This window comes from Roseburia intestinalis L1-82 (genome assembly GCF_900537995.1).
GTDB classification, from domain to species: Bacteria; Bacillota; Clostridia; order Lachnospirales; family Lachnospiraceae; genus Roseburia; species Roseburia intestinalis.
The window spans coordinates 3565001-3622671 of sequence record NZ_LR027880.1 but is presented as its reverse complement, the minus strand read 5'-3'; the positions used below and the strand labels follow the sequence as shown (position 1 = coordinate 3622671).

The following is a 57671-nucleotide window of genomic DNA, read 5'->3' as shown; positions in this document are numbered from 1 at the left end:
AGCAGCAGGCAAAGAATTTTATGAGTCAGGAATCTTTTCCGGTACGGGAAAACGGGGAATAAAAGAAAAAATGGTGCCTGCCGGGGGCATTGCCGTGAGGCAGAAAAATAAATAAGAAAGGATGTCATGCAGGCATAAAAAGTACAAAGGAATGTGCAAATTCCTTGCCACACAAAGAAAAAAGGTATACTATAAAGCAGAAATGTTTTTATGAGATAGTAAGGAGAGTATACCATGAAGATTGTTGTTTTAGCAGGTGGTTTAAGTACAGAGAGAGATGTTTCCTTTAAGACCGGAGATATGGTGGCAAAGGCATTGAGAGAGAATGGACATCAGGTAATCTTACTTGATGTATTTATGGGATACAGTGATAAAAAAGAAGATCTGACAGGTATTTTTGACCGGAGTGAGGAAGTCAGTGTAAAAGTATCCGGAATACCGGAAATTGCACCGGATCTTGCAAAGGTAAAAGCATCCAGAAAAGATCAGTCAGACAATTTCTTTGGACCGAATGTGATCGAATTATGCCAGATGTCCGATATCGTTTTTATGGCACTGCATGGAGAAAACGGAGAAAACGGCAAGATTCAGGCCGCATTTGATCTGTTTGGCATCCGCTATACAGGAACCGGTTATTTAAGCAGTGCGCTTGCCATGGATAAGGAGATGTCCAAAAAATTATTTTTGTCAGCAGGCATACCGGCTCCAAAGGGCGCATCCATGAAAAAGGCTGACTGCAGCGACGATATCACAAAACTTGGCGTTCAGTTCCCGTGTGTGGTAAAACCATGCTGCGGAGGTTCGAGTATCGGTGTTTCCATCGCACACAATGCGGAGGAATATAAAGCAGCATTAGATGAGGCGTTCCGCTGGGAAGAAAACCTGATCGTGGAAGAATATGTAAAAGGACGTGAGTTTTCTGTCGGCGTGATCGAGGGAAAAGCACTTCCGATCATCGAGATCGCACCGGTACAGGGATTTTATGATTATAAGAATAAATACAAAGCAGGCAGTGCTGTTGAGACCTGTCCGGCAGAACTTTCAGAAGCTGTTACAGAGAAAATGCAGCATTATGCAGAGCAGGTGGCACAGGTACTTGGATTAGATACCTATTCCCGCACCGATTTTCTGTTGGATGAAAATGAAAATATCTACTGTCTGGAAGCAAACACATTGCCGGGTATGACTCCGACAAGTCTTCTTCCACAGGAGGCACAGGTTGTCGGTGTGAACTTTAACGAATTGTGTGAGAAACTGATCCAGATTTCCCTGGATAAATATGAGAAATAATAAGATATTTTTGTAAAAGTAAAAGCAAAACGAATCCCGGGAAATGAGGTAGATCATGAAAAACATGACACTGGAGCGTATTACGGAAGTATGCGGTGGAGTATATTATGGCAGTGAGGCCGACAAAAAGAAAGAAATTGCGGGAGCTGTGATCGACAGCAGACAGGTAGAGTCAGGATATCTTTTTATTGCGGTAAAGGGAGAAAAGGTGGATGGTCATCAGTTCATTCCACAGGTGTTTGAAAAAGGTGCACTTGCCGTATTATCCGAACAGGAACTGTCAGAACCGGCGGGCCCTTATATCAGGGTGGAATCTACACTTGGTGCAATGAAAAAACTTGCGGCATACTACCGCAGAAGTCTTGATATTAAGGTCGTCGGAATTACCGGAAGTGTTGGAAAAACCAGCACAAAGGAGATGATCGCGTCGGTTCTTTCACAGAAGTATAATGTGTTAAAGACAGAGGGCAATTTCAATAACGAGATCGGTCTTCCACTTACGATTTTTAAGATCAGGGAGCAGCATGAAGTGGCAGTGCTTGAGATGGGAATTTCAGAATTCGGTGAGATGCACCGTCTGGCTGAAATGGCATATCCGGATATCTGTGTGATCACAAATATCGGATTGTGCCATCTGGAAAACCTGCTGACCAGAGATGGAATTTTAAAGGCAAAAACGGAGAGTTTTGAGCACCTGACACCGGAAGGAACTGCCGTGTTAAATGGAGATGATGATAAGCTCTGTGAGAAAAAGATGGTGAACGGAAAACCGGTGGTATTTTATGGTATCGGAAAAGAAGCAAAGCTTGCAAAGACAGAGCAGGGTGAAAAATATCTTGCCGAAAAGGAAGTATATGCAACAGATGTGGAACCGGTAGGATTAGATGGAACAAAAGCGGTGATACATATTGGTGCAGAGAGCTTTGCAGTGACGATCCCGATTGCAGGAGAGCATAATGTATACAATGCTTTAGCCGCAGTCTGCGTTGCAGGAAAGCTTGGACTTAGTGTGGATGAAATGAAACGCGGGATTGAGTCGGTAAAAACGATCGGAGGAAGAAGTAATCTGATCCACAAAGGCGGGATGACGATCATCGATGACTGTTACAACGCAAACCCTGTTTCCATGAAGGCGTCCATCGACGTGCTCGCAGCGGCACCTGGAAGAAAAATCGCAGTGCTTGGAGATATGGGAGAACTTGGCGAAAATGAGCAGGAACTGCATGCCATGGTCGGAGAACATTTCGAAGGAAAAGGAATAGATGCTTTGTTTGCAGCCGGTGCATTATCAGAGAATCTGGCACAGGCAGTAGGAAAATGCAGTAAGGAGACGGAGGTTCATTATTTCAAAACAAAAGATGAACTGATGGAAGAATTACTGCCTTATGTAAAAAGCGGTGACACGGTTCTGGTAAAGGCATCCCACTTTATGGGATTCCCGGAGGTCGTAGGACAGCTTACAAAGTAAGAAAATGTAGTGAAAATACGAAGCTATGACAGCTTATAAATGAATAAAAAAGAAAATCCCCGGATCACGGAATTGGTGATCCGGGGATTTTTTTAAATTCATAGGAAATTACGTCCTATGAATTAAAAAGCCCTCCGGGCGGGATGCGCATCTCGCGGAGTAGAAGTTAGCTGTAAACAGCACCGCTCGAGCGCGAAAGAGTCGCAAGCGACGCTTTGTTCCAGATCTTAAATCTGCGGATTATTTTTCTCGAGCATTTCAGCGATCACACCCTGACAGTGCGAACCGAGTTTTTTGCGTGTATCTTTGTCTAAAGATTTCGGGTCGATTGGTTTGCCGTATTCTACGATGACATGTACCGGTTTTACCTTTGGAAAATGTGCTTCTAAAATATCGGCGGAGCCGGAAATTGCCATAGGTACGATCAGACATCCGGTTTTTTCTGCCATTTTAAAACTACCCTCTTTGAATGGGAGCATCAGGTCCTCTGTCTTATTGCGTGTTCCCTCAGGGAAAATACACATCGAAATCCCGTTTTTGATATTGTCGATTCCTGCAAGGATCGTTTTTAACGCTTCTTTGACATCCGAACGATTGATGAACAGACAGTGCAGTCTGGTCATCCAGACAGATAAAAGAGGAACCTTTTTCATGGAATCTTTTGCTACATAACCGGTCAGGCGCGGACAGCGTGAGTAGGTGATGATGATATCGAAATAACTCCTGTGATTGCCAATATAGAGAACAGGCTGGTCTTTTGGAACATTTTCTTCTCCGATAATGGTAAGTCTGGTGCCACAGATAAACAGAATGACACGAAATGCCCACTGCACCATGCGGAGCTGGCTGATATCAGCAGCCTGACGATTGAATTTTCCGATGATCCATTCAACAAAAAGGACAGGAATACCGATGATCAGGTAGAGTATAGCAAAAAGCAATGCAAGTATTGCGCGTAACATAGTACGTCCTTTCCGGGGAGATCCCCCAAGTTTTATATACCCACATTATATCGGGTATCTATGGGAAAAACAACTAAAAAAGACATATTTAAAGACAGGGAGGCATATATTAAGATAGAAGCGAAAACTGGGGGCAGGTGTAGTGAAACATGTTTCGAAAGTATCTGGTAAAAATATGCGGGATCAGTCTGCTGATGGCAGGACTGATCAGCGGATGCAGTATTGAGCAGACAAATGAAACAAAAGTCAGTGATCTTACATATACGATCGTTGAGGAATCCGAGACACCGGAAGAGTTAAAGACAATGATCGAGGAAAAGAAAACGGCGGATTTTAAACTTACCTATGAGAGGGAGGATGATCTGTATATCGTGCGGGGATATGGGGAGCAGGCGACGGGAGGATACAGTATCTGTGTGAGGGACTGTTATCTGACCACAAACGCAGTGGTATTTGATACAGAACTCATCGGACCGAGAAAGGGTGAAGTTACAAATGCGAGTCCAAGCTGTCCTTATATTGTAATACAGGTAAAAAACCAGGACAAAAGTATCATTTTTGAGTAAATATTCTTAAAATTTTTTTAAATAATTTAATTATGTTTGACAAAAATTTAGCACAGTGCTATTCTAAAGCGGAAAAGAAATTCGGTGGAAACGATCATTACGATGATAAACGATCGCGAGATGCCGGATTAAGGAGGTAGAACACATGCAACAGGCAGACATCAGAAAAGTTCGGGCATCCGTGCATCAGCAGTGCGGGAAAAAAGTAATGATTCAGCTTGACCGAGGACGCAATAAAGTTGACATCCAGGAAGGCGTCATCCAGAATGCTTACCCAAGCGTATTCACGATCCTGGTAAATGATGAGCGTGAAGAAAATCCACCTCAGTTATTATCATTCAGTTATTCTGATATTATTACAAGAGATATACGCATGAAGTTGTGCTAAACAGGTATAAAATCCTCCATGTCCGAATAAGATGGTTACAAAGATTCGGAATGGGGGACTTTTTTTGGAATTTCAGAAAATAAAATTACATAGAAGTGAAAAAAACGGAGCTGCAGTCACACAGATCACACTGGATGATGACTATAATGTACCGGATTACAGACAGGATATCGTAAAAGTCATAAAAGAACGCGGGGAACTGCGCTTTGATGAGGTAAAAGCGATGGAGGGGGCTGCATGGATCAAGGGCAGTCTGGTTTTTAAGGTGCTTTACCGGAGCGATAAGCAGGAAGGAAAAATAAGCTGTCTGCGCGGTGAGATTCCTTTTCAGGAACGGCTTAACATGGATGGTCTGAGCGAATATGATGCAGTTCATGCCACAGGGGATATGGAAGATCTTACGATCGGAGTGATCAATTCCCGGAAGTTAAATGTCCGCGCGGTCATTGTTTTGACGGCATCGTCAGAAAAAGAAGTGGATGAGGAGCTGACCTGTGAACTCTCAGATGGCAGTTCCTATGAACAGAACATTGTAGAGAAGGAAGCGTTAAAGCTGCTTGTGGTGCGACGTGATATCTGCAGACAGAAAAGTGAGGCAGTGCTGCCGTCGAGTAAACCGAATATCCGTGAAATACTCTGGCAGAGTATGCAGCTGCGCAATGTTGAAAGCAGGCTTGTGGAAGGAAATATCAGACTTTCCGGGGAAATACTGGTTTCCATACTGTATAATGATGAGGAGGAAGGGGAGCATCTGTCCTGGTATGAAACGACAGTCCCGCTGGATGCACAGGCAGAGTGCGGTGTTATGGAGGATGACTGTATCTGGCAGGTGCAGATGGTACCTTTGACAATGGAACTGGAAGTCAAACCGGATTATGACGGGGAAGAAAGGATCCTTGTCATGGAGCTGGCATTAGATACACACATCCGTATCTGGAAGGAAGAAAAGATAAGACTTTTAACAGATCTGTATTCACTGCAGAAAGAGGTAAAACCAGTCTTCCGTGAATGCCCGCTGGAGCGTCTTCTGGTTAAAAATGCTGCAAAATGCAGAATGACAGAACAGATGGAATTAAAAGAAGATAAAGAAAAAGTTCTTCAGATCTGTTCCTGTGAGGGAAAAGTGCTCTTAGAACGTCAGGAAATAAAACCAGATGGTGTTCTTGCGGAGGGAACGGTTGAGGTCAATATTTTGTACATTACACCGGATGACCATATGCCGGTTGGAGCAGTGCAGGAAATTTATCCGTTTTCACAGCTTGTGGAGATTCCGGAAATGTCAGCGCAGGCGAAAGTGGAGTTAGATGCTTCCTTAGAGCAGCTCTCAGCGGTGATGCTTGATCAGGAACACGTTGAGATCCGGGCGGCAGTACGGCTGGATCTGATTGCCTTTGTGCAGGAAGTCATACAGAATATCGAGGAGGCCACAGAGTCGGAACCGGATCTTGAGATGCTCAGGAACAGGCCGGGGCTGGTGGGCTATATCGCAAAGGCAGGAGATGATCTCTGGACGATCGCCAAGGAAAATCATACGACCATACAAAATATCATGGAGACAAATCACAGAAAAAGTGAGGTACTTCTGGCGGGCGAAAAGGTTTTGATCGTAAAACAGGTCGGATAAAATATTAAGTATTTGTGAATTTCTGGAAATCCTAACAAACATAGGTGAAAGTGTGATAAAATATATAAGTACGGCTTCTGCCCACTGCAGCCTGCCGTGCTTATTTTTGATTCGTAGGAAATTATGTCCTATTCTTTTATAAATGACAGAAGGAGAAATGCTTGATGAAGTGGGAAAAGGCATTAAAATATACAAGAAAACATAAAAGAATGATCGCAGTGATGATGGCAGGTGTGATCGGATTTGCGTGTTTTTACTCTGCAGATGCATCCGTGATAAAAGATGCGAAGAAGAAGAAAAATGAGGCGCAGCAGAATTTAGACAATATCAACCAGCAGATCAATAATATACAGAGTGAGCAGAGCAAGGTAAAAAGCCAGATGGCGGCGTATGATGAACAGCTGATGTCGCTTTTGACCGATATGGAACTGTTGAAAACGGATATTGATAATAAGGAAGGCGAGATTGATCAGGCAAAGACGGATCTCGCCGCAGCACAGGAAAAAGAACAGCAGCAGTATGCAGATATGAAAAAAAGAATCCAGTACATGTACGAAAACGGAGATGACACATTTCTGGATGCACTTGTGGAGTCGGAAGATATCTCAGACCTTTTAAATCGTGTGGAGTATGTATCGGAAGTATACAGTTATGACAGGGAGCTTTTAGTGGCTTATCAGGAGACCGTACAGCAGGTGGCGGATTTAGAGTCACAGTTAGAGCAGGAATTAGCGGATATGGAGGAGCTGAAACAAAGTTATGATCAGCAGGAGGCTTCCCTGAATCAGGTTATTAATGAAAAGAAGGCACAGATTGCAGATTTTGATTCACAGCTTTCAAATGCAAAAACACTGGCAAGCCAGTACGCGTCCACGATCCGCAAACAGAACGAGGTGATCGCACAGGAACAGGCGCGTCAGGAAAAAGCCCGGAAAGAAGCAGAAGAGAAGGCAAAGAAAGCGGCGAAGGCAGGCACAAAAACCAGTAATTCTGCCACAACGGCATCTACGGACAGCGGAACAACAGACAGTACAGGGGGAAGTTCCTCTTCCAATAATACAGCTTCAACGGACGATTCCGACAACAGTTCTTCCGGCAGCAGTTCGACAGGACTGACAAATAACGGTTTAAATCCATCCTACTCTACCGGTGTGAGTGGCAGCAGTGTGGTATCCTATGCGACAAATTTTGTGGGAAATCCGTATGTGTTTGGCGGAAACAGCCTGACAGAGGGGACGGACTGTTCCGGTTTTGTATCCCTTGTATACAGCCATTTTGGCGTATCACTTCCGAGAAGTTCCTATGCGCTTCAGTCAAGCGGACAGGCTGTCAGCTATGAGAACGCACAGCCGGGAGACATTATCTGTTATCCGGGACATGTGGCAATCTATATGGGAGGCGGCAGGATCGTCCATGCATCAACGCCGTCGAGCGGCATCTGTTATGGAAATGCGACTTACCGTACGATCACAATGGTGCGCCGTGTGCTGTAAGGGACACTGATGATAAAAATGCAGCAATAGATATTGAAAAAAATTTATGAATTATATGGAAAATATGCTATAATCAGAGGGAATTATTAGAATCAGGAAGGTAGGATCGTTATGCAGTTTGAAACATTACAAAAAGATATGATAGCAGCCATGAAGGCGAGAGATAAAGTACGCAAGGATGCAATCTCCACACTTGTTTCCGCAGCAAAGAAAGCTGCGATTGATGAGGGATGCAGAGATGACATCAAAGAAGAACTGGTGAACAGAGTAATTTTAAAAGAAATGAAATCAGTAAAAGAGCAGATTGATACCTGCCCTGCAAGCAGAGAGGATCTTTTGGCAGAATATCAGACAAGATATGATATTTTTGCAGAATATGCACCACAGATGATGTCAGCAGAGGAAGTAGAAGCATATATTACAGAGAAGTTTGCCGATGTGGCAGCAAGTAAAAATAAAGGACAGATCATGAAAGCCGTAATGCCGGAGTTAAAGGGAAAGGCAGACGGAAGTGTGATCAATCAGGTGGTGCAGAAATTATGTCAGTAAAAATCGGTAGAAATGATCCGTGCTGGTGCGGAAGCGGGAAAAAATATAAAGCATGCCATCAGGCATTTGATGAGCGCATCGCAATGATCGCTTCACAGGGACACATCGTTCCGACACATGATCTGATCAAGAATGCAGATCAGATCGCAGGCATCAGGGAGAGCTGCAAGATCAATATTGCAGTGCTTGATTATATTGAGAAGCATATTCATGAGGGAATGAATACAGCAGAGATCGATAAGATCGTTTATGATATGACAACGGAGATGGGCGGTATTCCGGCACCGCTGAACTACGAGGGATATCCGTACAGTGTATGTACTTCCGTCAATGATCAGGTATGTCATGGATTTCCGTCAAAAGATGTGATCTTAAAGTCCGGTGACATCATCAATGTGGATGTATCCACGATCTTAAACGGATATTTTTCCGATTCTTCAAGAATGTTCTGCATCGGGGATGTAAGTCCGGAGAAGAAGCGCCTTGTTGAAGTGACCAAAGAGTGCGTGGAGCTTGGTTTGAAAGAAGTAAAACCATGGGGATTTTTAGGCGATATGGGTCAGGCTGTGCATGACCATGCGTTTGCAAACGGCTATACGGTAGTGCGCGAGATCGGTGGACATGGCGTCGGACTTGAGTTCCATGAGGAACCGTGGGTTGGCTATAATACCAAACGCGGACAGGAAATGCTCTTAGTTCCAGGCATGATCTTTACGATCGAACCGATGGTCAATATGGGAAAAGTGGATATTTATGTAGACTCAAAAAATGACTGGGAAGTTTATACTGAGGACGGACTTCCATCAGCACAGTGGGAGATTATGGTACTGGTGACGGAAGACGGTCATGAGGTGCTCTGCTGGTAAAATTCAGGATTTGTGAAATAATGGATATTTCCCAAATAAAAGTGCCTGTAAAGCTTCATCGTGGCAGCGGATAACGTGGCGGTAGATCACGATCGCTGAAATGATACAGCAGCCAAGCCGTATGGAATTTACCGGGACAAACAGGAACACGGTCAGCGTAAACAGTCCGTATGTGATGACAGACCGGAAAGAATGCGGACGCAGTGTGAGTACCAGTGAGAATAAAATATAATAAAAGATCAGACAGAATAACGGATGGATTTCCGGAAACAGTCCAATCATAACTCCGAAAGAGACGGCAATCGCTTTGCCGCCTCTTTCTTTTTGGAAAAACGGAAAAGCGTGGCCGAATACCGGAGCTGCCATGACAAGTGCAAACAGCATGGAATCCCGGTCTAAGATCCTGTCTGCAAGAAAAACCGGGACAGCGCCTTTGAAAAGTTCACAGAGCAGGGAGAGAGTTCCGGCAAAAAAGCCGGCCTGCATGTAGGCATTTGCAACGCCGGGATTGTGGTCGGGGGGAACTTTTGTGATGTCGGTTTTGAAAAATAATCTTGGAATCCAGTAAGCAAACAATGTACTGCCAAGAACGAATCCAAGAAGGATAAAAAGAAAATACGTCATAGTTTCTCCAGTGTTTTTATAATGTGCACGGCAGCGTCTGGTTTTCCGTTTTCTTTCTGGGCCAGAAGCATTTCCTCGCGAAGAGAACGTTTTCCGTGCGTATCCTGGTTGTCAGAGAGCAGTCTTTTTCCAAGTGTGATCTGTTTGGCAATGTATTTTGAGGAGACGGAAAGATGTCTTTTTACAAAAAAATTGCGGTTTGCAGTCTCACATCCGGGAATCGGTGCCGTGTGTACGATCGGGATCCGTTTTACTAACGCTTCGGTGGAGGTAAGTCCGCCCGGTTTGGTGAAAATCACATCACAGGCATCCATATAGTCTGCAACCCGGTTGGTGTAGCCTAAAATGTGGACGCGCGGGTTATTTTGGAACTGTTTCTGCAGCACGGTATAAATACGTTTGTTATTGCCGCAGATGATGACCATATGCTCGCCGGATTTTAAACGCAGTGAAAGCTCTGCCGCGAATATGGCAAGTTTTCCAAATCCCATACTGCCGCTCATGACCAGACAGATCGGAACACCCTGTGGAAGATTTAAGGCATTGCGCGCGTGCATCTTTGCCAGGATGCGGTCCTCTGCCGGAGAAAATGCGCCACTGACAGGAATGCCGTAAGGGTATAACCTGTCAGCCGGAATTCCGCGGTGTACATATTCTGAGACACAGTCCTCGTGGGGAAGAAAATATGCATCAAGATCCGTTTCCTCCCAAAATGGGATGCAGGTGTAATCCGTGCCGATGGCGGCAGCAGGAATCTTTAACATGCCTTTTTTCTTCATATATGTCATTGTTTCTGCCGGGTAAAGATGCGGTGTCACGATGATATCATAATCATGCTGGCTTAAACAGGCAGCCAGTTTTTTTGCCATCAGTGCATTGGCATAGTAGACCGGTGATTTGTGTTTATTGCTTGAAATTGCCATGCCGATCTTATAGAGCATACCAAAGGCATGCGGCATATGTTTGACAAGTTCCACATAGGCACCGCCTACTGCATGTGAAGTTTTTTTCCCGGAGAGCAGGAACATATCAAGCATGTCGGCGGTGTGACCGCACCGGATGGCTGCTTCCCGGATCGCTTTTCCGGCGGCATTGTGTCCCTCGCCGGTATTACAGGATAAAATTAATATTTTCATAGATACCAGTGTAGCATAACCCGGGCAAAAATTCGATACCTGATCGAAAGATATTGATTTTTCACTGGAAATATTGTTAAATAAAGGGGATTTGTGGTACGGGAGGTAAGGTTATGGCGACGATCAAAGAAATCGCAAAAGCCTGCGGTGTGTCGGTAGCTACCGTTTCGAATATCCTGAATAAAAAGCCGGGGGCAAGCGAAGCGACAAGAAATCTTGTGTTAAAAACTGCAAAAGAAATGAATTATATGCCAAACTATGTGGCAAAAAATCTTAAGGCACGCAATACCAGAAGTATCGGCGTCATTGCAGAGGATATGACGATCTTTAGTATTCCGGATATTATTGACGGTATTACGGAATATTGTGAAAAGGTAAAATACCAGATTCTTCTGACCAATTTAAGATTGTATAAAAAATATAATGACTATTATTATCACAGAACAGATTATTATGGGCTGGTGGACGAGGAGATCAGAAAACTGATCGCAACGCAGGTGGACGGTATCATTTATGTGACGGCACATGAGCGTATCATGCACTGTATCCCGGATAATTTAAGTATTCCTGCCGTGATGGCATATGGTTATACGGAGAGTAAAAACATCCCGTCCGTAGTTGTGGATGACGAGCGTGGTGCATACGAGATGATCCGTTATCTGATCGCACAGGGACATAAAAAAATCGGAGTGATCACCGGAAAAGCAGACAGCCTTCATGCGCAGGCACGTCTGATCGGATATCAGAAGGCATTGCGGGATGAGGGGCTTTTATATGATCCGGAACTGATCTACTATGGAGACTGGGGAAGAGAATCCGGACATACCGGAGCAGAAGTGCTTTTAAAAAAACAGGTGACGGCAATATTCTGCATGAATGATCTTATGGCAGGCGGATGTTATGACTGGGCAGATGAGTCGGGGATAAAGATACCACAGGAGATATCTGTTGCGGGATACGATAACAGAGAACTGTCAAGCTATTATAAGCCGCCGCTCTCCACGACGGAGCTGCCACTTCATGATATCGGTTACAGGGCTGCCGAGGTTATGATCGGCCTGGTGGAGAAAAAGTCAGGCGAGACGGCAGAACCGCAGGTCTATAAAGTTCCATGTAAGCAGCTGATCCGCCAGTCGATCAAAACATTATAAAAATAAACCGTGATGAACCGCCTCTGATGTCAGGCTTTTGAACTGACTCAGAAGGCGGATTTTTAATTTATAGGAAATTATGTCCTATGAATTAAAAATCCCTCCATGAGTTTATTTGTGAACAGAAGAAGTATTTATGTTCATTATTTTTGGAGAATATGTACTATTTGTGCAACATTCACATGGTTAAACGATTTAAAAAATAATAAAGTTGTGCGAAAAAGCAAAAACTTAGAAAGAAACAGAAAACATGAGAAAATAACATAAAAACAAAAGAATATATATAGATAAATGAAAAATAACAGGCTTTAATTATAGCAATTAGTATGGTATATATAAACAAGAACGAAACAGAAATCAATCAAAATGACAAAGAAAAGAAAAAACATTTCAGAAAAAAGCAAAAAAGTGTGAATGAAATGTAAATAAACGGAAAATGAACATTTTAGTTCAATTAAACGTTTAACATAACACATGACAGGAGCATAAAGGAGGGAGGAAGTTATGGAGAAGGAAAAACTGACAGATGTGCCGCTGCATCAGATCCAGATCAAAGATGCGTTTTGGGACAAATACATCCGCTTAGTAAAAGATGTCATACTTCCTTACCAGTGGAACACGTTAAATGACAATGTAAAAGATGCGGCGCCGAGCCACTGTATCAAGAACTTTAAGATCGCAGCAGGCGAGGCAGAGGGAGATTTTGAAGGAGCTGTCTTTCAGGATACCGATGTTGCAAAGTGGTTAGAGGCAGTTGCATTTACCTTAGATTCATCCGGAAGAGATGAAAAGTTGGAAAAACTTGCTGATGAGACGATCGACCTGATCGGGAAGGCACAGTGTGAAGACGGATATTTAAATACCTACTTCACGATCAAAGAACCGGACAGACGCTGGACGAACCTGAAAGAAGGACACGAACTTTACACAGCGGGGCACATGATCGAGGCAGCGGTTGCATATTACAATGCAACAGGAAAAAGAAAGTTCCTCGACATCGTTTCAAGATTTGCAGATCTGATCTGTGAGACATTTGGACCGGAGGAAGGAAAGTGTCATGGCTATCCGGGGCATCCGGAAGTAGAACTTGCTCTGGTAAAATTGTACCGGGCAACCGGACAGAAAAGATATTTAGACCTTGCGAAATATTTTATCGATACAAGAGGTGTGGGAGAAAATTATTTCTTTCAGGAAGAAAAGAAAGAAAAATATCAGCAGATATTTCCTGAATTTGCCGGATATGTACCGGAGTATTCTCAGTCACATCTGCCGGTCAGAGAGCAGAAGACAGCAGAGGGGCATGCGGTAAGAGCCGTATATCTCTACAGCGCAATGGCAGATCTGGCATATGAATATCAGGATGAGACATTATTAGATGCCTGTAAGACACTCTGGAATAACATGACAGAGAAAAGGATGTACATCACAGGCGGCATTGGTTCATCGGGATTGTTAGAGCGGTTCACAACCGACTATGATCTTCCGAACGACAGAAATTATTCCGAATCCTGCGCATCCATCGGACTTGCGATGTTTGGAAACCGGATGGCGCAGATCACAAAAGATGCAAAATATGCGGACATTGTGGAGAAGGCACTTTACAATACAGTGCTTGCAGGGATTGCGATGGATGGAAAGAGTTTCTTCTATGTCAATCCATTGGAGGTATGGCCGGATAACTGCATCGAACGGACATCCATGGAGCATGTAAAGCCGGTCAGACAGAAATGGTTTGGCGTGGCGTGCTGTCCGCCGAATATTGCAAGAACACTTGCTTCTTTAGGACAGTACATCTATGGAGCAGATGAAAATAGTTTATACATTAATTTATACATATCCAGTCAGACAAAACTTCTGATTGGAGAGACAGAGACAGAAGTAATAATGGAAAGCAGTTTCTTAAAGGATGGAACGGTAACGGTTCATCTGGAATCAGAAAAAGCTTCCAAAGGAACACTGGCACTTCGGATTCCCGGCTACACAAAAGAATTTACCGTGTGGCGCGGAGTACAGAGAATAGAAACACCGCTCATAAAAAAAGGTTATCTTATGATAACGGATCTTGCAGCATCTGAGGAGATCAAAATATCCTGTGACATGAAAGCAAGATTTGTATATGCAAATCCGAAAGTGAGAGCGGATGAAGGAAAAGCATGTATCATGCGCGGTCCATTGGTATACTGCCTCGAAGAGACAGACAATGGAGAAAACTTAAGTTCCTTATATGTGGATACAAAAGAAGCGCTGACTGAAAACTGGGAGGAACAGTTGTTAGGTGGTGTGATGTCAGTGGAAGCAAAAGGAAAACGCATCTTGGAAGATCATTGGACGGCAGAAGAGTTATACAAAGAACAGCCGCCGGAGTTAAAGAATGTGACGTTAAAAGCAGTTCCTTACTGTTACTGGGGCAACCGGAAAACAGGGGAGATGGCAGTCTGGATCAGACAGCTGATCTGACAGAAAAACATGTATCACACGGAAGATCATCTGAAAACAGGAGATACTTTCGATCTGATAAAGAAAAACATTTGGGAGGTAAATGTATGAAGAAGAAGGTTTTAGCAGCATTAATGTGCGCAGCAATGACAGTTGGAATGCTTGCCGGATGTGGCGGTAATTCCACAGCAGGAAACAGCAGTTCCGGTGCGGGGGAAGCAGCATCCGGTACAGAGAGCGCAGACAGCGGCGCAGGAAGAAGAGAGATGGACGTAGAGGGTGATGATGTCACAACACTTGAGGTCTGGACATTCATCGAGAACCATCAGGATTTCTACACTAACATGGCTGAGAAATGGAATGAGGAAAATCCGGATAAGAAGGTTAAACTTGTTTTATCCAACATGGCATATGATGATATGCACAACAAATTATCACTTGCATTAGAGTCAGGAGAGGGTGCTCCGGATGTCGTTGATATCGAGCTTGGTAAATTCCCTGCATTCATGACAGGTGATATTGGATTAAAACCATTGAACGATGCAGTAGAGCCATATCTTGACAATGTAGTAGAGTCCAGATTACAGCTTTACTCCAAAGATGGTAACTATTATGGATTCCCTACACACGTTGGTACGACCGTTGCTTTCTACAACACAGAAGCATTAGAGGCAGCAGGTATTGATTATACAACCATTAAGACCTGGGATGACTTCAAAGAAGCCGGTGCAAAATACAAAGAAGCAACCGGAAAAACATTTGCAGCATGTGAGACAACTGCTCAGTGGACATTAAACTTAATGCTCGCTCAGAAAGGCGGAGATTACTTAAATGATGATGGAAGCCTTGCAGTAAACAATGACACCATGGTTGAATGTTTACAGACCATGAAAGATATGCAGGATGCAGGTGCTATGGACGTTATCGCCGGTGGACAGCCTGACAACGAGGAAGCATATCCGTTATACAACAGCGGTGATGTCGCAGCAGCAATCATGCCATTCTGGCAGACCAGCCGTTACTTAAGCTACATGACAGACCTTTCCGGTAAAGTTGCAATCGCAGCACCTCCTGTATTTGGTGACAACGATGCAGTAAAGACCATCGGTGGTGGTGGTACCGGTACAGCAGTTGTAGCATCCAGCCCGAATGCTGACCTTGCAGCAGAAGTATTCGCTTACATCAAACTTTCTGACACAGCAAACGTAGAAGTTTGGAACGTATTAGGATTTGACCCGGTTAACACAGCAGTATGGACAGACAAATCCGTAACAGAGAACCCGGATAATCAGTATGTACAGTACTTCAACACAAAACCATTTGATGCATTATTAGATGTTCAGGACGGCATTGGATTACTGACCTGCTATACAGATGAGAAGATGCCATCCATCAACAATATCTTCTGTACAGAGACTTTGAATAATATCTTCGAGTCCGGTATGGATGTAAAAGAAGCGTTAGACGAGGCACAGTCTGCACTTCAGAATGAATTTGGAGAATAAGAGACAGGTTTAAACAGGCAGGGATGTGGGGCAGATGTCCTGCATCCCGTTTCCTGTTATGAGGGAAAAGGGGGCATTACAGCATGAATAAAGTGAAGAAGTTTTTGTATTCGCAAAAAGCAGCACCTTATGTGTTTATTCTTCCATTTGTTCTGACAGTCATTTTGTTTTGGGTATTCCCGATCGCAAATGGTGTACTGTTAAGTTTTCAGGACGTCCTGAAAGATAAATGGGTTGGAATGAACAACTATAAGAGATTACTCTCTGATACATATTTCAGAAAAGCAGTCTGGAACAGTTTTAAATACATGGTGGGAACACTGGTACTTTTAATTCCGTTTCCAATGTTATTTGCAAGTATGTTAAACAGTAAACTGATGAAGGCGAAGGGATTTTTCAAGTCTGTTTATTTTATCCCGGCACTGACATCTGTTGTCGTTGTAGGTACAATCTTCCGTCTGATGTTTGGTGAGATGGATACGGCACTTGCAAACCAGATTTTAAATTTCTTTGGACATTCTTCCATCAAATGGCTGAAAGGTGAATGGACCGGATACTTTGCACTTCTCCTAGTAGCGTGCTGGCGCTGGACCGGTGTCAATATCCTCTATTTCCTTGCAGGGTTACAGAATATCTCCACGGATCTCTACGAGGCGGCTTCCATCGACGGAGCGACAAAGTGGCAGCAGTTTAAGAGCATTTCAGTACCGCTTGTAAAACCGACCACGATCTATGTATTAACAATTAGTATTTATGCAGGACTTTCCATGTTCCTTGAGTCTTACATGCTGTGGAAAGGTAATAACTCCCCACAGAATATCGGACTTACGATCGTTGGCTATCTGTATCGTCAGGGTATTGAAAAACGTGCAATGGGATATGCATGTGCAGTTGGTTTAGTACTTCTTATCATTGTTATGATCATTAATATCATCCAGCTTGCATTGACCGGAACATTTAAGAAGGAGGAGAGATAATATGGCAGCAGAATCTGTTGGAATGAGCCAGAAAAAGAAAGACAGGGCAGCAACCATCGGTATGATCATATTTTTTTCCATCCTTGCGATCCTTACCGTTCTGCCGATCTATCTGTTGGTATTAGCCAGTTTTAAACCGGGAAACTTCCTGCTTCAGTACGGATTAAACCTGAATCTGGATATCCCGCATCTGACACTGGACAATTACAAATTACTGTTCACCGGAAAACATGATTACTGGACATGGTTTGGCAACAGCCTGATCCTGACAGTCATCACAGTGATCCTGACCCTGGCGATCAGTGCATTCGTTGCATATGGATTTGCGGCCTATGATTTTAAGGGAAAGAATTTCTTGTTTATTATAGTGCTTTTGATCCTCTCTGTACCGTTTGAGGTTATTATGCTCCCTCTGTACAAGCAGATTTCAAGCTGGGGCATGATGGACAGCTATGTATCAGTAGTACTTCCGTTTTTGGCACATGCATCCACGATCTTCTTCTTCCGGCAGTATCTATTGGGACTGCCAAAGTCGCTGATCGAGGCAGGACGTATCGACGGCGCAACAGAGTATGGTATCTTCTTTAAACTGATCGTGCCGATCATGAAACCGGCATTCTCAGCGATGGCGATCTTAAATGGTATGAATGCATGGAACAATTATCTGTGGCCGTTATTAGTCATCCGTTCTGCAGACAAATACACACTGACCATTGGTCTTAATACACTGATCAACCCGTATGGTGATAACTACAGTCTGTTGGTTGTCGGTTCTGTATTTTCTATCATACCGATCTTTGTATTATTTATCTGCTTCCAGAAATACTTTATTGAAGGTATGACAGCAGGTGCGGTAAAAGAGTAAGATTTTAAGTGACAGGAGGAAATATACATGAGTAGAAAAGCAAAAATGGTACTGGATAAAGAATTTCAGATCGCTCCGATCGACAAAAGGATTTACGGTTCTTTTATCGAACACCTTGGAAGAGCGGTATACGAAGGAATTTACCAGCCGGGACATCCGTCTGCAGACGAGGATGGATTCCGCAAAGATGTGATGGAGCTGGTAAAGGAGCTGGATGTGCCGATCATCCGCTATCCGGGCGGCAACTTTGTGTCAAACTTTTTCTGGGAGGATTCTGTGGGGCCGGTTGAGGAGCGCCCGCACCGTCTGGAACTTGCATGGAGAAGTTTAGAGAAAAATGAAATCGGTTTAAACGAATTTTCCAAATGGGCAAAGAAAGTCAATTCTGATGTCATGATGGCAGTGAACCTTGGAACCCGCGGCATTGCAGATGCCTGCAATCTTTTAGAGTACTGCAATCATCCTTCGGGAACGAAATACAGTGACCTGCGTATCAGACATGGTGTGAAAGATCCACATAAGATCAAAGTCTGGTGCCTTGGAAATGAGATGGACGGACCATGGCAGATCGGACACAAGACAATGGAAGAGTACGGAAGACTTGCGGAGGAGACCGCAAAGGCAATGCGCCTGATCGATCCGGACATCGAGCTGGTATCCTGCGGAAGCTCCAACCTGGATATGCCTACGTTCCCGGACTGGGAGGCTGTCACATTGAGCCATACTTATGATTATGTCGACTATATCTCCATGCATCAGTATTATGGCAACCGCGACAATGACAGCAATGATTTCCTTGCACAGTCCGATGATATGGATACGTTTATCCGCACAGTCATTGCGACCTGTGATTATGTCAAAGCGAAAAAACGCAGCAAGAAAGTCATGAATTTAAGTTTTGATGAATGGAATGTATGGTTTCACTCAAACGCTGCGGATGAGGATATTACCGAGAACCATCCATGGCAGGTGGCACCTCCGATGTTAGAGGATATCTATAACTTTGAGGATTCCCTGTTAGTCGGACTGATGCTGATCACACTGATGAAACATGCAGACCGTGTCAAGATGGCATGTCTGGCACAGCTTGTCAATGTAATCGCACCGATCATGACAGATGCGGCAGGCGGAGCATGGAAACAGACGATCTTTTATCCGTTCATGCATGCATCCAAATACGGCAGGGGCATCGCATTGCAGCCGGTAATCTCAAGCTCCAGACATGCAACGGCAAAACATGATGAGATCACGGACGTGGAATCTGTGGCTGTCTATAACGAAGAAAAAGACGAAGTCACGATCTTTGCAGTAAACCGTAACCTGGAAGAGGATGTAGAGCTTACCACCGATGTGCGCAGCTTTGCGGGATACCGGATCAAAGAGCATATCGTGATGGAAAACGATGACTTAAAAGCAGCCAACACGCTGACCGAACAGAATGTATATCCGGTTAACGCAGATGACAGAAGTAAACTTGATGACGGTGTTGTCACAAGCGTGTTAAAGAAAGCATCCTGGAATGTGATCCGTCTTGGAAAATAGAATGTGAGAGCAGTTGTGTGAACAAATTGTTACAGATTCTTCAAATAGAATTCAAAAAATGTACAACGGGATTTCACAAATTGCGGATATATTATTAATATCACGAACGAGTGATAAAACTTTTTTTCATAAATTCTCCCCCTTTTTAAATCCACCATTTCCCCAAAATGGTGGATTTTTTGTGCAATAATTACAAATATCATTAAAATAGAGGCTTTTTAATGACAGAATAGCAGCGGTATGCTAAAATTCAGACAAGTATTTTCAGATGTATGAAACGAGGGAAAATAGTTAAACAACTTGTGATTTATTATAAATACGAAGGAAAAGGAGTGTCCGTATGAGTAATACAACCAAAAGAGCATTAGAGGCATCCTTAAAAAAATTACTTTTACAGAAACCATTAGATAAAATTACGATCCAGGATCTGACCACGGACTGTGGAATCAGCCGTATGGCATTTTATTACCATTTTAAAGATATCTATGATCTGGTTGAATGGGCATGCGTGGAGGACGGAAAGCGGGCACTGCAGGGAAAACGAACCTACAATTCCTGGCAGGAAGGGTTAGAGCAGATTTTTAAGGCAGTGCTGGAAAATAAACCGTTTATCATGAATGTATACCGTTCGGTCAGCAAGGAACAGATTGAAAGTTATCTTTATAAGCTGACGTTTGAACTGATCGAGGGTGTGGTAAATGAGAAGGCGGAAGGAACCGGTCTCCCGGAGGAAGATAAACGTTTTATTGCAGATTTTTACAAGTATGGTTTTGTCGGTGTGATGTTAGACTGGATCAAAGACGGTATGCAGGAAGACTATAGCACGATCGTCAAAAAAATGAGTCTGACACTGCACGGAAATATCAGTAATTCGATTGGAAATTTTTTAGATGAAGGGTGATTTATGTTTCGGATGACAGTCAGCAACGTCGTCCGGTTAATTTAGGTACGCTGTACCGGATTTGTAAATGCAGAGCCGATTATTTATCAAAACAGGCGGAATGATAAAAATATTGTCATTCCGCCTGTTTTGTATATTGGATTTTTATCCGGGAAGTAATAAGATGACCACAGAACGAAGATAATAAAAGCAGTTAGAAAGGAGATTCTTATTATGTCAAATAAAAATAAAACCATCGCGTTAGCATCTTTGATTGCAGCAGGAGCCGGTGTGGCAGCAGTTGCGGCAAGCAACAGCCACAAACAGGCAAAGGCAAAGAAAATCGCCGAAAAACAGCAGGCAGAGAGTGGAACACCATACCGCAATACAGAGCGTGGAAAATACGAGAAAAACAGCAAAGGTATTTATTATACTAACGGTAACTACGAGGCATTTGCACATCCGAAAAAACCGGAAGGTGTCGATGAGAAAAGCGCATACATCGTAGGAAGTGGTCTTGCATCTTTAGCAGCAGCATGTTTTCTGGTTCGTGACGGACAGATGCCGGGCGATCATATCCATATTTTAGAGGCAATGGATATCGCAGGCGGTGCATGTGATGGTATCTTTGATCCGTCCAGAGGCTATGTGATGCGCGGCGGCCGTGAGATGGAGAACCATTTTGAATGTCTGTGGGATCTCTTCCGCAGTATCCCTTCCATTGAGACACCGGGCGTTTCCGTACTCGACGAATACTACTGGCTGAACAAAGAAGATCCGAACTACTCTTTATGCCGTGCAACCGAAAACCGCGGCGAAGATGCACATACGGACGGCAGATTCAACTTAAGCCAGAAAGGCTGCATGGAGATCATGAAACTTTTCATGACCAAAGACGAGGATCTGTATGACAAGACGATCGAGGATGTCTTTGACGACGAAGTATTTGATTCTACCTTCTGGCTGTACTGGAGAACCATGTTTGCATTTGAAAACTGGCACAGCGCATTGGAGATGAAACTTTATTTCCAGAGATTCATCCATCATATCGCAGGCCTGCCGGATTTCAGTGCACTGAAATTTACCAAATACAATCAGTATGAATCACTGATCCTGCCAATGCAGAAATATCTGGAGGCAGCAGGGGTTGATTTCCAGTTTAATACAGAAGTCACCAATGTGATCTTTGATATCAAAGATGGCAAAAAAGTGGCAACCGCGATCGAGTGCAAGGTAAAAGGTGTTGAGAGCGGTATCGTCCTGACAGAGAATGACCTTGTATTTGTGACAAACGGAAGCTGTACCGAAGGCACAATTTACGGTGATCAGAACCATGCTCCAAACGGAGATGCGGAAGTACGCAACAGCGGCTGCTGGAATTTATGGAAAAACATTGCAAAACAGGATCCGTCCTTTGGACGTCCGGAGAAGTTCTGCTCTGATGTTGCAAAGACAAACTGGGAGTCTGCAACGGTAACCACACTGGACGATAAGATCATTCCATACATCACAAATATTTGTAAGAGAGATCCAAAGAGCGGAAAAGTTGTAACCGGCGGTATCGTAAGCTGCAAGGATTCCAGCTGGCTGTTAAGCTGGACGATCAACAGACAGGGACAGTTCAAGGAGCAGGATAAAGATAAGGTCTGTGTATGGGTATATGGACTGTTTACCGATGTACCGGGTGATTTTATAAAGAAACCAATGAAAGAATGTACCGGTAAGGAGATCACGGAAGAGTGGCTGTATCATCTTGGTGTACCGACCGACCAGATCGAGGAGCTTGCAGAACACAGTGCAGTCTGCGTACCGACGATGATGCCGTACATCACAGCATTCTTTATGCCAAGAACCAAAGGTGACCGCCCGGATGTCATCCCGGATGGCTGTGTAAACTTTGCATTCTTAGGTCAGTTTGCAGAGACACCGAGAGATACCGTATTTACCACAGAGTACTCCGTCAGAACCGCAATGGAGGCTGTATACGGACTGCTTGGTGTAGACCGTGGCGTGCCTGAGGTATGGGGAAGTGTTTACGATATCCGTGAACTTTTAGACAGCACAGTCAAACTCATGGATGGCAAATCTCCGTTAGAAATCCAGCTGCCTGGTCCGCTTAACGCATTGAAGAAACCTCTGATCCGCCTTGTAAAGGGAACTGTGGTTGAGAAAGTGCTGCGTGATCATAATGTATTGAAAGATGGGATGTTAGAGTAATAAATAAGAGGGTGAAAACACGGAAATTCTGTGTTTTCACCCTCTTATACATATTTTTGGGATGTTCGCGGAGCATTCCACAATCATATGTATATAAATTGTATTATTTAAGTTTGTTATTAATGTCTTGTAACAATTTAATTATTTCAGAGAAACCTAGGAACAGAGCCTATTTTTTCATTTCCAGATAAGGCAGAAATGAAAATCCATTTTTCTTATATACATTGACGGCCCGTTCATTTTCTTCTTCCACCTCCAGCCGCAGGATGGCGTCCGGGTATTTTTCCCCGATATAGTCGATAAATTTGCTTCCGATGCCGGCCCCACGGCAGGATTCCTTGATATAAATGTCCTCGATCCACATGCATGGCCTGCCAAATTCTGTGGAAAAGCTTTTTGCGATCATGCCATAGCCCTGGATCTCGCCGGAAACCTCAAAAATATAGCCTTCCAGATATGGATTGTCATTGATGCAGTTTTCAATATCGGTGCGGAAAATATCATCGGATCCGTTAGTAAAAACCGCCGGGGATGCGTAAAATACACGCATCATTTCAAGAACACTGTTTTTGTCTTTAGGTGTCATAGGTCTTATGATACTGTTCATTTTTATCCTCCATTTAAGAAAAATTGATGTGTTTTCTGACAAGTATATATGAATGCGCTGCCCGGCAAATATTGGTTTGTGGGTGACATGAGTTTCCCTGTGTAGGGTGGTTCCGGGGGGTTTACGATTGGCAAATTGCATCAAGCCGGGAATGTTTTGTTTCCGTTGTCCGAAAATAAGACAATCTAAGGCTGCCTGGTTCAGATTGTGGCAGAGTGACGTGTGTGTCTTAAATGTGCCATCCGGGCACATTAAGACTTGTGCTGCCGTCCATGGCAGCACAACACTGTGTTACGGACAGGCAGACTAAGATTGCCTAATTTTCTCCCAAAGTCACAAAACAGGTCTCGGCTTGATGCAATTTGCCAGCCGCAAGGTTGTGAACCACCCTTCGCCGGGGAACTCATTTTACAACCTTGGGGGTGCGTAAATTTTTGTGACGTTCATTTTAAAAATGTCGAAAAACCTCGACGCAATCTGTTATATCTATGCTTTTAACCATACATACTTGGACTAATAATCTGCATTATTAGTCTGGTAATTTACGAAATGATTAATGTAATGCGACATAGCAGATGAAACTTCAGACAAGTCATCAGGCTGAATATCAATGATACAGTACATTAGGATCATAAGCAGATTATAGGCATAATGTGAATATCAAAAATTTGCACTTACGCCCCCAATTTTGAGATGAACCGCCCACCCAAATGGTGTTCACAACCTGGAGGCTGGCATCTTGCACAAAGCCGAAGCTAATTTTGTGACTTTGGGAGAAAATTAGAAAAACTTGGTCTGCCTGTAGTTACACAGTGATGTTCTGCCACGGATGGCAGAACAAGGCTTCACGAGCCAAGGATGGCTCGTTGAACGCCGGTCACGTCACTCCGCCATAACCTAAATCAGGCAGACCTAGCTTTTCTTATTTTCGTACAACGGAACCCAAATTAACTCCGGCTTTGCGCAAGATGTCGCTCACAGACCTACAACACACCATTTGGGTGGGCAATTTATTTCATAAACAAACCATCATTTATTGGGTGAAAAAACACACAAATTATTTTAAGAAATACAACCGGTTCTGTCAAATTGTATTTTTCAGGATGCTTTAACGCTTTAAATAAAAAAAGTACTTGCCATTCTCCGAAAAAGAAGCTATCATGTTACTAAAATAAGGCAGCAAAAGGTATTATATACCAAAAAGTATACAAAACAGGAGGATTAAATCATGGAAAAGCGCATTTCAGGCCACACAGGACTTTTAGCATTGATCGGTTCACCGGTCGGTCATTCAGGATCACCGGCGATGTACAATTACAGCTTTGAGAAGCTGGGATTAGACTATGCTTATGTGGCTTTTGATATAAAAGAGGACAAGGTAAAAGATGCGATCGCTGCAATGAAGACTTTCAACATGCGTGGCTGCAATGTTACCATGCCGGATAAGGTTGAGGCTGCAAAATACATGGATGAGCTTTCACCGGCAGCGCAGATCATCGGTGCTGTCAATACAATCGTCAATGATAACGGAAAACTGACCGGTCACATCACAGACGGCGAGGGATTCGTACATAACTTAAGAGATCATGGCATTGAGATCAAAGGCAAAAAGATCACAGTAGCCGGAGGCGGTGGTGCTGCGACAGCCATTCAGGTACAGTGTGCCTTAGACGGTGCGAGAGAAATCTCTATTTTCAATATCAAGGATGCATTCTTTGAGAGAACCTTACAGACGGCAGAGAAGATCAAAAAGGCAGTGCCGGAGTGTGTGGTCAATGTATATGACATTGCAGATACTGCAAAGATGACAGAAGAGATCCAGTCAAGTGATATCTTTGCCAATGCCACGATCGTTGGAATGAAGCCGATGGATGACCAGAGTGTTGTAAAGGACCTGTCTGCATTCCGTCCGGGACTTGTCGTTGCAGATGCAGTATACAATCCGGAAGAGACAAAACTCCTTCGCGAGGCAAAAGAAGCAGGATGTACCTGTGTCGGAGGAAAGGGAATGTTGTTATGGCAGGGAGTTGCCGCATTCAAACTTTACACCGGACAGGATATGCCGGTTGAGGATGTGAAGAAATTATTCTTCAGCTAGGATATATCGGTGGATGGTACGAAGAAACGCCTTAACCAGGAATGGGAAGTCTGGTTGGGCGAAAAATGGATCATGCAGATTGGTTTTGCCCGTTTTCAGGGTATAATTAGAGAAAAATGAAACATATTGGATGAAAAAAATATGTTTCATGTGTAAATAGCCCAGGATTTTTGGAAATCCCGGGCTATTCTCTTCATTATGAGTGGTATACACCCATTTTAATTATTTTGAAGGGGAAAATTCAGCATTTATGGGTGAAACAAATAGGAAAGAAGAAAGTTACGCCCATTCTGTAATCATATCATGTGAAAAATCAACATATGATCGTGATTTACACTTGCTTCGATCGGCAGTCTTATCATATCTTACAGATAATCATGTTTTGCAAGTACGTTTAAGATATTACGTCCCTCTTCAGTACCCTCAATGATTCTTCTTGCACGTTTGCTGTCACCGATATTTATGATTTCTACGTTAGTATCTGCGAAAGCTTCCTCTAACTGGTCTAATACAGGGTTGTTTGCTCTCATTCCGAGGCAGATGAAACCATAATCAAATGGAATTTCTTCGATCTCACCCTGAGGATTCTTTACGATGAAACGATCGTTCTGAACTTCCTGCAGAGCAGTGTTGGTCATCTGTTTTACGTTGTATTTTGCCATTTTGGCATTTGTATCACATTTTGTAACCGGATCAAGACCGTTTCCGATCATTGGAAGCATCTCTACCATGGTTACGTCAGAACCGCGCTCGGTAAAGAATTCCATCACGTCGAGACCTACGGCACCACCACCGATGATTGCAACTTTCTGACCATCCATTTTTTCAGGATACTCGTTGATGCGGTCGATCATCTTTAATACGGTAGCAACATTGCTGTCATCTTTGTCGACAAGATCATGCAGACCGGTGATCGGTGGTAAAGTAGGAACAGAACCGGTTGCATTTACGATGATATCCGGGTTTAAGCTCTTTACTAATTCCGGTGTAGTGCTTGTATTCTTGAAGATGAATAAGTTGTGAAGCTTGCTTGCACGGTGGATCATATAGTTCGGGAAGTCAGCTAAACGTTTCTTATCCGGGATCTTGGAAATCACGGAAGCAAGTCCGCCAAGCTCAGCTTTTTTCTCAATTAAGAAGGTGGTACATCCGACTTCTGCTGCAGTGCAGGCTGCCTCTAAACCTGCAGTACCGCCACCGATGACTACAACGTTGCAAGGTTTGTTGATCTTATGTTTCATGTAATCTTCGCCGGAGTTGACAGCCGGGTTTACGGTACAACGGATCGGCTGGTTTAAACCGATACGGTGTCCTGCACATCCGATGTTACAGGAAATACATTTGCGGATATCACATTCTTTTCCGAACTCAACTTTGTTGACCCATTCCGGATCAGCGATCAGTCCACGTCCCATTCCGATAAAGTCAGCGTCGCCTTTTGCTAAGATATCTTCAGCAACTTTCGGGTCACGGATATTACCAACAGTCATACATGGTTTGCCGTATTTTTCTTTTACAGCTTTTGCCATGTAAGAACGCCAGCCGTCCGGTAAATAGTTTGCATCGATCTGGTATTGGATAGAACCATTCAGACCACAGGAAACGTCAAATACATCGACTTCTTTCTCGAAGTACTGTAAATACTCTAAAGTATCCTCTAAGGTATTTCCACCCTCTACCATTTCGTCAGCACTGATACGGACGAAGATCGGGAAGAAAGGTCCAACCTGTTTACGAACTTCCTCGATGACTAATTTTGCAAATCTTGCACGGTTTTCTGCAGAACCGCCAAATTCATCTGTTCTCTTGTTGGTGGTAGGAGAGAGGAACTGGCTGATTAAGTAGGAATGTCCTGCATGGATCTCTACGGCGTCAAATCCACAGATCTGGGCACGCTTTGCAGCCTCACCGTATTTTTTAACGATGTGCATCATCTCATCTTTCTCTAATGGACGAGGGATTTCTCCGCCTGCCTTGGAAGGAACATCAGAAGCGGAAACCGGCTGCATTCCGATACGGGAAGACATTGCGGATGCACCTGCATGGTTTAACTGGATTGCGATACATGCACCGTGTTTGTGTACGTTTTCGCATAATTTGAACAGACGCGGAATATAGTTGTCTAAGTCGATGCGGAGCTGTGTCGTACCGTTAGAACCCTGTGGGGAATCAACGCTTGCGTTCTCGACAATCAGAAGGCCTGTGCCGCCCTTTGCACGCTGCTCATAATAATTAATATGAAGAAAACTCATTTCACCGTTCTGCTCACCATAGTTTGTTCCCATTGGTGTCATAACGATTCTGTTTTTTACGGTCATACGACGGATGGTCATTGGCTCAAAAATATGAGGATATTTGTTTTTCATGATAAAATCTCCTTTGCATTTAAATGAATAAATTGTGTGTGGCTGAGATTGTTGGATAATGAAAACTGCAGCATAGCTTTTGGAATGTCAGAAAACATGGCGCGGTAGTCGTGCAGTTTTGGGCGGGCAGATAATTATGTTTTAGATAGTTACTTTTTTAACAATGAAAAAGTCTGTGTGCTCTTTCTGTATTTAATGTACCCTGAAACAGGGAAAAAATCTAATTCGTTTTTTTGGACAAAATGATAGAATTTCTCTATTGATTCTGATTGGTAAGATTGCTATCCTTATAATATGATGTTGTGCGCAGCAGGCACATGCATATTCGGAAGAAACCGGGAGATGGATTCATGAATTTAAGTCAGTTACAGTATTTTAGAACGTTGGCGAAGGAAGAACATTATACGAGAGCGGCGCAGATCTTATCGATCACGCAGCCGTCTTTAAGCCATGCGATCGCGCAGTTAGAGCAGGAACTGGGGACAAGGTTATTTGAAAAAAAAGGCAGAAATGTGGTTCTGACACGATATGGAAAAATTTTCCTTCCATATGTGGAGGAATCTTTAAAAGTATTAGAGGAGGGCGTGCAGCGGACGAAAGAGTTAAATGGAAGCAAAGAAGGTATGATACATCTCGCTTACATCTATACCCTTGGAAGCACGTTTGTGCCGAAGATGGTGCGGAGATTCTTAGATGCCTATCCGGATTATCATATTGACTTTCATTTTATTGTTGGAAAGACCGGAGATATCATAGAGGGGCTCAAAAACGACCAGTATGATATGGTGTTTTCCTCCTATCAGGATGGGGAGCCGGACATTGATTTCCGGCAGATCGGCGATCAGAAGTTGGTGCTTGCCGTGCCAAAAGATCACCCGCTTGCCATGTACGACAGCGTGGATTTAAAAGATACGGTGGATTATCCACAGATCTATTTTCAGAAGGGAAGCGGACTGCGCCCGGTTGTCGATCAGATGTATGAACAGATCAGTGTATTCCCAAAGATCGCATTTGAAATAGAAGAAGATGGCAGTATGGCAGGACTCGTCGCTCAGGGATTTGGCATTGCAGTCATGCCGGATATTCCAATCTTAAAAACACTTGACGTCAAAACCCTGACCATCACAAACCCGGAGTACGAGCGCCATGTCTACCTCGCCACCATGAAAAAACGCTATCTCTCCCCGGTCGCAAAATCCTTCATCCAGTTCGTTATGCAGGAGACAGAGTAGCGAGTCTCACAACATTCACAGCCTGAAAAGAGTTTTGCGCAGGCTGACCGCCATCCCATCAATGATACATCCTCCGCACAAACTGGATAAACCTTTGTACCGCCGGCAGCTGATATTTCCCGCGCATATATCCCATATACACAGTATGTGAAAATGTTTCCTGCGAGATCAGCGGACGGATGCAGATGTCATCCCTGTGGATCGTATCCACGTCTGCGACAAGGGCTATCCCAAAGTCTTTCGCCACGAGCGATGCAATTCCGTTTTCATCCGGCGATTCGCAGATAAAATTCGGGAGCACACCATGCTCCTTAAAAAAATTACGCGTATATTTTCCGAGACCGGAATGCCTTGCATATCCAAGAACCGGGTATTTTTGAAAATCTCCGGCCTCAATCTCATCTTTTTTACAGAGAGGATGTCCGATAGGAAGGATCGCTACAAGGTCCTGCTTTATAATAGGAATAAACTCAATATTTGGTTCATTTGCAGAGTAAGAACCAAAGATCAGATCATAAGAACCTTTCTTTAAACCTTCTATATTCATGGAAGTGATATCCTGAAAAAAGTGAAATGTAATATTTTTATTCTGCTCTAAGGAAAGAAATGAGCGGACAGTATTCGGAATAAATTCACGTGCAAGCGGGGAAACATAAGCAATATCGATATGTCCGCCGTTGGTTGCAATCTGCTGCATTTTATTGGAGGCACGTGTCACATCGTCTAAAATCTGTGTGACATGCTCTAAAAAAATCTCACCGGCTTTTGTGAGTGTCACATTGCGCCCGCGTTTTTCGAAAAGTGTGACGCCGAGCTCATTTTCTAAAGCGGTGATGGAACGGCTTAAACTTGGCTCGGAAATGTTTATTTTTTCTGCCGCCTGATTGAAGTGCTGAAGGACGGCTGCCTGGTAAAAATAACCCAACTGATTGAGTGTCATGTATAGATCTCCTTATAAATGATAGATAATATCTATGGATTATAAAATAAAAACTTTGTTTTTGTACAGATTATATCATAATTAATACATTAGAGCTACTAAAAAAGCATGAAATTAGCATTGGATGTATTAAAAAAAGCGTTGTATAATAAATATATCAGAGGTTGTTAAGTTTTTAACAAAGCGGGCAGGTAATGTTAAAAACATGAAACTAATAAGAAAATCATGCAAAAAGAAAAAAGGAGAACACTACTATGGCAGAGAGAATCACAGGTCACACAGAGCTTATCGGATTAATGGCTTACCCAATCAGACATTCCAGTTCACCGGCAATGCACAATGAGGCATTTGCATATTTAGGACTTGACTATGCTTACCTTGCATTCGAGGTTGACAACAGCACATTAGAAGATGCGATCAAAGGTCTTCGTGCATTAAAGATGGTTGGATCTAATGTATCCATGCCAAACAAAACAGTTGTTGGCCAGTACCTTGATAAATTATCACCGGCTGCAGAGCTTTGCGGAGCTGTTAATACGATTGTAAATGAGAATGGTGTATTAACAGGACATATCACAGACGGTATCGGATTTATGCAGTCCTTAAAAGACAACGACATCGACGTGATCGGAAAGAAAATGACCATCGCAGGTGCCGGCGGAGCTGCAACAGCAATCGAGATCCAGGCTGCATTAGACGGAGTAAAAGAGATTTCTATCTTCAATATTCATGATAAATTCTGGGAGAACGCAGAGGCAACTGTGAAAAAGATCAACGAGAGAACAAACTGCAAAGCAACTCTTTATGATTTAGACGACAAAGAGAAATTAAGAGAAGAGATGGCAGATTCCTACATCTTCGTAAACGGAACAGGTGTTGGTATGAAACCATTAGAGGGAATGTCCGTTGTTCCTGACAAATCTTTCTTCCGTCCGGAACTGATCGTTGTAGACGTTCCTTACTCTCCGCTTGAGACAAAGATGCGTTCTATGGCAAAAGAAGTTGGATGTAAGACAATGAACGGTCTTGGCATGATGTTATTTCAGGGTGCAGCAGCATTCAAACTCTGGACTGGAAAAGATATGCCGATCGAGCACATGAAAGAAGTATTAAACATCAAATACGAATAAAATACCCCCCCAATCACAACCCCATGCGGCGGTATGAAAAAATGCCGCTGCATCACAAACCAAATTGAGGAGAAAATCAATGAACAAAAAATATTTACCGAGCGCACTGATTCTTTATTTAAATTATTTTATCCATGGTGTCGGATGTTCTATTTTAGGACAGGCAGTGATCAAGGAAGCACTTGCAGCATCCTGGGGTGTAGAGGCTATGGCAATTACAGCCATTTCTGCGGCACTTGGACTGGGCAGACTGATCGCACTTCCATTTGCAGGTCCTCTTTCTGATAAGTTAGGCCGCCGTATCTCCACTGCAATCGGAAGCGGTTCTTATGCGATATACTTAATCGGACTTGCGCTTGCATTTAATGCAGGAACAAATGGCGGATATCAGATTGCATATATCTGCGCAATCGTTGGTGGTATTGCCAACTCTTTCCTTGATACCGGAATTTACCCGGCTGTAGGTGAGATCATTTATAAAGCACCGGGTGTTGCAACGATGGGAATTAAATTTTTCATTGCAATCGCACAGATGATCCTGCCGTTCGTACTTGGCGCAACCGTAGCAACAACAGCAGCAGGTCTTACATCTTATAACACATTATTCTTTGGATGTGGTATCATTTATATTGTATTATTAGTACTGGTAATGCTTTTCCCTCTTCCGGATGCGGATCAGAAGGCAGCGGGAGAAAAAGAAGGACTGATCGCCAGCTTAAAACATACACATTTTTCCATCGAGTCTGTTGCGATGATCCTGATCGGATTCACCTGTACCGGTACATTCCAGCTCTGGTTAAACTGCGCACAGAACTTTGCAAAAGAAAATGTGGGCTGGACAGATCCTTCCATTATGCAGACTTACTATTCCGCAGGAACCATGCTTGCTTTGATCGTAACTGCATTACTGACAAGAAAAATTAAAGACGTCAGATTTATTCTGATTTACCCGGTAATTTGTCTGGCTACTCTGGTTGTTGTATTAGTCGGAAAGAGCCAGCCTCTTATGATCGCAGGTGCATTCTTAATCGGCTGGGCAGGCGCAGGCGGATTACTTCAGATCGCTACATCAGTCTGCAACATGCTTTTCCCGAAAATCAAAGGAACGGTAACTGCACTGGTTATGATCGCATCTTCTCTGTGTAACTACACGATCCTGACAGCAGCATCCAAAATGCAGCCTTCACAGGTTATGGTTATGAATATCGTGCTGACAACAATCGGTGTGGTACTGGGATTATTTGTAAACCTTCGTTACACAAGTATGGTTGAGCAGGCACAGGCAGATAATTAGGAGAAGATCTATTAAAGTAAAAACAGGAGGAAAAATAATGAGTTCATATGTAGAAGTTCGTGGTGTGAAAATCGGTGAAGGCGTACCAAAAATCTGCGTACCGATCGTTGGCAAAACAAAAGAAGAGATCCTTGCAGCAGCAAAGTCTTTTGCAGATGTAAAGATGGACGTTGTTGAGTGGCGTGTTGACTGGTTTGACGGCGTGTTCGATTTCGCTCAGGTAGAGGACGTGTTAAAAGATCTGCGTCCGGCACTTGGTAATACACCGATCCTGTTCACTTTCCGTACCTCAAAAGAGGGTGGCGAGAAAGCAATCGAGCCGGATGTTTATGTAGAGTTAAACAAAAAAGCAGCAGCAACCGGACTGGTTGACTTAGTTGACGTGGAAGCTTTCACAGGTGATTCTTATGTGAAAGAGATCATCGAAGCTGCACATGAAGCGGGTGTGGCAGTTGTCGCTTCTAACCATGATTTTGACAAGACACCGGACAAAGATGATATCGTTGGACGTCTCCGCAAAATGCAGGAATTAGATGCTGATATCCCGAAGATCGCTGTAATGCCGCAGAACAAAAGAGATGTCTTAACACTTCTTGCAGCAACGGAAGAGATGGTATCTGAATATGCAGACAGACCGATCATCACTATGTCTATGGCAGGAACCGGTCTGATCAGCCGTCTGTGTGGTGAAGTATTCGGTTCTGCACTGACCTTTGGCGCAGTTGGAAAAGCATCTGCACCGGGACAGATGAACGCAGCAGATTTAAATACTGTTTTAAATCTGATCCATGAGAGTATGTAATAAGCGTATTTTTGAAAAGGATGTCCCGTATCGAGACAATTCTCATAAGTAACAAAAACCGGATGTCAAATGAAGTGTCTTTTGACACCCGGTTTTTTAATTCACAGGAAATCAAATTTGAAAAAAACCAGAGAAATCTGATAGGATATAATAATAAATGAGCGAATCTGTATGTCAAAAAAGTTATACGAGGGAAGGAGAAAAGGCTGCATGAAAAAGTTTATTCATGTCATAGACGAAAGTCTTGAAGAAATCCTGATGGTTCTCATGTTAACGGCTATGACGTTAATTATGGGGTGTCAGGTATTTTCCAGATATATTCTTGGAGTATCGCTTTCGTGGTCGGAGGAGATCACCAGATATCTGTTTATATGGTCTGCATTTTTAAGTGTAAGTCTCTGTACCAGAAAATGCATTTCAATCAAAGTTGATCAGTTCATCAAAATGTTTCCGAAACGTGGAAAAACGATTTTTAAGATTACGAATCTCACGGTAGAGTTTGTATTTTTTGTCTATCTGATCCCTTTCTCCTTTCTATATTTAAAAGCAACGATAGAGAGCGGACAGGTCAGCCCGGCGTGTGGTCTGCCAATGTATTATGTGCAGTCAGCCCCGTTTTTCTGTTTTATTTTAACAGCGTTCCGCATCGTACAGCGCTGGTTTGGTGAGTGGCGCATTTTACTTGGAAAAGAAAAGAAACCGTTAGAAGAGGGCGATATTGCCTCTGTGATCGAGGAGGCAGTCGTTGAAAATCCGGAGCATGCGGATGCTGCAAATATGGACAAATCAGGTGTTACAGTTAGAAAGGAGAAATAGATGTCAGCAGTTGTTGTTTTTATTATTTTTGCAATATGTCTTGTGATCGCAATTCCGATCTCTATTTCACTTGGAATTGTGGCTGTGCTGCCGGGCGCATTTGACGCTTCATTTACGGCAAGTGCAGGGTATGTCATCCGTTCCATGGTCGGAGGAATCGACAGTTTCCCGCTGCTTGCAGTGCCGATGTTCGTGCTTGCGGGAATCCTTATGGCGCACGGTAAAATTTCAGAAAAATTATTTGATGTATTTGTTTATTTCCTTGGAAACAAAAGAGCGGGAATACCATGTGCAGTGATCATTACCTGTCTGTTTTATGGAGCAATTTCAGGTTCTGCACCGGCGACCGTTGCTGCGGTCGGAAGTATGACGATTCCGCTTTTGATCGAACTTGGCTATGAAAAAGATTTTTCCACGGCGATCGTTGCGGTGGCGGGCGGTCTTGGCGTTATCATCCCGCCGAGTATCCCGTTTATCATGTATGCGATGGCGACCGGTGAATCAGTCAGTGAGCTGTTTTTGGCAGGTATCGTACCGGGCATGATGATCAGTGCACTGCTGATCTTTTACGCATATTATTACTGCCGCCGTCACGGTGAGGACAGAGAGAAGATCCAGGCGAAAATGGATCAGCTCAAAGCAAAAGGATTCTTTAACATTTTAAAAGAGAGTATCTGGGCGCTCTTAAGCCCCGTGATCGTGCTTGGCTGTATTTATTCCGGTGTGGCATCCCCGACGGAGGCGGCTGTCATCTCCGTATTTTATTCCCTGTTTGTCAGTCTGTTCATTTACAGATCTATTAAAGTAAAACAGATCTGGGGCATTATGGTGGAGGCGATGAAAACCTATGCGCCGATCTTATTTATTCTTGCAACATCTACCGCGTTTTCGCGTGTGCTCACGCTGATGCAGGTACCGCAGGATGTCAGTGCATGGATCATGACACATTTCTCAAATGAGATCGTACTGCTTATTGTCATCAACGTGGTACTTCTGATTGTTGGTATGGTCATGGATACGACCCCGGCGATTCTGATCTTAAGTCCGATCTTACTGCCGATTGTAGAACATGTCGGAATGAATCCGATCCATTTCGGTGTCATGATGATCGTAAATCTTGCGGTTGGATTTGTCACACCTCCGGTCGGCGTCAACCTGTTTGTGGCAAGTTCACTTACCAATGTGCCGATGATGCAGATCGCAAAGAAGGCAATGCCGATGATTGGATATTTCATGCTTGCACTGCTTCTGATCACATTTATTCCGGCGATCAGTCTCTGTCTGCTTTCATAAGGAGGGCGAAAACTTGAAGAATTGTAAGAAAAAGATATTATGCGGTTTCCTTGCAGGGGCAGTACTTTTTGCAAGTGGCTGCGGGAATAAAGATACACAGGATCAGGCAAAAGTGCAGCGTTATGCGTGGCCGCTTGGAAGTTCAAGCCCGGAGGATACGGTCACACAGATCTATGCAGAAAAATTTGCAGAGGAAGTGGAGCGTTTGAGCGGCGGGATGATGCTGATTTCTGTTTATCCAAACAGTGTACTTGGCGGAGACAGAGAGTTGTTAGAGTCCTGTAAAGAGGGTGATATCCCGTTTGTGGTACAAAATACGGCACCGCAGGTGACTTTTATGCCGGATGTTGCAGTATTTGATATGCCGGCAGTGTTTGAAACGATCGACGAAGTGCGGGAACATGTGGATAACCCGGATTTCCTTTCCATGATGCAGCAGGTATACGGGGATGCCGGATATGTCCTTTTAGGATATGCCGACCAGGGATTCCGTGTGATGACCACAAACCGCAATGTGCAGTCAATCTCTGATTTTAAGGGACAGAAGATCCGTACCATGGAAAATTCCTATCACATGGCATATTGGAAAGCGCTTGGTGCCAGCCCGACACCGATGACATTTTCCGAGGTGTATATCGGACTGCAGCAGGGAACCATCGATGCGCAGGAAAATCCGTATGAGGTCATTGTTTCTAATAAATTATATGAGCAGCAGGATTATGTCGTGGAGACAAACCATCTGCCGCATCTGATCTCACTGATCGTCAGTGATGAGTTTTTTGAAGGACTGACCGGCGAGCAGCAGGAAATCATCAGAGAGGCTGCGGAGACAGCGAAAGAATATGCGAGAGAGCAGTCGGATGAGCGTATCGCATCCCGTATCCAGACAATCGAGGAAAGCGGTACACAGATTATTTCATTGAATGATGAAATGCATGAACAGATCAGAGAACTCTGCAAGCCGGTATATGAGTCAATTGAAAAAAATGTATCAGAGGATCTGGTCGATGCATATCTTGGCGATATGAAAGGTGTGATCGAGTAGAAAACATGTCGGAAATGATATTATACACTTTAAAACATAAATACTTTAAAGTACTAAAATATTTTGCTTGCGGAATGTGTCACATCTTGTTATAATGCTTTTTATAAAACAGGGAGGAAAACCAGGAGGAAAATCCTCTGCTCCTGCAGTGGCAGTCGCATTTTGCTCCGCAAAACAAGGAGGATTATAATGGATAAGATAGAAGCGATCCGTGAGAAAATTGGAGAATGTGATGATATCATCATCGAACAGCTTGCAGTTCGAATGTCATATATACAGGAAATTATTTCTTATAAGAAAGCAACCGGTATTCCAATCTTACAGCCGGAACAGGAGAAGAAACAGACCGACGCATTAAAGAACAAACTCGGTGACAATGAGTTCGAGGAAGAGATCCTTGATATTTTCAAATATATCATGAAAAACAGCCGCCGTATCCAGGCAAAGAGTCTGTTTGACTACAACATCTTCCTGATTGGATTCATGGGAGCCGGAAAGAGTACGATCGCCGGAGAACTGAAAGATAAACTTGAGATGGACCGCGTGGAGATGGACCAGATGATCGTAGAAAAACAGGGCATGTCCATTTCTGAGATCTTTGACGAATACGGTGAGGCATACTTCCGTAACTTAGAGAGCAACACCTTAATCGAGCTGCAGAAAAGAAAACAGACGATCGTTTCCTGTGGTGGTGGTGTCGTCATGAGAGAAGAAAACACCGATCACATGAAAAAGAATGGACGTGTCGTATTACTCACCGCAAAACCGGAAACTATCTACGAGCGTGTCAAAGACAGCGACGAGCGCCCGATCTTAAACAATAACATGAACGTTGAATTCATCAGTGGTCTTATGGATAAACGAAAAGACCGTTATGAAGCAGTCGCGGACATCACCGTTGCCACAGATGGAAAAAACGTCACCCAGATCTGCGAGGAGATCATCTCCAAACTGATCGCACTGGATAATGCGAAAGAAGCAGAAGCATAGACATCTGCAGTAAATAGAAAAAGGTGGTCACAGACTAACGGCTGTGACCGCCTTTTGTCCACGAATCTACAAAAATTCCTAACTAAATCGTAATCAGCTTATATTGATCACTTCCAAGTCCAATCTTAACAGCATGCGCAATGCAGCTCTTCCATTCAAAATGGATTTTGATCGCAGCGTATTTGTCGGTAAAATCGATCGTCTCAAACCCCGCAGTTTTCATAAGACGATGCAGTTTCTAGAGCAGATTCTCATGCTCCGTTGCCTTAAAAGATGTGAAATAAACATTTGATGCTTCCATACTGTGTGCCTCCTGTATGTTTTCATATACTGTATACATGTCATTATATAAGAAAAAGATGGAAATATAAGTAGAAAAAATGTCAGATTATGCTATACTAAAGCGTAGAGCAGGAAACGGAGGGAAATCCGATGAAACGGCAGAGTAAACCGGAGAAAATTAAAAAAGAAAAGAGCACTGCACCGGGAGAATGGTTATATTTTGCACCTGCAAATGTGACGGTGCGCAGCATTTATGAGGTACTGACAGACGATTATGAGGTAGAGATCTGGGAAGATGCAGGAGTACTGGAAATAGGATTAAATGACGGGGCAACACTTGATATCGAATGGACAAAGATTCCGGCAAAAGATGAAATCACGGCAGCATTTGCAAAGCAACATGGCTGTGAAAATGTATTTCTAGTCACTTTAAAACCGGAAGAATTTGAGACTGCAAAGAAGGCGATGAACAAGATCGTAGCTTCTTTAGGAGGACTTTTCTGCGGAGACACTGAGGATTTTACGCCAGTATTACAGTAGGAAAAGAGGAAAAGCATGACAGAAAAATTATACGACCAGGATGCATATGCGGTGGAGTTTGATGCAAAGGTTATATCCTGTGAAGCATACCAGGAGAAGAAGGAGAGCGGTTATCATGTGATTTTGGACCGTACACTTTTCTTCCCGGAAGAGGGCGGACAGAGTCCGGATAAAGGGACGATAGATGGCATCGAAGTGACGGATGTGCAGATCAAAAAAGATGTGATCACACACAGCTTAAAAGAACCGCTTGCCGTTGGGGAGACCGTACACGGGATCATTGACTGGACACACCGTTTTAATAATATGCAGCAGCATTCCGGAGAACATATTTTTTCCGGGATTGTACACAGCAGATTTGGATATGACAATGTCGGGTTTCATCTGAGCGACAATATCGTCACGATGGATTTTAACGGTGTTTTAACTGCGGATGAGGTACGTGAAGTTGAGACGGCAGCCAACGAAGTGATCGTGAAAAATCTTCCGGTCGAGATTACCTATCCGTCAAAAGAAGAATTGAAAACACTTGATTACCGCAGCAAGATCGAAATCGAAGGACAGGTGCGCATTGTGACAATCCCTGGTGTGGATGTGTGTGCATGCTGTGCACCACATGTGAAGAAAACCGGTGAGATCGGCATGCTCAACGTACAGAGTCTTTCTAATTATAAAGGTGGTGTCAGAATCAGTATCTTGAGTGGGTTCCGTGCACTGGAGGAAGAACGGAAAAAATCACAGGTAATTTCTTCTATCTCAGGTACACTTTCCGCCAATCAGGAGTTACTGCCAGAACTTGTGGAAAAATTAAAACAGTCCAACCAGGATCTGAAATATAAGCTGGCGCAGGCAAAGCAAAAGCTGGTGGAGCAGAAGATGAAAGAGATCCCGGCGGATCAGGAAAATGTACTTTTATTTGAAACGGATCTGGATACTCCGGTCATGCGTAACGCCATCAATGGACTTGTGGAAACGCATGCCGGGATCTGCGGCATTTTTGTGGAAAAAGAAGAGGGCGGTTATAATTTTATTATAGGAAGTAAAACAAAAGACTGCAGAGAGATCGCCACACTGCTGCGTGAAAAAACAGGTGCAAGAGGTGGCGGAAGTGCTGCAATGATCCAGGGGTCTGTAAGTGCAGAGGAGAAGGATTTAAGAGAATTGCTTGCGTAAAAGAGAGATATGTCAGGGAAAAGGGTTTAGAATATGAAGGAATTAAGTCAGAAGTTAGAACGGCTGATAGAGACAGCAGTGGAAAAAGAAGAGATTGCCGGAGCAAATATTGTGGTGATCCGGGATGGACAGGAAATGGCATTTGCAGCCGACGGTTATGCAGACATTGAAGCTGGTAAAAAATACGAACGGGATACGATTGCAAGGCTGTATTCCATGACAAAACCGGTCACGTCTGCGGCTGCCATGCTTTTGATGGAACGCGGGCTGCTTGATCCAGGAGCTTTCGTGGAAGAATTTTTGCCGGGATTTCACAATGCGATCGTGGCATCAGGCGGAAAACTTGTGCCGACGGTCCGGCCGGTGAGGATCTGTGATCTGCTTAACATGACATCCGGTCTGATGTACGGCGGGGATGTCACAAGTGTCTGCTCCATGGAGACGGAAAAGCTCTTTGACAGGATCAAAGAACACTTATATCTGGAGGATGCGATGACAACGCAGGAGGTTGCAAACCGTCTTGGATTGATACCGCTTCAGTTCCAGCCGGGAGAGAGTTTCCAGTATGGAACCTCTGCAGATGTGCTTGGGGCGGTTATTGAGGTCATCAGCGGAAAAACTTTTGGCGAATTTCTGAAAGAAGAATTTTTTGAACCACTTGACATGGAAGATACTGCATTTTATGTACCAGAGAACAAACAGGAGCGCCTTGCAAAAGTATACCAGAGGACGGAACAGGGATTAGAACTTTATACGGAAAATCATCTTGGTATCATGAATGCGATGGAACAGGTACCGGCGTTTGAATCTGGCGGTGCAGGACTGGTCTCTACACTGGACGATTACGCAAAGTTTGCAGCCATGTTACTGCAGGAAGGTTCTTATCAGGGAAAACAGATCTTAAAACCGCAGACAGTACATTACATGACAAACGGCTCGCTCATGTCATGGCAGCAGGAAGTGTTAGACCAGTGCTGGGAGGGTATCCGCGGATATACCTATGCAAACCTTTTGAGAATCCAGAAAGAGCCGGGAAAATCTCCGATGTTTACTTCCATAGGAGAATACGGCTGGGATGGCTGGCTTGGGGCATATTTCTGCAACAGCCCGAAAGACCGGCTTACGATGCTTCTTACCATGCAGCTTAAGGATGCGGGAACAACATCGCTGACGAGACGCTTAAAGAATGTGATTTGGAGTGAACTTTGCGGAGGAAGACGGGAATGAATTTTGACTTTATGATGGAATGTGAGATAAAAGATCCGAAAATCAAGGCGGCATACGATGAGATCTACAAAGAACTTGTGGATGCAGAAGCACATTATTGGAAGGAGCCGCAGCAGAGCGGCATCCTGTTCCGGAAAACAGCAGAACGGATCTGCCGTTTTTACAATGATTATTACGAGATTGGTTTCCCGGAAGGTACATTGTTAGAGGAATTTTTGTGTTATACGGATAAAGAAGAGCATAATGTTTTAGTAAGTCGTTTTTTTAGCATGGTCAAGGATCAGAGAGATCGTCTGAATAAATTGAGAGTACTCGGTGATGACTGCATCTGGGGAGAAGAGGGACCGGACCGCGGAATGGAGTTTTGTGACCGTATGGCGCAGGATGCGGAGAAGATGGCAGATGCCATGATGGAAGTGATCAAGGATATGTGCCGGCATTTTAACGGAAGGACGGATGTGGATGACCGTTTATTTTACATCGACTGGGTGCCGGATTATTCGGAGGAAGAGAGATTTCCGAAAAAAGAAGAGGTAAAAAAGCGGAGACTTTCGATCTTTTCAAGGTTTTTTGGAGGAAAAAGCAGTACATAAAAACAGAGGGAAGAAAGTGGACATTGAAAGAAGAGGGCAGATAATGTCAGAGGGCAGATGCTGTCTTCTTTTTTGTGTATCTTAAAAAGTACCGTATGCAGGCTTTAAAATCATATCTTTAGCGTGTATAATAGAAAGAAGTGTAAAAAGAAACAGGAAAGGCATTGGTCATTCATATGCAGCAAAAGAAAGAAAATGACAATATCATGAATTATGATACGGTGCGCCTGGATGATGAAAATAATGCGATCATTATCATTGACCAGACAAAGCTGCCGGGAAGCATAGAACTGATTGCATTAAAGACAGCGGAAGAGATCTGGGATGCCATTTACCTGCTCAGGGTAAGAGGTGCTCCGGCAATCGGAGTTGCAGCGGCATTTGGAATCTATCTTCTGGCAAAACAGAGCAGTGCATCAGATTATGATACTTTTCATGAAGAGTTTGTAAAACAAAAAGAGTATTTAGATTCTGCAAGACCGACGGCGGTCAATTTAAGCTGGGCATTAAACCGGATGCAGGGTGTCTTAGAGGCACATGCCGGTGAAGATGTGTCAAAGATCAAAGGATACCTCAAAGCGGAGGCAGTTGAGATCTGGCAGGAGGATATCCGTGTCTGCAAGAAGATCGGAGAGTATGGTCTGACGTTGGTGAAACCGGGAGACGGTATCCTGACACACTGCAATGCAGGTCAGCTTGCCACCAGCAAATATGGCACAGCGACAGCCCCGATCTATCTTGGAGAAGAGAAGGGCTATCATTTTAAAGTATTTGCAGATGAGACAAGGCCGCTGTTACAGGGAGCCAGGCTGACGGCATTTGAACTGCAGTCCTCAGGAGTGGATGTCACATTGATCTGTGATAATATGTCTGCAACCGTCATGAAAAACGGCTGGGTCAATGCGGTATTTGTCGGCTGTGACCGTGTGGCGGCAAACGGTGATACGGCAAACAAGATCGGAACCTCCGTGGTTGCTGCGGTGGCAAAATATTATAACGTCCCGGTTTATATCTGTGCGCCGACCTCAACGATTGATCTGAACACCAGGACGGGAGCTGATATTCACATTGAACAGCGTCCGGCGGAGGAAGTGACCGAGATGTGGTACAAAGAGCGCATGGCACCGGAGGGCGTCAAAGTGTTCAACCCGGCATTCGATGTGACAGATCATGAATTGATCGCGGGCATCGTCACAGAATACGGAATTGCAAGAGCACCGTATACGGAGTCACTGCAGGAGATATTTAAAAAGCGGGAACAGGAATCAGGCAGATAAGACAGGGCAGAATAAAAAATGTCTGTAAGAATGAATAAAGATAAAAGGAGTGTATGAGACATGGCAGAGAATAGTAGTTGCAGCAGCGCATCAAGCTGCAGCAGGGAGAGCTGTGAGGGCTGTCCGAGCAAGGCAAAAGGTGGAAACGGAATCGCAAAAGAGCCGATGAATCCATCTTCGAATGTAAAGAAAGTAATTGGCGTTGTCAGTGGAAAAGGCGGTGTAGGAAAGTCTTTCGTGACTGCATCACTTGCATGCGCCATGAAACAGGCTGGTTATAAAGTGGGAATCATGGACGCGGATATCACAGGACCGTCCATCCCGAAAATGCTCGGTGTACATGGTCAGGTTGTCGGTACCGAGGAGGGAATGATCCCGTTAGAAGCAGAAAACGGTATCAAAGTAATGTCTGTCAATCTGCTTTTGGACAATGAGGAAGATCCGGTTATCTGGAGAGGACCTGTGATCGCAGGTGTGGTAAAACAGTTCTGGAATGAGACCGTATGGGGAGATGTTGATTATTTATTTGTCGATATGCCGCCAGGAACAGGTGACGTACCACTTACGGTATTCCAGTCACTTCCGGTCGACGGTATCGTGATCGTTACCTCTCCGCAGGAACTGGTACAGATGATCGTTAAAAAAGCATACAATATGGCAGAGATGATGCACGTTCCGGTACTTGGACTGATCGAGAATTTCAGCTATTTAAAATGTCCGGACTGCGGAAAAGAGATCAAATTATTCGGCGAGAGCCATATCGAGGATGTCGCAGCGGAATTGACACTTCCGGTATTCGGAAAGATTCCGTTAGATCCTGCATTTGCAGAAAAAGCAGACGAAGGAAAATTCTATGAGACAGAAAATCCTTATCTGCAGACCGCTGTCAGAGCACTTTCCGCAATGAGCCGCATTATGTAAAAAATTTACCACTTACCATAGGAAAACGAACCACTTGGTGTAAAAGCATTTACACCGGGTGGTTCGTTTTTTATAATGTACCTGTCAGTACAGAAAAGGAGACAGGTTATGAAAATTAAAATCGAAATGGATGAACAGGCGGAGGAAGAAGTCATTATCCGCTGCCGTGGAATGACAGAACAGATTGCAGCCATTCAGAGAGCAGTCAGTGAGGCAGCCGGGGCAGTCCAGAAGATCGTCCTCTACAAAGGAAATACCGAGTATTATCTTCCGATGAATGATATTTTGTTCTTTGAGACAGCGGATCATGGAGTGGCGGCACACACCGGAAATGATATGTATGAGGCCGGATACAAGCTGTATGAATTAGAGGAAATACTTCCGGGATTTTTTATGAGGGTGTCAAAATCGACGATCTTAAATACTTCTCATATTTTTTCCATTAATCGGAACCTGACGGCATCAAGTGTCGTGGCATTTGAGAACACGCACAAAAAGGTGTATGTCTCTAGATATTATTACAAACCGTTAATCAGCAAATTAGAAGAAAGAAGGTTACATCAATGAAAAAGAAAAATATTGCATGGGGATTATTTTTTATATTTCTTGCGGCAGTGTATCTGGTGATCAGCAGTACAGGGATGGAACTGGGTGTTGGTTTGCCCGGTATTTTTATGACGGTCCTGTTTGTCTGGCTGTTTGTTGAGGGGATAAAAGATGTTAATTTTTATTCGATTGTATTTGCAATAGCCTTTATCTGCATTCTTTACAGAAAACCTCTTGGGCTGGAAAAATTAGGACTGACAAGCTGGACGATACTTGGTGCGGCATTGCTTTTAAGTATCGGTCTGTCTATGATCTTTAAAGATGTACGAAGAAAAAACTGGAAAACAAAAACCATAAACTGGGATGAACAAATGAGTATGCCAAACGGTGAGCAGTGCAGCGGTGAACACATCCGCTGCGAAAATAATTTTGGCTCTGCCATCCGTTATATCAATTCGGAGCATTTCTGCGATGCACAGCTTGAAAATAACTTTGGAAGTATGAGCGTTTATTTTGACAATGCCATAATCGCAGGGGAAGCGGCGTCGGTCGAAGTGGAAAATAACTTTGGGGAGACAAATCTCTATATACCAAAAGAATGGAAAGTGCAGAATGAACTGAAGCGTTCCTTTGGAGCAGTGGAGGAAATAGGACGCGGCGAAGGCAGCAGCGTTGCAACACTGTATCTGCGAGGGGCAGCAAATTTTGGAGTAATCAAAATTTATTATATCTGACCGGTAAGACCAGATGCTGGTGCAGTATGTGAATACTTTCTATGAATGAAAAAGTTCTCCGGATGACATGCAGGTTATTCCTCATCATCTGCATAACTGGTATCTTCGTGCAGATTCGGGATCATGTCAAGACCGCGGTTTGCATCGATCTTCGGATCTTTTCCAAAGTGGTAATCATTTCCCGGCAGGATCGCATTTAAAAAGATACCTGCGATTGCAGCGATGGCAAGGGAAGTGAGTGTGACAGAAGTTCCGGCAACGGTAAAAGTAAGACCGTCCGAAAAACCAAGACCACACACGAAAATCACACCGGCAATGATAAGGTTTCTGGATTTTGTAAAATCAACATGGTTCTCTACAACATTCCGGACACCGATCGCAGAGATCATACCGTAGAGCATAAAGCTGACACCACCGATGATCGCAGATGGCATAGAACCGATCACTTCAGCCATTTTTGGAATGAAGCTTAAGAGAATCGCATAACATGCTGCTAACCGGATCACTTTCGGATCGTGAACACGGCTTAATTCCAGAACACCGGTATTTTCACCGTAGGTTGTGTTAGCAGGACCACCGAAGAGTGCGGAGAGTGCAGTTGCAAGTCCGTCTCCGATTAATGTGCGGTGCAGTCCCGGATCCTCGATAAAGTTCTGATTTACAGTCGCAGAGATCGCGGAGATATCTCCAATGTGTTCCATCATGGTTGCAAGTGCGATCGGAGCCATGACAAGGATGGCAGAGATATTGAATTTGCAGATGGAAAATGCAGGAACACCAATCCAGGAAGCTGCTGCGATATTTGAAAAATCAAGGATTGCAGAACCGTCCGCATTTGTCATACCAAGTGCATTAAAGATAAGAGCGGCACAGTAGGAAATGATAACACCCATCAGGATAGGGATAATTTTGAACATGCCCTTTCCCCAGATATTAAAGATGATGATGACTGCAAGGGCGATCAGTGCTAAAAGCCAGTTCTTAGAAGCGTTGTTTACCGCAGAACCTGCAAGACTTAAACCGATACAGATGATGATCGGACCGGTAACGACCGGCGGCAGGAAACGCATAACCTTTTTGACACCGACAAGCTTGATGATCAGTGCTAAGATCAGGTATAAAAGTCCGGCAACAACAACACCGCCGCAGGCATAGGACAGTTTGTCTGCATTCGACATCTCAGCAAATACACCTGAATCCATGGAAGCGATCGTGGCATATCCGCCTAAAAATGCGAACGAAGAACCGAGAAAAGCCGGAACTTTAAATTTGGTGCAAAAATGGAAAAACAGTGTGCCGATACCGGCGCAGATCAGGGTAACCTGAACATGCAGGACATCCTCCCCAAAATAACTGTTTACCAGGATCGGGACAAGAATTGTTGCGCCGAACATGGCAAACATGTGCTGCAGACCGAGCAGCAGCATCTTTGGAATGCCAAGAACTGAGGCATCACGGATTGGTTCATTGTTTTGATTCATAGAATCCTCCTTTGTTTACTTTTTTATCCCATAAGAAACGCACCTTCGATGGAAAGTGCGTTGTGGAATCAAAATTGGGTTGTAGCAGTTTTTTCATAGCTGCGTACCGGGATCCGGTTCAATTCGTCGGTGCAGTCGAGATAAAAAATAACGAGTGTTTCTGTCTGATATGGAACGACCCAGAGGGATGCGATGCCAAAGGAACAGAGAACCAATAAGCCATATCCGATAAAACTGAGCAGAATATAAAGCAGACGCAGACGGTTGCCGTGCATGAGAAGTCTGCATTCTTTAAAAACTTCCAGACATTTAAGCTCAGGATGATCGAGTGTGATATATCCGATAAAATGATAGGTAAGCATAAAATAACAGCTTAAGATCAGAGAAAGGATTCCCGTCGCTGCTGCAATTACAATAGAAACCACTGAAAAATCTGCGATCACTGCATAAGTAAAACCACCGATCACAGGAATCATGGAAACAAAGATCATCAGTAAAAATAAAAATCCCGCGATAAAAAATCGGTCTGTATTTTTCTTAAATGGATCAAAAATATCGCGGACGAGAAAATCATTTCCGCGTGTCATGGACAGATGGATCTTTGCCACGCCGCATCCTAACACAAAAGAGACAACAGATATGAGAAGCTCTGCGATCAGTGAGATCACAAGCTGCATATTTGTCGGATTATCTCCCATGGAAAACGAAAATGGAGATTCGATCACAGTTGCGATCAGTGTTGTGGCAGCAAAAGCTGCCATCGGAACACGGTATCTGTCATTTAAAATATCACGCGCAATGCGTTTGAGTTCTTTTGATGTGCGTTTCATTCGGTAAATAACTCCTTTTAGATCATACAGCAGCGGTTACAGCGTTGCTGCAATTAGAATAAATTATAGCATAGGTGGCGGGGGGTTGTATAGATGTGTATTTCTGATAAAATGTGGGGGAGGGTGTTGATGGCAAATGGTGTGTGTTAGTGTTTTGGTGGGCAAATTGCACAAACCAGTCTCAGCTTTGTGCGATTTGCCAGCCGCTACTTTGTGAAACATCATTTGCGTCAACACTTAAAAGATATACTTCAATGGGAAAAGAACAGGATTAAGATATCAAATGGAAAAAAGAAATAATAATGAACATAAAAAAATAGATAATGTTTTATATATACTTGGTCTGAGCGGCACAGTCATCTGCTGCGTGTATCTGCTCATTTCAAAAATAACCGGATTTCGTATCGAAAACTATCTCTACCCGTGCCTTTTCCACACCGTAACCGGATACTACTGTCCGGGCTGTGGAGGAACCAGAGCGGTATGTGCTCTCTTTCAGGGACATTTTCTGATATCCTTTTTGGAACATCCGTTTGTACCGTATGCAGCAGTACTCTGCGCGTGGTTTTTATTAAGCCAGACGATCGAACGTCTCTCACACCATAAGCTGCCGCTTGCAATGCACTATAAAGACCGTTACCTCTGGATCGGACTTGCAATCCTTATCATCAATTGTATGGAAAAAAATATCGTCCGCCTCTTCTGGGGTATAAGCCTTTTATAATAGAAGATGCTGATAGAAAAAATAGCGGCGCAAAATCTGCCACCCACGAACCTTCAAACCACCTTTTGTCCCCCTGAATCTCCCACAAAAAACTCAGTTCTGCGGAAACAGCATATTATAATCAATCCCCAGCGATGTACAACTTTCCCGCATCATATTTTCAATTCCACCATAGTAAACGTTAGCGAATACCACCGAATAAATTAAGAGCAGCACAATAATGCCAAGCGCTACGCTGCTTAAAGTAAGCCCAAGCTTTGCACGCCCGGAAAATGTTGTCTCACCGCCGCGTGAGAGCAGTGCAAACACGATGCCGAGCGCACCGCAGATTAATGCCGGATAAACCAGACAGAACGTTGAAAGTGCAATGATCCCCATGATAAGGGAAAGATTTTCCATATGTTTTGAATGCCGGTCAGGCGTTGGTCTGTAAAACTGATGATCCATAAATAAGCCTTTCTGAAAATAAATAATATGATGTGGATAGTGTATCATGCGGTGTGGAAAAAAACAATGTTACCTTGAATCACTGTGGACATTTCGTTATAATAAAGATATTGCGTCGGAGAAAACGTTAAAATCCGGTGAGAAAAAAGGAGTAACTATGGATATTATTGCAAAGATTTCCGAGGAACTCGGAATCCGTAAAAATCAGGCTGAAGCAGCCGTAAAGCTGATCGATGAAGGGAATACCATCCCGTTTATTGCCCGTTACCGCAAGGAGGCAACCGGAGCACTTAACGATGAGGTGCTTCGTAATTTATATGAGAGACTGACTTATTTAAGAAATCTCGAGGAGCGCAAGGAGACGGTTCTTGCAGGCATTGAAGAACAGGGAAAACTGACAGACGAATTAAAAGCGCAGATCATGTCTGCCGAAACAATGGTTGTGGTGGAGGATCTCTACCGGCCGTACAAACCAAAGCGCCGCACCAGGGCGACGATCGCAAAAGAAAAAGGATTAGAGCCGCTTGCCGGCATCATCACGTTACAGATGTTAAACACATCCTTAGAGGAGGAAGCAGAAAAATTTGTTGATCCGGAAAAAGAAGTGACGAGCGCAGAGGATGCGATCGCCGGGGCAAAAGATATCATCGCGGAGAGCATTTCGGATGAGGCGGATTACCGCAGCCGGATCCGTGATCTGACGGTCAAAAAAGGACGCATGATTTCTGCGGCAAAAGACCCGGAAGCAGAGTCTGTCTATGAGATGTACTATGAATTTGACGAGCCGGTGGCGAAACTTGCCGGACACCGTATTTTAGCGTTGAACCGTGGAGAAAATGAAAAATTCCTGACGGTAAAGATCGAGGCACCGGTCGAGGATATTTTGCGTTACCTTGAAAAAAAGGTGATCGTGCGCGACAACCCACAGACGACGCCGGTATTAAAAGAAGTGATAGAAGATGCCTATGACCGTCTGATCGCACCTGCCATTGAGCGTGAGATCCGCAGTGACCTGACCGAAAAAGCCGAGGATGGTGCGATAAAAGTATTCGGGAAGAACTTAGAGCAGCTTTTGATGCAGCCTCCAATTGCAGGACAGGTTGTACTTGGCTGGGACCCTGCATTCCGTACCGGCTGTAAACTTGCCGTGGTGGATCCGACCGGAAAAGTGCTCGATACGACAGTCATTTACCCGACTGCACCACAAAATAAAGTGGAAGAGGCAAAAGCGGTTTTAAAGAAGCTGATCTCAAAATATCACATCACACTGATCTCACTGGGAAATGGTACAGCATCCCGCGAGTCCGAGCAGGTGATCGTAGAGTTATTAAAAGAGATCCCGGTCAAAGTACAGTATATCATTGTCAACGAGGCAGGAGCTTCCGTATATTCTGCAAGTAAACTTGCAACGGAGGAGTTTCCACAGTTTGACGTAGGACAGCGAAGCGCGGCATCCATGGCACGCCGCCTGCAGGATCCGCTTGCAGAGCTTGTAAAGATCGATCCGAAATCGATCGGTGTCGGTCAGTATCAGCACGATATGAACCAGAAAAAATTAAGCGAGGCACTCGGCGGAGTCGTGGAGGACTGTGTAAACAGAGTCGGCGTTGATTTAAATACGGCATCTGCATCCCTGCTTGAATACATTTCCGGTATCAGCAAGGCAGTTGCAAAAAATATTGTGGCATACCGTGAGGAAAATGGCCGGTTTGAGGCGAGAAACCAGCTCTTAAAAGTAGCAAAATTAGGACCGAAAGCATATGAGCAGTGTGCAGGTTTTCTGCGCATCAACGATGGTAAAAATCCGCTGGATGCGACCGGTGTACATCCGGAGAGTTATGCAGCGGCAAAGACACTGTTAGAGCGTCTCGGCTATACGACGGAGGATGTGAAAGAGCGCAGATTAGACGGCATTTCCAAAAAAATTTCCAACTATAAAAAGCTGGCAGAAGAACTTGGCGTGGGAGAGATTACACTGCAGGATATCGTAAAAGAACTTGAAAAACCGGCGCGTGATCCGAGAGAGGATATGCCAAAGCCGATTTTGCGCAGCGACGTCCTTGAAATGAAGGATTTAAAACCGGGCATGATCTTAAAGGGAACGGTCCGGAATGTGATCGACTTTGGAGCATTTGTGGATATCGGAGTCCATCAGGACGGACTGGTACACATTTCACAGATGAGTGACCGTTTTATCAAACATCCGCTGGAAGTGGTCAGTGTCGGCGATATCGTTGAGGTAAAGGTATTGGATGTTGACCTGAAAAAACAGCGCATCGCACTCACGATGAAAATTAATGGTTGACAGATCAGAAAAACATGCATACAATAGAGAGCGTAAAAATAATATTAATTCTTCGGGGCAGGGTGATGCAGTAAGATTTGCAGATTCCCGACCGACGGTGATGTAGAGTCCTGATAATGATCAGAGTCATTTACAAAGTCCGTGACCTGCTAAGGCAGCTGATCCGGTGAGATTCCGGAACCGACAGTATAGTCTGGATGAGAGAAGATAAGCATGTGAATGATAAGACGTCAGAAAAGACGTTTCTGTTACATGATAGAACCCCGGATGATGGTTACATCCGGGGTTTTGTCGTATTCAGACAGCAGAATGCTCACAAAATGTGCATTTTATTGTATGAGATATTTCGCAGACAAAAACACGCTTACAATCCCTCGCATTTTCCGAAAAGAGAAAAGGAGACGAGTGAAATGGATGCAACAAATAAAACAGTAACCGTAAAAAGAGTCAATGTAAGATATCTGACAGTGACAGCTATGCTTTCCGCAGTGGCATATATCCTGATGTTTCTGGATTTTTCCGTGCCGTTTATGCCGTCATTTATCAAGATGGATCTCTCAGAACTTCCGGCACTGATCGGATCATTTGCCATGGGGCCGCTCTGTGGTGTGATCATCTGCCTGGTAAAAAATGTACTTCATCTGTTCATTACATCCACAGGAGGAGTTGGAGAGCTTTCAAACTTTATTCTGGGTGTGGCATTTGTACTGCCGGCAGGGCTTCTTTATAAGTACAAAAAGACAAGAACGACCGCACTGATCGGTTCCATTGCAGGAGCAGTGATCATGGGTGCTTTCAGCATTGTTTCAAACTACTTTCTGGTATATCCGGTCTATTACAATTTCATGCCACAGGAGGCAGTGCTTGGAGCATATCAGCTGATTGCTCCGTCCATGAAGAGTATTTTACAGTGTTTAATCTGCTTTAATATGCCATTTACCTTTATTAAAGGAATGTTTTCCGTAGTCATCACATTTGTGACCTACAAACACATTTCTCCGATCTTAAAGGGAAGACAGTCATAAGCAGGAGCTAACAGAGGTTTCGTTACTGTTTACAGTCAGGCATTTTCTGAACTGAAAATGCCGTATGATACAGTGGTGGTAGCAGATTTTGCCGATTTGGAATGCGAAGCATCGGCAAAATCCGTTACTGGAACGAGGTACGAGTGGACAGTAACGAGTTTTCAGAGAGAAAAGACGCAGAAAAAGAATGCGTCTTTTCTTTTTTTTCAAAAAATGTTATACTAAGCTGATTCTAAAATGGTGGGGGATTGACGATGAGATTGGAATTTGATATAACATTGACCGCAAAGGACATGTTTCGTTTTAACCTGTACCAGACATACACTGGTGCATCCGGGTGGATTTCCGTGATAGCGGCAGTCGTCTGTTTTGCTGCGGCAGGTACAAAATACAGTGAACGCGGAGCATCCTATACGGTTCTTGGTATTTTGCTTGGAGCGCTGATACTGTTTTACATGCCGGTGACACTTTATCTTCGTTCGAAACAGCGCATTGCGGCGTCAGAGGTATTGAAAAACAGCCTGCATTACTGTGTGGACGGAGAAGGGATTTCCGTGACACAGGGGGATGCAGATGCAAAACTGATGTGGGATCAGGTCTATAAGATGGTGTCCACGAAAAATAATGTGCTGGTGTACAGCAACCGTGTGAATGCCTATGTGATCCCAAGGCAGCAGTTAGGGGAAAAATGCCGTGAACTTGCAGAAATTGCAAAAGAAAAACTGCCGAAGTACCGTGTGAAATTAAAATAAATTTGTGCATGGCAGATATTTTACCTCATAAAAACATGGAGGACTGAATTATGAAAGAAACCGTTTATGAGACATTTTCCGCGGCAGAGACACATGCGCTTGGGAAAAAGATCGGGGAAACGGCGAAGCCGGGAGATGTGTACACGCTTGTGGGAGACCTTGGCGTTGGCAAGACTGTTTTTACACAGGGAATCGCAGACGGACTTGGCATCACAGAACCTGTGTCGAGCCCGACTTTTACGATTGTACAGGTGTATGAAGAAGGAAGAATGCCGTTTTATCATTTTGATGTATACAGGATCGGCGACATCGAGGAGATGGACGAGATCGGTTATGAGGATTACTTTTACGGGGAAGGTCTGTGCATGATCGAGTGGGCAAACCTGATTGAAGAGATCCTTCCGGATAAACGCTATGATGTGACGATTGAAAAGGATCTTGAAAAAGGATTTGATTACCGGAAAATTACCATAAAAGAGCATGAGGGCTGATAAAACAGTTCGTTCATGCGGGAATGGAGCTTACAATGAAAATTTTGGGATTAGACAGTTCAGGACTGGTGGCAAGCGTGGCAATCGTATGTGACGATAACATGCTTGGCGAATATACCGTCAATTATAAAAAAACACATTCACAGACGCTTCTGCCAATGTTGGATGAAGTGGCAAAGATGATAGAGCTGGATCTAAATTCGATCGATGCGATCGCAATCGCAGGAGGTCCGGGATCATTTACCGGGCTTCGGATTGGTTCGGCAACGGCAAAAGGACTTGGACTGGCATTAAATAAGCCGATCATCAACGTGCCGACCGTAGATGCGCTTGCGTATAATCTTGTCGGACATGCAGGACTTGTGTGTCCGCTTATGGATGCCAGAAGAAACCAGACTTACACGGGACTTTATTCTTTTGACGGCAATGAGATGGAAGTATTAAAGGAACAGTGCGCAGTCGGAATTGATGAGATCATTTCGATTGTAAACCAGTTCGAACAGCCGGTTACTTTTTTAGGGGATGGTGTGCCGGTATTTCAGGAGTATATAGCAGAAAACTGCAGTGTACCGTATACATTTGCCCCTGCACACGTCAATAAACAGAGAGCAGGAGCGGTTGCGGCACTTGGCATGAAATATTTTGCAGAGGGCAGATCAGAAACCGCTGCAGAACACAAGCCGGAATATCTGCGCCTGTCCCAGGCAGAGAGAGAACGAAAAGAGGGCGGATTAGCATGATCACAGTCAGAGCCATGCAGGTAAAAGATGCAGAACAGGTAAGTGAACTGGAAAGAATGATCTTTTCACAGCCATGGAGTTATCAGGGATTTGTGGATTCACTCAGTCTGCCGAACACGGTTTTTCTGGTTGCGGAAGAAAATAATAAGATCTTAGGATATATCGGAATGTATTTATCCATTGATGAAGGTGAGATCACAAACGTGGCGGTTTCACCGGAAATGCGGTGCCATGGCATTGGCGGCATGCTGCTTGCGGAAGCAAAAAAAGAGGCAGAGAGCCGCTCGGTCGGCAGAATCGTGCTCGAAGTCCGTTGTTCGAATGACAGTGCAATCCGTCTGTATGAGCGCAATGGATTTGTAAATCACGGCGTGCGGAAGGGATTCTATGAACTTCCGAAAGAGGATGCCTATATTATGATATATGGCCAATAATTCCCACTACATAAGGCAGAATCTTGTTTGTATAATATAGATATTAATAGATATCTGTGGACAGCATAGGTTTTCGTGGACAATGTCTGTCTGTATTGCAGAATGGGAAGGCAGAAAAAATGAGCAGAAAAGATCAGAAAATATATTGTAACTGTTGTGGAAAAATGATTTGTCTGTTATCTGAGAAGGACCGCACTTCATTCCTTACGGTGGAGAAGGAGTGGGGGTATTTTTCCGATAAAAAAGACGGGAGGATACACAGAATGGATATCTGTGAGTCCTGCTATGAAAAAATGGTAGAAAAATTTGTGATACCGCCGGAGGAAAAACAGGTAACAGAGTTTGTATGAAAGGAGTAAAATCTATGCCCGGTATGCTGGGCATTGCTCACCAGATGGCAAATTTTACAAAACAAAATTGCATTTTGCTCCGCAAAACAAGGAGTAAAATCCTCTCCTCGCCAGTGGGCTCGGATTTTGCTTCGCAAAACAAGGAGTAAAATCCTCTCCTCGTCAGTGGACTCGGATTTTGCTCCGCAAAACAAGGAGGATTATATGTTAGACGTATGTCTTTTGGGAACTGCAGGCATGATGCCGCTGCCGCACCGTTGGCTGACGGCGTCACTGATGCGTTATAACGGGAGCAGTTTACTTATTGACTGTGGAGAGGGAACCCAGATCGCAATCAAGGAAAAAGGATGGACTTTTAAGCCAATCGATGTGATCTGTTTTACACATTATCATGCGGATCATATCAGCGGACTGCCGGGATTGCTTCTTTCCATGGGCAATGCAGAGCGGACAGAACCTCTGACTATGATTGGACCAAAGGGATTAGAGCGTGTAGTCGGGGCACTTCGGATGATTGCACCGGAACTGCCGTTTGAAATAAGATATATTGAAATAATGGAACCGGAAGCCGATATAGAAATAAACGGATATCATATCCATGCGTTCCGCGTCAACCATAATATTACCTGCTATGGGTATACCGTGGAGATCAGACGTGCCGGAAGGTTTTCCGTGGAGCACGCGAAGGAACGTGAAATTCCACAAAAATACTGGAACAGACTTCAAAAAGGGGAAGAGATCGAAACGGAAGATGGGGCACATTATACCCCGGATATGGTGCTTGGTGCTGCCCGGAAAGGGATCAAAGTAACTTACTGTACCGATACCAGGCCGACGGAATCACTTGTTGCTTCTGCAAAAAATTCGGATCTTCTGATCTGCGAGGGTATGTATGCGGAAAAAGAAAAAATTGCAAAAGCAAAACAGTACAAGCATATGACTTTTTATGAAGCAGCGGAAGTGGCAAAAAAAGCGGAAGTCGCAGAAATGTGGCTGACCCATTTTTCACCGTCACTGGTGCATGCAGAAGATTATATGCCGCAGGTAAGGGAGATTTTCCCCAATGCTTTTCTTGGAAAAGATGGAAAGAGTGTGGAACTGATGTTTGAGGATGAGAAAAATTGAGAGGGGGATTCATATGAAAAAGAATGGACAGAAAATCATTTTTGCAGTTGTATGTGTTGTGATCATTGTGGGACTTTTCTGGTATACTGCGGCGAAAAAGGGAAATTCGGCAGAAAATAACGATGACCTTACGGAAGTAGAGAAAGTGATTACCAAGAATCTTGAAAAGAATTACCCGGAAACACCAAGAGAAGTTGTGAAATTTTATAATCGTATTATTACCTGCTTTTATGATGAAGAGTATACAGATGACGAACTTTATGAGCTTGGCGATCAGGCAAGACTTCTGATGGATGATGAACTGTTGGAAAACAATTCCAGAGATGATTATTTTAAAAGCCTGAAAGCCGATATAGAAGACTATCACGACAAGTCGAAAAAGATAGAGTCCTCCTCTGTGTGCAGCAGTGATGAGGTAAAATATCAAAAGATTGATGGGGATGACTGCGCTTATGTGACGGCATCTTATTTTGTGAACGAAAATAAAAGTTATACCCGTACAAATCAGACTTATGTGCTTAGAAAAGACAAAGACGGAAAATGGAAGATTTTAGTATTTTATCAGACCGAAGGAGATACGGAAGATGAGTGACAAGGAGATAAAGATTCTTGCAATAGAAAGTTCATGTGATGAAACTGCGGCAGCAGTTGTGGTAAACGGCAGGGATGTCAGATCCAATGTGATTTCATCACAGATTGCACTTCACACATTATATGGCGGTGTCGTTCCGGAGATTGCTTCGCGAAAACATATTGAAAAAATCAATCAGGTGATCGAGCAGGCACTCAGTGACGCAGATACGACTCTGGATGATATCGATGCAATCGGTGTTACATACGGACCGGGACTGGTAGGTGCACTGTTAGTCGGAGTAGCGGAGGCAAAGGCGATCAGTTATGCGAAAAATATACCTCTGGTCGGAGTGCATCATATCGAAGGACATATCAGCGCAAACTACATTGAGAACAAAGATTTAGAGCCGCCATTTTTATGCCTTGTTGTATCCGGCGGACATACCCATCTTGTAAAAGTGCTGGACTATGGAAAATACGAGATATTAGGACGTACGAGGGACGATGCGGCCGGAGAAGCTTTTGACAAAGTGGCAAGAGCAATCGGACTGGGCTATCCGGGTGGACCGAAGATCGAAAAAGTATCGCATGAGGGAAATCCCCATGCGATGGAGTTCCCGCGCGCAAAAATCGCAGATGGACCATATGATTTCAGCTTCAGTGGGTTAAAATCCGCAGTTTTAAACTATCTGAACGGCTGCCAGATGAAAGGAATCTCTATCGTACAGGCAGATGTTGCGGCATCATTTCAGAAAGCAGTGACGGATGTTTTGATCGGGAATGCGATGAAAGCAATCGATGAGTTTAAGATGGATAAATTTGCGATTGCAGGAGGCGTGGCTTCCAACGGAGTCCTGCGTGAAGGAATGCGTGAGGCGTGCGAGAAAAAAGGAGTGCAGTTTTATCATCCATCACCGATTTTTTGTACCGACAATGCGGCAATGATTGGTGTTGCTGCTTATTATGATTTTATACATGGACAGAGAGATGGGTTAGATCTCAATGCTGTTCCAAATTTAAAACTTGGAGAACGCTAATGGAAAAATTTACGGCGATCGTTCTTGCTGGTGGAACCGGAAAAAGAATGCACAGTCATATTCACAAGCAATATCTTACACTGGCAGGAAAGCCGGTTCTTTATTATGCATTAAAGGCATTTGAGGAGAGTGATATCACAGATATCATCCTTGTCACAGGTGCCGATGAGGAAGCGTATTGTAAACGGAAAATTATTGATAAATATCATATCGGTAAAGTAAAAGCAATCGTGCCGGGTGGCGTGGAACGATATCATTCTGTATATGCGGGACTCTGCGCAGCGGAGGGGGCGGACTATGTGCTGATCCATGACGGGGCGAGACCGTTAGTGTCGGCCGATATCATAAAAAGATCCATGCAGGCGGTGAAGAAATATCGTGCATGCGTGGCGGGAATGCCGGTAAAAGACACAATCAAAATAGCAGATGAAGACGGTTATGCTAAATTGACGCCAGAGCGTTCAAAAGTATGGCAGATTCAGACACCACAGAGCTTTTCCTATCCACTTGTATATGAGGCATATCGAAAAATGCTTGCAGATGAGGACTCTGCCATTACGGATGATGCGATGGTGGTGGAACGGATGACAAACCAGTCGGTTAAGCTGATCGAGGGGAACTACAGGAATATAAAAATCACCACACCGGAGGATATGCTGATCGCCGAAATGTACTTAAAACAGGGCGCTTCAAACATCTGAAATGAAAAAAATGAAAAAAAGTTAAAATAATTGTTGACAGAAACAAAAGTTGATGGTAGAATCTTTTTTGCACTGATTCGTGCGAAACAAATACGGAGAGGTATCGAAGTGGTCATAACGAGGCGGTCTTGAAAACCGTTTGTCCGAAAGGGCGCATGGGTTCGAATCCCATCCTCTCCGCTTACTGATGAAAGTCAGTACGAATTAATAT

At 43.9% G+C, this 57671-nt stretch carries 56 protein-coding genes, 1 tRNA gene and 1 riboswitch; of the genes, 47 read left to right on the top strand and 10 right to left on the bottom strand.

All coding sequences use genetic code 11. From position 1 onward, the window contains the following. Positions 1 to 234: 234 nt before the first annotated feature. Positions 235 to 1290, top strand: coding sequence for a D-alanine--D-alanine ligase family protein (locus tag RIL182_RS17030; protein WP_006856402.1), 1056 nt, complete (start codon positions 235 to 237; stop codon positions 1288 to 1290). A gap of 55 nt (positions 1291 to 1345) precedes the next feature. Further along, on the top strand, positions 1346 to 2758 hold the full coding sequence (locus tag RIL182_RS17025) for a UDP-N-acetylmuramoyl-tripeptide--D-alanyl-D-alanine ligase (RefSeq protein WP_006856403.1): 1413 nt from the start codon (positions 1346 to 1348) through the stop codon (positions 2756 to 2758). Between the two features lie 227 nt (positions 2759 to 2985). Here RIL182_RS17025 and RIL182_RS17015 read toward each other — a convergent pair whose 3' ends face one another. After that, positions 2986 to 3720, bottom strand: a complete 735-nt coding sequence (locus tag RIL182_RS17015) for a lysophospholipid acyltransferase family protein (RefSeq protein WP_006856404.1) — start codon at positions 3718 to 3720, stop codon at positions 2986 to 2988. A gap of 149 nt (positions 3721 to 3869) precedes the next feature. Between RIL182_RS17015 and RIL182_RS17010 the strand changes: the two genes are divergently transcribed. From RIL182_RS17010 to RIL182_RS16985, 6 genes are all read left to right on the top strand, one after another. Further along, positions 3870 to 4286 (top strand): protease complex subunit PrcB family protein, encoded by a 417-nt coding sequence (locus RIL182_RS17010; protein ID WP_006856405.1) that lies wholly within the window; start codon positions 3870 to 3872, stop codon positions 4284 to 4286. Between the two features lie 145 nt (positions 4287 to 4431). Next, positions 4432 to 4674 carry a Veg family protein gene (locus RIL182_RS17005; RefSeq protein WP_006856406.1) on the top strand — a complete coding sequence of 81 codons (243 nt, stop codon included), beginning with the start codon at positions 4432 to 4434 and terminating at the stop codon, positions 4672 to 4674. A gap of 64 nt (positions 4675 to 4738) precedes the next feature. Further along, positions 4739 to 6298 carry a DUF3794 and LysM peptidoglycan-binding domain-containing protein gene (locus RIL182_RS17000; RefSeq protein WP_243128704.1) on the top strand — a complete coding sequence of 520 codons (1560 nt, stop codon included), beginning with the start codon at positions 4739 to 4741 and terminating at the stop codon, positions 6296 to 6298. A 164-nt stretch (positions 6299 to 6462) separates the two neighbouring features. Beyond that, on the top strand, positions 6463 to 7791 hold the full coding sequence (locus tag RIL182_RS16995) for a C40 family peptidase (RefSeq protein WP_006856409.1): 1329 nt from the start codon (positions 6463 to 6465) through the stop codon (positions 7789 to 7791). 111 nt (positions 7792 to 7902) lie between these two features. Next, positions 7903 to 8340 (top strand): GatB/YqeY domain-containing protein, encoded by a 438-nt coding sequence (locus RIL182_RS16990; protein ID WP_006856410.1) that lies wholly within the window; start codon positions 7903 to 7905, stop codon positions 8338 to 8340. Next, positions 8331 to 9206, top strand: a complete 876-nt coding sequence (locus tag RIL182_RS16985) for a methionyl aminopeptidase (protein ID WP_006856411.1) — start codon at positions 8331 to 8333, stop codon at positions 9204 to 9206. Before RIL182_RS16990 ends, RIL182_RS16985 begins: the two co-directional genes overlap by 10 nt. Positions 9207 to 9209: 3 nt before the next feature. Here the strand turns inward: RIL182_RS16985 and RIL182_RS16980 are convergent, their stop codons facing one another. Further along, positions 9210 to 9830 (bottom strand): glycerol-3-phosphate acyltransferase, encoded by a 621-nt coding sequence (locus RIL182_RS16980; protein ID WP_006856412.1) that lies wholly within the window; start codon positions 9828 to 9830, stop codon positions 9210 to 9212. Continuing rightward, positions 9827 to 10966 (bottom strand): MGDG synthase family glycosyltransferase, encoded by a 1140-nt coding sequence (locus RIL182_RS16975; RefSeq protein WP_134523419.1) that lies wholly within the window; start codon positions 10964 to 10966, stop codon positions 9827 to 9829. The genes RIL182_RS16980 and RIL182_RS16975 overlap by 4 nt, the downstream gene beginning before the upstream one ends. Before the next feature lie 113 nt (positions 10967 to 11079). Here RIL182_RS16975 and RIL182_RS16970 point away from each other — a divergent pair, with 113 nt between their 5' ends. From RIL182_RS16970 to RIL182_RS16935, 8 genes are all read left to right on the top strand, one after another. Beyond that, positions 11080 to 12117, top strand: a complete 1038-nt coding sequence (locus RIL182_RS16970) for a LacI family DNA-binding transcriptional regulator (RefSeq protein WP_006856414.1) — start codon at positions 11080 to 11082, stop codon at positions 12115 to 12117. Positions 12118 to 12621: 504 nt separating this feature from the next. Beyond that, complete coding sequence (locus RIL182_RS16965; RefSeq protein ID WP_134523417.1) at positions 12622 to 14574, top strand: glycoside hydrolase family 127 protein; 1953 nt, start codon at positions 12622 to 12624, stop codon at positions 14572 to 14574. A gap of 86 nt (positions 14575 to 14660) precedes the next feature. Further along, a complete protein-coding gene (locus RIL182_RS16960; protein ID WP_006856418.1) occupies positions 14661 to 16058 on the top strand; it encodes an ABC transporter substrate-binding protein in 1398 nt (465 codons plus the stop codon). Between the two features lie 83 nt (positions 16059 to 16141). After that, on the top strand, positions 16142 to 17035 hold the full coding sequence (locus RIL182_RS16955) for a carbohydrate ABC transporter permease (protein ID WP_006856419.1): 894 nt from the start codon (positions 16142 to 16144) through the stop codon (positions 17033 to 17035). 1 nt (position 17036) lies between these two features. Next, positions 17037 to 17900, top strand: coding sequence for a carbohydrate ABC transporter permease (locus tag RIL182_RS16950; protein ID WP_006856420.1), 864 nt, complete (start codon positions 17037 to 17039; stop codon positions 17898 to 17900). Between the two features lie 27 nt (positions 17901 to 17927). Then, positions 17928 to 19442, top strand: a complete 1515-nt coding sequence (arfA, locus tag RIL182_RS16945) for an arabinosylfuranosidase ArfA (RefSeq protein WP_006856421.1) — start codon at positions 17928 to 17930, stop codon at positions 19440 to 19442. A gap of 340 nt (positions 19443 to 19782) precedes the next feature. Next, on the top strand, positions 19783 to 20343 hold the full coding sequence (locus tag RIL182_RS16940; protein WP_006856422.1) for a TetR-like C-terminal domain-containing protein: 561 nt from the start codon (positions 19783 to 19785) through the stop codon (positions 20341 to 20343). Between the two features lie 213 nt (positions 20344 to 20556). After that, entirely contained in the window at positions 20557 to 22539 is a 1983-nt protein-coding gene (locus RIL182_RS16935) for an oleate hydratase (protein ID WP_006856423.1), read from the top strand. A gap of 169 nt (positions 22540 to 22708) precedes the next feature. Here RIL182_RS16935 and RIL182_RS16930 read toward each other — a convergent pair whose 3' ends face one another. After that, positions 22709 to 23146, bottom strand: a complete 438-nt coding sequence (locus tag RIL182_RS16930) for a GNAT family N-acetyltransferase (RefSeq protein WP_015560247.1) — start codon at positions 23144 to 23146, stop codon at positions 22709 to 22711. A 1228-nt stretch (positions 23147 to 24374) separates the two neighbouring features. Here RIL182_RS16930 and aroE point away from each other — a divergent pair. Further along, on the top strand, positions 24375 to 25244 hold the full coding sequence (aroE, locus tag RIL182_RS16925) for a shikimate dehydrogenase (RefSeq protein ID WP_006856425.1): 870 nt from the start codon (positions 24375 to 24377) through the stop codon (positions 25242 to 25244). A gap of 365 nt (positions 25245 to 25609) precedes the next feature. Here aroE and RIL182_RS16920 read toward each other — a convergent pair whose 3' ends face one another. After that, complete coding sequence (locus tag RIL182_RS16920) at positions 25610 to 27610, bottom strand: oxidoreductase (protein ID WP_006856426.1); 2001 nt, start codon at positions 27608 to 27610, stop codon at positions 25610 to 25612. Between the two features lie 350 nt (positions 27611 to 27960). Here RIL182_RS16920 and RIL182_RS16915 point away from each other — a divergent pair, with 350 nt between their 5' ends. After that, positions 27961 to 28842 (top strand): LysR family transcriptional regulator, encoded by an 882-nt coding sequence (locus RIL182_RS16915; protein ID WP_172606721.1) that lies wholly within the window; start codon positions 27961 to 27963, stop codon positions 28840 to 28842. A gap of 58 nt (positions 28843 to 28900) precedes the next feature. Here the strand turns inward: RIL182_RS16915 and RIL182_RS16910 are convergent, their stop codons facing one another. After that, complete coding sequence (locus RIL182_RS16910; RefSeq protein WP_006856428.1) at positions 28901 to 29782, bottom strand: LysR family transcriptional regulator; 882 nt, start codon at positions 29780 to 29782, stop codon at positions 28901 to 28903. A gap of 254 nt (positions 29783 to 30036) precedes the next feature. On the opposite strand from RIL182_RS16910, the gene RIL182_RS16905 reads away from it, so the two are divergent. From RIL182_RS16905 to RIL182_RS16870, 7 genes are all read left to right on the top strand, one after another. Next, positions 30037 to 30912, top strand: coding sequence for a shikimate dehydrogenase (locus RIL182_RS16905; RefSeq protein ID WP_006856429.1), 876 nt, complete (start codon positions 30037 to 30039; stop codon positions 30910 to 30912). A gap of 79 nt (positions 30913 to 30991) precedes the next feature. Next, positions 30992 to 32206, top strand: a complete 1215-nt coding sequence (locus tag RIL182_RS16900) for an MFS transporter (RefSeq protein ID WP_006856430.1) — start codon at positions 30992 to 30994, stop codon at positions 32204 to 32206. 37 nt (positions 32207 to 32243) lie between these two features. Beyond that, positions 32244 to 33008 (top strand): type I 3-dehydroquinate dehydratase, encoded by a 765-nt coding sequence (gene aroD, locus RIL182_RS16895; RefSeq protein ID WP_006856431.1) that lies wholly within the window; start codon positions 32244 to 32246, stop codon positions 33006 to 33008. Between the two features lie 210 nt (positions 33009 to 33218). Continuing rightward, positions 33219 to 33824: a TRAP transporter small permease gene (locus tag RIL182_RS16885; RefSeq protein ID WP_044998782.1), complete on the top strand. Its 606-nt coding sequence runs from the start codon at positions 33219 to 33221 to the stop codon at positions 33822 to 33824. Then, the gene (locus RIL182_RS16880; protein WP_006856434.1) at positions 33825 to 35117 is read left to right on the top strand and encodes a TRAP transporter large permease; all 1293 of its coding nucleotides are present in this window, start codon (positions 33825 to 33827) and stop codon (positions 35115 to 35117) included. A gap of 13 nt (positions 35118 to 35130) precedes the next feature. After that, positions 35131 to 36162, top strand: coding sequence for a TRAP transporter substrate-binding protein (locus tag RIL182_RS16875; RefSeq protein WP_006856435.1), 1032 nt, complete (start codon positions 35131 to 35133; stop codon positions 36160 to 36162). Positions 36163 to 36351: 189 nt separating this feature from the next. Beyond that, entirely contained in the window at positions 36352 to 37152 is an 801-nt protein-coding gene (locus RIL182_RS16870; RefSeq protein WP_006858597.1) for a shikimate kinase, read from the top strand. 82 nt (positions 37153 to 37234) lie between these two features. Here RIL182_RS16870 and RIL182_RS22355 read toward each other — a convergent pair whose 3' ends face one another. Then, positions 37235 to 37375 (bottom strand): hypothetical protein, encoded by a 141-nt coding sequence (locus RIL182_RS22355; protein WP_006858598.1) that lies wholly within the window; start codon positions 37373 to 37375, stop codon positions 37235 to 37237. A gap of 209 nt (positions 37376 to 37584) precedes the next feature. On the opposite strand from RIL182_RS22355, the gene RIL182_RS16865 reads away from it, so the two are divergent. The 8 genes from RIL182_RS16865 to RIL182_RS16830 all read left to right on the top strand — a co-directional run bounded on the left by RIL182_RS16865 (position 37585) and on the right by RIL182_RS16830 (position 44445). Then, positions 37585 to 37974 (top strand): hypothetical protein, encoded by a 390-nt coding sequence (locus RIL182_RS16865; protein ID WP_006858599.1) that lies wholly within the window; start codon positions 37585 to 37587, stop codon positions 37972 to 37974. A 15-nt stretch (positions 37975 to 37989) separates the two neighbouring features. After that, positions 37990 to 39147 (top strand): alanyl-tRNA editing protein, encoded by a 1158-nt coding sequence (locus RIL182_RS16860; RefSeq protein ID WP_006858600.1) that lies wholly within the window; start codon positions 37990 to 37992, stop codon positions 39145 to 39147. A gap of 33 nt (positions 39148 to 39180) precedes the next feature. Then, complete coding sequence (locus tag RIL182_RS16855) at positions 39181 to 40374, top strand: serine hydrolase domain-containing protein (protein ID WP_006858601.1); 1194 nt, start codon at positions 39181 to 39183, stop codon at positions 40372 to 40374. Further along, on the top strand, positions 40371 to 40967 hold the full coding sequence (locus RIL182_RS16850; protein ID WP_006858602.1) for a hypothetical protein: 597 nt from the start codon (positions 40371 to 40373) through the stop codon (positions 40965 to 40967). The genes RIL182_RS16855 and RIL182_RS16850 overlap by 4 nt, the downstream gene beginning before the upstream one ends. A gap of 176 nt (positions 40968 to 41143) precedes the next feature. Beyond that, entirely contained in the window at positions 41144 to 42244 is a 1101-nt protein-coding gene (mtnA, locus tag RIL182_RS16845) for an S-methyl-5-thioribose-1-phosphate isomerase (protein ID WP_006858603.1), read from the top strand. Between the two features lie 60 nt (positions 42245 to 42304). Then, positions 42305 to 43165: an Mrp/NBP35 family ATP-binding protein gene (locus RIL182_RS16840; protein WP_015522243.1), complete on the top strand. Its 861-nt coding sequence runs from the start codon at positions 42305 to 42307 to the stop codon at positions 43163 to 43165. 108 nt (positions 43166 to 43273) lie between these two features. Further along, on the top strand, positions 43274 to 43732 hold the full coding sequence (locus tag RIL182_RS16835; RefSeq protein WP_022111912.1) for a LytTR family DNA-binding domain-containing protein: 459 nt from the start codon (positions 43274 to 43276) through the stop codon (positions 43730 to 43732). Then, positions 43729 to 44445, top strand: coding sequence for a LiaF transmembrane domain-containing protein (locus tag RIL182_RS16830; protein ID WP_006858604.1), 717 nt, complete (start codon positions 43729 to 43731; stop codon positions 44443 to 44445). Before RIL182_RS16835 ends, RIL182_RS16830 begins: the two co-directional genes overlap by 4 nt. A 74-nt stretch (positions 44446 to 44519) precedes the next feature. Here RIL182_RS16830 and RIL182_RS16825 read toward each other — a convergent pair whose 3' ends face one another. Together RIL182_RS16825 and RIL182_RS16820 are read right to left on the bottom strand one after the other, a co-directional pair. After that, positions 44520 to 45926 carry a uracil-xanthine permease family protein gene (locus RIL182_RS16825; RefSeq protein WP_006858605.1) on the bottom strand — a complete coding sequence of 469 codons (1407 nt, stop codon included), beginning with the start codon at positions 45924 to 45926 and terminating at the stop codon, positions 44520 to 44522. 68 nt (positions 45927 to 45994) lie between these two features. Then, positions 45995 to 46756: a DUF975 family protein gene (locus RIL182_RS16820; protein WP_006858606.1), complete on the bottom strand. Its 762-nt coding sequence runs from the start codon at positions 46754 to 46756 to the stop codon at positions 45995 to 45997. 283 nt (positions 46757 to 47039) lie between these two features. Between RIL182_RS16820 and RIL182_RS16815 the strand changes: the two genes are divergently transcribed. After that, on the top strand, positions 47040 to 47480 hold the full coding sequence (locus RIL182_RS16815) for a DUF2752 domain-containing protein (protein ID WP_006858607.1): 441 nt from the start codon (positions 47040 to 47042) through the stop codon (positions 47478 to 47480). Positions 47481 to 47573: 93 nt separating this feature from the next. Here the strand turns inward: RIL182_RS16815 and RIL182_RS16810 are convergent, their stop codons facing one another. Next, a complete protein-coding gene (locus tag RIL182_RS16810; protein WP_242655625.1) occupies positions 47574 to 47927 on the bottom strand; it encodes a hypothetical protein in 354 nt (117 codons plus the stop codon). 157 nt (positions 47928 to 48084) lie between these two features. Here RIL182_RS16810 and RIL182_RS16805 point away from each other — a divergent pair, with 157 nt between their 5' ends. The 13 genes from RIL182_RS16805 to RIL182_RS16750 all read left to right on the top strand — a co-directional run bounded on the left by RIL182_RS16805 (position 48085) and on the right by RIL182_RS16750 (position 57640). Next, entirely contained in the window at positions 48085 to 50232 is a 2148-nt protein-coding gene (locus RIL182_RS16805; protein WP_044999458.1) for a Tex family protein, read from the top strand. A 44-nt stretch (positions 50233 to 50276) separates the two neighbouring features. Beyond that, positions 50277 to 50445: riboswitch (FMN riboswitch) on the top strand. A gap of 197 nt (positions 50446 to 50642) precedes the next feature. After that, the gene (locus RIL182_RS16800) at positions 50643 to 51257 is read left to right on the top strand and encodes an ECF transporter S component (RefSeq protein WP_015522251.1); all 615 of its coding nucleotides are present in this window, start codon (positions 50643 to 50645) and stop codon (positions 51255 to 51257) included. Positions 51258 to 51511: 254 nt separating this feature from the next. Further along, entirely contained in the window at positions 51512 to 52009 is a 498-nt protein-coding gene (locus RIL182_RS16795) for a YcxB family protein (protein ID WP_006858611.1), read from the top strand. A gap of 50 nt (positions 52010 to 52059) precedes the next feature. Next, a complete protein-coding gene (gene tsaE / locus RIL182_RS16790; protein ID WP_006858612.1) occupies positions 52060 to 52500 on the top strand; it encodes a tRNA (adenosine(37)-N6)-threonylcarbamoyltransferase complex ATPase subunit type 1 TsaE in 441 nt (146 codons plus the stop codon). A gap of 35 nt (positions 52501 to 52535) precedes the next feature. Then, positions 52536 to 53240: a tRNA (adenosine(37)-N6)-threonylcarbamoyltransferase complex dimerization subunit type 1 TsaB gene (gene tsaB / locus RIL182_RS16785; protein WP_015560262.1), complete on the top strand. Its 705-nt coding sequence runs from the start codon at positions 52536 to 52538 to the stop codon at positions 53238 to 53240. Then, on the top strand, positions 53237 to 53674 hold the full coding sequence (rimI, locus tag RIL182_RS16780; protein ID WP_006858613.1) for a ribosomal protein S18-alanine N-acetyltransferase: 438 nt from the start codon (positions 53237 to 53239) through the stop codon (positions 53672 to 53674). Before tsaB ends, rimI begins: the two co-directional genes overlap by 4 nt. A 119-nt stretch (positions 53675 to 53793) precedes the next feature. Next, positions 53794 to 54024 (top strand): hypothetical protein, encoded by a 231-nt coding sequence (locus RIL182_RS16775; protein ID WP_044999454.1) that lies wholly within the window; start codon positions 53794 to 53796, stop codon positions 54022 to 54024. Beyond that, complete coding sequence (locus RIL182_RS21385) at positions 54021 to 54173, top strand: hypothetical protein (protein ID WP_006858614.1); 153 nt, start codon at positions 54021 to 54023, stop codon at positions 54171 to 54173. Before RIL182_RS16775 ends, RIL182_RS21385 begins: the two co-directional genes overlap by 4 nt. A 55-nt stretch (positions 54174 to 54228) precedes the next feature. Then, positions 54229 to 55149 (top strand): ribonuclease Z, encoded by a 921-nt coding sequence (locus RIL182_RS16770; RefSeq protein WP_015560264.1) that lies wholly within the window; start codon positions 54229 to 54231, stop codon positions 55147 to 55149. A 13-nt stretch (positions 55150 to 55162) separates the two neighbouring features. Then, the gene (locus RIL182_RS16765; protein ID WP_022111920.1) at positions 55163 to 55741 is read left to right on the top strand and encodes a DUF6715 family protein; all 579 of its coding nucleotides are present in this window, start codon (positions 55163 to 55165) and stop codon (positions 55739 to 55741) included. After that, positions 55734 to 56759, top strand: coding sequence for a tRNA (adenosine(37)-N6)-threonylcarbamoyltransferase complex transferase subunit TsaD (tsaD, locus tag RIL182_RS16760; RefSeq protein ID WP_006858615.1), 1026 nt, complete (start codon positions 55734 to 55736; stop codon positions 56757 to 56759). The genes RIL182_RS16765 and tsaD overlap by 8 nt, the downstream gene beginning before the upstream one ends. Then, positions 56759 to 57460, top strand: coding sequence for a 2-C-methyl-D-erythritol 4-phosphate cytidylyltransferase (gene ispD / locus RIL182_RS16755; RefSeq protein WP_006858616.1), 702 nt, complete (start codon positions 56759 to 56761; stop codon positions 57458 to 57460). Before tsaD ends, ispD begins: the two co-directional genes overlap by 1 nt. A gap of 94 nt (positions 57461 to 57554) precedes the next feature. After that, positions 57555 to 57640 (top strand) — tRNA-Ser (locus RIL182_RS16750). Positions 57641 to 57671: the final 31 nt, after the last annotated feature.

Excerpts from the sequence above, each read along its gene's own strand:
- RIL182_RS17030 (WP_006856402.1), top strand. The coding sequence starts at position 235 with ATGAAGATTGTTGTTTTAGCAGGTGGTTTAAGTACAGAGAGAGATGTT.
- RIL182_RS17025 (WP_006856403.1), top strand. The coding sequence starts at position 1,346 with ATGAAAAACATGACACTGGAGCGTATTACGGAAGTATGCGGTGGAGTA.
- RIL182_RS17015 (WP_006856404.1), bottom strand. The coding sequence starts at position 3,720 with ATGTTACGCGCAATACTTGCATTGCTTTTTGCTATACTCTACCTGATC.
- RIL182_RS17010 (WP_006856405.1), top strand. The coding sequence starts at position 3,870 with ATGTTTCGAAAGTATCTGGTAAAAATATGCGGGATCAGTCTGCTGATG.
- RIL182_RS17005 (WP_006856406.1), top strand. The coding sequence starts at position 4,432 with ATGCAACAGGCAGACATCAGAAAAGTTCGGGCATCCGTGCATCAGCAG.
- RIL182_RS16995 (WP_006856409.1), top strand. The coding sequence starts at position 6,463 with ATGAAGTGGGAAAAGGCATTAAAATATACAAGAAAACATAAAAGAATG.
- RIL182_RS16990 (WP_006856410.1), top strand. The coding sequence starts at position 7,903 with ATGCAGTTTGAAACATTACAAAAAGATATGATAGCAGCCATGAAGGCG.
- RIL182_RS16985 (WP_006856411.1), top strand. The coding sequence starts at position 8,331 with ATGTCAGTAAAAATCGGTAGAAATGATCCGTGCTGGTGCGGAAGCGGG.
- RIL182_RS16980 (WP_006856412.1), bottom strand. The coding sequence starts at position 9,830 with ATGACGTATTTTCTTTTTATCCTTCTTGGATTCGTTCTTGGCAGTACA.
- RIL182_RS16975 (WP_134523419.1), bottom strand. The coding sequence starts at position 10,966 with ATGAAAATATTAATTTTATCCTGTAATACCGGCGAGGGACACAATGCC.
- RIL182_RS16970 (WP_006856414.1), top strand. The coding sequence starts at position 11,080 with ATGGCGACGATCAAAGAAATCGCAAAAGCCTGCGGTGTGTCGGTAGCT.
- RIL182_RS16965 (WP_134523417.1), top strand. The coding sequence starts at position 12,622 with ATGGAGAAGGAAAAACTGACAGATGTGCCGCTGCATCAGATCCAGATC.
- RIL182_RS16960 (WP_006856418.1), top strand. The coding sequence starts at position 14,661 with ATGAAGAAGAAGGTTTTAGCAGCATTAATGTGCGCAGCAATGACAGTT.
- RIL182_RS16955 (WP_006856419.1), top strand. The coding sequence starts at position 16,142 with ATGAATAAAGTGAAGAAGTTTTTGTATTCGCAAAAAGCAGCACCTTAT.
- RIL182_RS16950 (WP_006856420.1), top strand. The coding sequence starts at position 17,037 with ATGGCAGCAGAATCTGTTGGAATGAGCCAGAAAAAGAAAGACAGGGCA.
- arfA (WP_006856421.1), top strand. The coding sequence starts at position 17,928 with ATGAGTAGAAAAGCAAAAATGGTACTGGATAAAGAATTTCAGATCGCT.
- RIL182_RS16940 (WP_006856422.1), top strand. The coding sequence starts at position 19,783 with ATGAGTAATACAACCAAAAGAGCATTAGAGGCATCCTTAAAAAAATTA.
- RIL182_RS16935 (WP_006856423.1), top strand. The coding sequence starts at position 20,557 with ATGTCAAATAAAAATAAAACCATCGCGTTAGCATCTTTGATTGCAGCA.
- RIL182_RS16930 (WP_015560247.1), bottom strand. The coding sequence starts at position 23,146 with ATGAACAGTATCATAAGACCTATGACACCTAAAGACAAAAACAGTGTT.
- aroE (WP_006856425.1), top strand. The coding sequence starts at position 24,375 with ATGGAAAAGCGCATTTCAGGCCACACAGGACTTTTAGCATTGATCGGT.
- RIL182_RS16920 (WP_006856426.1), bottom strand. The coding sequence starts at position 27,610 with ATGAAAAACAAATATCCTCATATTTTTGAGCCAATGACCATCCGTCGT.
- RIL182_RS16915 (WP_172606721.1), top strand. The coding sequence starts at position 27,961 with ATGAATTTAAGTCAGTTACAGTATTTTAGAACGTTGGCGAAGGAAGAA.
- RIL182_RS16910 (WP_006856428.1), bottom strand. The coding sequence starts at position 29,782 with ATGACACTCAATCAGTTGGGTTATTTTTACCAGGCAGCCGTCCTTCAG.
- RIL182_RS16905 (WP_006856429.1), top strand. The coding sequence starts at position 30,037 with ATGGCAGAGAGAATCACAGGTCACACAGAGCTTATCGGATTAATGGCT.
- RIL182_RS16900 (WP_006856430.1), top strand. The coding sequence starts at position 30,992 with ATGAACAAAAAATATTTACCGAGCGCACTGATTCTTTATTTAAATTAT.
- aroD (WP_006856431.1), top strand. The coding sequence starts at position 32,244 with ATGAGTTCATATGTAGAAGTTCGTGGTGTGAAAATCGGTGAAGGCGTA.
- RIL182_RS16885 (WP_044998782.1), top strand. The coding sequence starts at position 33,219 with ATGAAAAAGTTTATTCATGTCATAGACGAAAGTCTTGAAGAAATCCTG.
- RIL182_RS16880 (WP_006856434.1), top strand. The coding sequence starts at position 33,825 with ATGTCAGCAGTTGTTGTTTTTATTATTTTTGCAATATGTCTTGTGATC.
- RIL182_RS16870 (WP_006858597.1), top strand. The coding sequence starts at position 36,352 with ATGGATAAGATAGAAGCGATCCGTGAGAAAATTGGAGAATGTGATGAT.
- RIL182_RS22355 (WP_006858598.1), bottom strand. The coding sequence starts at position 37,375 with ATGAAAACTGCGGGGTTTGAGACGATCGATTTTACCGACAAATACGCT.
- RIL182_RS16865 (WP_006858599.1), top strand. The coding sequence starts at position 37,585 with ATGAAACGGCAGAGTAAACCGGAGAAAATTAAAAAAGAAAAGAGCACT.
- RIL182_RS16860 (WP_006858600.1), top strand. The coding sequence starts at position 37,990 with ATGACAGAAAAATTATACGACCAGGATGCATATGCGGTGGAGTTTGAT.
- RIL182_RS16855 (WP_006858601.1), top strand. The coding sequence starts at position 39,181 with ATGAAGGAATTAAGTCAGAAGTTAGAACGGCTGATAGAGACAGCAGTG.
- RIL182_RS16850 (WP_006858602.1), top strand. The coding sequence starts at position 40,371 with ATGAATTTTGACTTTATGATGGAATGTGAGATAAAAGATCCGAAAATC.
- mtnA (WP_006858603.1), top strand. The coding sequence starts at position 41,144 with ATGCAGCAAAAGAAAGAAAATGACAATATCATGAATTATGATACGGTG.
- RIL182_RS16840 (WP_015522243.1), top strand. The coding sequence starts at position 42,305 with ATGGCAGAGAATAGTAGTTGCAGCAGCGCATCAAGCTGCAGCAGGGAG.
- RIL182_RS16835 (WP_022111912.1), top strand. The coding sequence starts at position 43,274 with ATGAAAATTAAAATCGAAATGGATGAACAGGCGGAGGAAGAAGTCATT.
- RIL182_RS16830 (WP_006858604.1), top strand. The coding sequence starts at position 43,729 with ATGAAAAAGAAAAATATTGCATGGGGATTATTTTTTATATTTCTTGCG.
- RIL182_RS16825 (WP_006858605.1), bottom strand. The coding sequence starts at position 45,926 with ATGAATCAAAACAATGAACCAATCCGTGATGCCTCAGTTCTTGGCATT.
- RIL182_RS16820 (WP_006858606.1), bottom strand. The coding sequence starts at position 46,756 with ATGAAACGCACATCAAAAGAACTCAAACGCATTGCGCGTGATATTTTA.
- RIL182_RS16815 (WP_006858607.1), top strand. The coding sequence starts at position 47,040 with ATGGAAAAAAGAAATAATAATGAACATAAAAAAATAGATAATGTTTTA.
- RIL182_RS16810 (WP_242655625.1), bottom strand. The coding sequence starts at position 47,927 with ATGGATCATCAGTTTTACAGACCAACGCCTGACCGGCATTCAAAACAT.
- RIL182_RS16805 (WP_044999458.1), top strand. The coding sequence starts at position 48,085 with ATGGATATTATTGCAAAGATTTCCGAGGAACTCGGAATCCGTAAAAAT.
- RIL182_RS16800 (WP_015522251.1), top strand. The coding sequence starts at position 50,643 with ATGGATGCAACAAATAAAACAGTAACCGTAAAAAGAGTCAATGTAAGA.
- RIL182_RS16795 (WP_006858611.1), top strand. The coding sequence starts at position 51,512 with ATGAGATTGGAATTTGATATAACATTGACCGCAAAGGACATGTTTCGT.
- tsaE (WP_006858612.1), top strand. The coding sequence starts at position 52,060 with ATGAAAGAAACCGTTTATGAGACATTTTCCGCGGCAGAGACACATGCG.
- tsaB (WP_015560262.1), top strand. The coding sequence starts at position 52,536 with ATGAAAATTTTGGGATTAGACAGTTCAGGACTGGTGGCAAGCGTGGCA.
- rimI (WP_006858613.1), top strand. The coding sequence starts at position 53,237 with ATGATCACAGTCAGAGCCATGCAGGTAAAAGATGCAGAACAGGTAAGT.
- RIL182_RS16775 (WP_044999454.1), top strand. The coding sequence starts at position 53,794 with ATGAGCAGAAAAGATCAGAAAATATATTGTAACTGTTGTGGAAAAATG.
- RIL182_RS21385 (WP_006858614.1), top strand. The coding sequence starts at position 54,021 with ATGAAAGGAGTAAAATCTATGCCCGGTATGCTGGGCATTGCTCACCAG.
- RIL182_RS16770 (WP_015560264.1), top strand. The coding sequence starts at position 54,229 with ATGTTAGACGTATGTCTTTTGGGAACTGCAGGCATGATGCCGCTGCCG.
- RIL182_RS16765 (WP_022111920.1), top strand. The coding sequence starts at position 55,163 with ATGAAAAAGAATGGACAGAAAATCATTTTTGCAGTTGTATGTGTTGTG.
- tsaD (WP_006858615.1), top strand. The coding sequence starts at position 55,734 with ATGAGTGACAAGGAGATAAAGATTCTTGCAATAGAAAGTTCATGTGAT.
- ispD (WP_006858616.1), top strand. The coding sequence starts at position 56,759 with ATGGAAAAATTTACGGCGATCGTTCTTGCTGGTGGAACCGGAAAAAGA.